Origin of the sequence: Leptolyngbya sp. AN02str (assembly GCF_050565595.1) — a bacterium.
Taxonomy (GTDB): domain Bacteria; phylum Cyanobacteriota; class Cyanobacteriia; order Elainellales; family Elainellaceae; genus Kaiparowitsia.
The window spans coordinates 57496-99486 of the sequence record NZ_JBNXVR010000023.1 but is presented as its reverse complement, the minus strand read 5'-3'; the positions used below and the strand labels follow the sequence as shown (position 1 = coordinate 99486).

Annotated in this window: 38 protein-coding genes; 19 read left to right on the top strand and 19 right to left on the bottom strand. The window is 51.9% G+C overall.

Annotated elements, in window-relative coordinates; translation table 11 throughout:
* Positions 1–203 precede the first annotated feature (203 nt).
* The 4 genes from ACQ4M4_RS17565 to ACQ4M4_RS17550 form a co-directional block, all read right to left on the bottom strand.
* Positions 204–716 (bottom strand): DM13 domain-containing protein, encoded by a 513-nt coding sequence (locus ACQ4M4_RS17565; RefSeq protein WP_430685746.1) that lies wholly within the window; start codon positions 714–716, stop codon positions 204–206.
* Between the two features lie 267 nt (positions 717–983).
* Positions 984–1736: a DUF4142 domain-containing protein gene (locus tag ACQ4M4_RS17560; protein ID WP_430685745.1), complete on the bottom strand. Its 753-nt coding sequence runs from the start codon at positions 1734–1736 to the stop codon at positions 984–986.
* A 279-nt stretch (positions 1737–2015) separates the two neighbouring features.
* Entirely contained in the window at positions 2016–2333 is a 318-nt protein-coding gene (locus tag ACQ4M4_RS17555) for a hypothetical protein (protein WP_430685744.1), read from the bottom strand.
* A 21-nt stretch (positions 2334–2354) separates the two neighbouring features.
* Positions 2355–2819 (bottom strand): N-acetyltransferase family protein, encoded by a 465-nt coding sequence (locus ACQ4M4_RS17550; protein WP_430685743.1) that lies wholly within the window; start codon positions 2817–2819, stop codon positions 2355–2357.
* Between the two features lie 294 nt (positions 2820–3113).
* On the opposite strand from ACQ4M4_RS17550, the gene ACQ4M4_RS17545 reads away from it, so the two are divergent.
* Positions 3114–3563, top strand: a complete 450-nt coding sequence (locus ACQ4M4_RS17545) for a DUF6978 family protein (RefSeq protein ID WP_430685742.1) — start codon at positions 3114–3116, stop codon at positions 3561–3563.
* Positions 3563–4342 carry a DUF1828 domain-containing protein gene (locus ACQ4M4_RS17540; protein ID WP_430685741.1) on the top strand — a complete coding sequence of 260 codons (780 nt, stop codon included), beginning with the start codon at positions 3563–3565 and terminating at the stop codon, positions 4340–4342. Before ACQ4M4_RS17545 ends, ACQ4M4_RS17540 begins: the two co-directional genes overlap by 1 nt.
* A gap of 158 nt (positions 4343–4500) precedes the next feature.
* Here the strand turns inward: ACQ4M4_RS17540 and ACQ4M4_RS17535 are convergent, their stop codons facing one another.
* From ACQ4M4_RS17535 to ACQ4M4_RS17525, 3 genes are all read right to left on the bottom strand, one after another.
* Positions 4501–4758, bottom strand: a complete 258-nt coding sequence (locus ACQ4M4_RS17535; RefSeq protein WP_430685740.1) for an aldehyde dehydrogenase family protein — start codon at positions 4756–4758, stop codon at positions 4501–4503.
* A 17-nt stretch (positions 4759–4775) separates the two neighbouring features.
* The gene (locus ACQ4M4_RS17530; protein ID WP_430685739.1) at positions 4776–5462 is read right to left on the bottom strand and encodes a hypothetical protein; all 687 of its coding nucleotides are present in this window, start codon (positions 5460–5462) and stop codon (positions 4776–4778) included.
* A gap of 133 nt (positions 5463–5595) precedes the next feature.
* Positions 5596–7068: a CoA-acylating methylmalonate-semialdehyde dehydrogenase gene (locus ACQ4M4_RS17525; RefSeq protein ID WP_430685738.1), complete on the bottom strand. Its 1473-nt coding sequence runs from the start codon at positions 7066–7068 to the stop codon at positions 5596–5598.
* Between the two features lie 499 nt (positions 7069–7567).
* Here ACQ4M4_RS17525 and argS point away from each other — a divergent pair, with 499 nt between their 5' ends.
* Entirely contained in the window at positions 7568–9322 is a 1755-nt protein-coding gene (argS, locus tag ACQ4M4_RS17520; RefSeq protein ID WP_430685737.1) for an arginine--tRNA ligase, read from the top strand.
* A 185-nt stretch (positions 9323–9507) separates the two neighbouring features.
* Positions 9508–10647 carry a hypothetical protein gene (locus ACQ4M4_RS17515; RefSeq protein ID WP_430685736.1) on the top strand — a complete coding sequence of 380 codons (1140 nt, stop codon included), beginning with the start codon at positions 9508–9510 and terminating at the stop codon, positions 10645–10647.
* 246 nt (positions 10648–10893) lie between these two features.
* Here the strand turns inward: ACQ4M4_RS17515 and folB are convergent, their stop codons facing one another.
* The 3 genes from folB to ACQ4M4_RS17500 form a co-directional block, all read right to left on the bottom strand.
* Entirely contained in the window at positions 10894–11259 is a 366-nt protein-coding gene (folB, locus tag ACQ4M4_RS17510; protein WP_430685735.1) for a dihydroneopterin aldolase, read from the bottom strand.
* The gene (locus ACQ4M4_RS17505; RefSeq protein WP_430685734.1) at positions 11256–11741 is read right to left on the bottom strand and encodes a hypothetical protein; all 486 of its coding nucleotides are present in this window, start codon (positions 11739–11741) and stop codon (positions 11256–11258) included. Before ACQ4M4_RS17505 ends, folB begins: the two co-directional genes overlap by 4 nt.
* Before the next feature lie 111 nt (positions 11742–11852).
* The gene (locus ACQ4M4_RS17500; RefSeq protein WP_430685733.1) at positions 11853–13169 is read right to left on the bottom strand and encodes a glutamate-5-semialdehyde dehydrogenase; all 1317 of its coding nucleotides are present in this window, start codon (positions 13167–13169) and stop codon (positions 11853–11855) included.
* 243 nt (positions 13170–13412) lie between these two features.
* Between ACQ4M4_RS17500 and ACQ4M4_RS17495 the strand changes: the two genes are divergently transcribed.
* Both ACQ4M4_RS17495 and ACQ4M4_RS17490 read left to right on the top strand, forming a co-directional pair.
* The gene (locus ACQ4M4_RS17495) at positions 13413–14075 is read left to right on the top strand and encodes a dienelactone hydrolase family protein (RefSeq protein WP_430685732.1); all 663 of its coding nucleotides are present in this window, start codon (positions 13413–13415) and stop codon (positions 14073–14075) included.
* A 391-nt stretch (positions 14076–14466) separates the two neighbouring features.
* A complete protein-coding gene (locus ACQ4M4_RS17490) occupies positions 14467–18465 on the top strand; it encodes a DUF4347 domain-containing protein (protein WP_430685731.1) in 3999 nt (1332 codons plus the stop codon).
* Positions 18466–18994: 529 nt separating this feature from the next.
* Here ACQ4M4_RS17490 and ACQ4M4_RS17485 read toward each other — a convergent pair.
* Together ACQ4M4_RS17485 and ACQ4M4_RS17480 are read right to left on the bottom strand one after the other, a co-directional pair.
* Positions 18995–19111: a photosystem II protein Y gene (locus ACQ4M4_RS17485; RefSeq protein WP_430685730.1), complete on the bottom strand. Its 117-nt coding sequence runs from the start codon at positions 19109–19111 to the stop codon at positions 18995–18997.
* A 168-nt stretch (positions 19112–19279) separates the two neighbouring features.
* Positions 19280–19813: a gamma carbonic anhydrase family protein gene (locus tag ACQ4M4_RS17480; protein ID WP_430685729.1), complete on the bottom strand. Its 534-nt coding sequence runs from the start codon at positions 19811–19813 to the stop codon at positions 19280–19282.
* A 313-nt stretch (positions 19814–20126) separates the two neighbouring features.
* Here ACQ4M4_RS17480 and ACQ4M4_RS17475 point away from each other — a divergent pair, with 313 nt between their 5' ends.
* The 3 genes from ACQ4M4_RS17475 (at position 20127) to ACQ4M4_RS17465 (ending at position 21770) form a co-directional block, all read left to right on the top strand.
* A complete protein-coding gene (locus ACQ4M4_RS17475; RefSeq protein WP_430685728.1) occupies positions 20127–20636 on the top strand; it encodes a TIGR02652 family protein in 510 nt (169 codons plus the stop codon).
* 88 nt (positions 20637–20724) lie between these two features.
* Entirely contained in the window at positions 20725–21159 is a 435-nt protein-coding gene (locus ACQ4M4_RS17470; RefSeq protein ID WP_430685727.1) for a VOC family protein, read from the top strand.
* A 65-nt stretch (positions 21160–21224) separates the two neighbouring features.
* The gene (locus ACQ4M4_RS17465) at positions 21225–21770 is read left to right on the top strand and encodes a hypothetical protein (RefSeq protein ID WP_430685726.1); all 546 of its coding nucleotides are present in this window, start codon (positions 21225–21227) and stop codon (positions 21768–21770) included.
* 99 nt (positions 21771–21869) lie between these two features.
* On the opposite strand, the gene ACQ4M4_RS17460 is transcribed toward ACQ4M4_RS17465, so the two are convergent.
* The 4 genes from ACQ4M4_RS17460 to ACQ4M4_RS17445 form a co-directional block, all read right to left on the bottom strand.
* Positions 21870–22445, bottom strand: a complete 576-nt coding sequence (locus ACQ4M4_RS17460; protein ID WP_430685725.1) for a GNAT family N-acetyltransferase — start codon at positions 22443–22445, stop codon at positions 21870–21872.
* A gap of 227 nt (positions 22446–22672) precedes the next feature.
* Positions 22673–24277, bottom strand: a complete 1605-nt coding sequence (locus tag ACQ4M4_RS17455) for a DUF3370 domain-containing protein (protein WP_430685724.1) — start codon at positions 24275–24277, stop codon at positions 22673–22675.
* Positions 24278–24733: 456 nt separating this feature from the next.
* Positions 24734–26962 (bottom strand): S8 family serine peptidase, encoded by a 2229-nt coding sequence (locus ACQ4M4_RS17450; protein WP_430685723.1) that lies wholly within the window; start codon positions 26960–26962, stop codon positions 24734–24736.
* 913 nt (positions 26963–27875) lie between these two features.
* Positions 27876–28517: a DUF1361 domain-containing protein gene (locus ACQ4M4_RS17445; RefSeq protein ID WP_430685722.1), complete on the bottom strand. Its 642-nt coding sequence runs from the start codon at positions 28515–28517 to the stop codon at positions 27876–27878.
* 229 nt (positions 28518–28746) lie between these two features.
* On the opposite strand from ACQ4M4_RS17445, the gene ACQ4M4_RS17440 reads away from it, so the two are divergent.
* Positions 28747–29031 carry a hypothetical protein gene (locus ACQ4M4_RS17440; protein WP_430685721.1) on the top strand — a complete coding sequence of 95 codons (285 nt, stop codon included), beginning with the start codon at positions 28747–28749 and terminating at the stop codon, positions 29029–29031.
* A gap of 314 nt (positions 29032–29345) precedes the next feature.
* The gene (locus ACQ4M4_RS17435) at positions 29346–29468 is read left to right on the top strand and encodes a hypothetical protein (RefSeq protein WP_430685720.1); all 123 of its coding nucleotides are present in this window, start codon (positions 29346–29348) and stop codon (positions 29466–29468) included.
* 186 nt (positions 29469–29654) lie between these two features.
* Here the strand turns inward: ACQ4M4_RS17435 and cobW are convergent, their stop codons facing one another.
* Positions 29655–30719 carry a cobalamin biosynthesis protein CobW gene (gene cobW / locus ACQ4M4_RS17430; RefSeq protein WP_430685719.1) on the bottom strand — a complete coding sequence of 355 codons (1065 nt, stop codon included), beginning with the start codon at positions 30717–30719 and terminating at the stop codon, positions 29655–29657.
* Positions 30720–30953: 234 nt separating this feature from the next.
* On the opposite strand from cobW, the gene ACQ4M4_RS17425 reads away from it, so the two are divergent.
* The 3 genes from ACQ4M4_RS17425 (at position 30954) to ACQ4M4_RS17415 (ending at position 33728) form a co-directional block, all read left to right on the top strand.
* On the top strand, positions 30954–31940 hold the full coding sequence (locus ACQ4M4_RS17425) for an o-succinylbenzoate synthase (RefSeq protein WP_430685718.1): 987 nt from the start codon (positions 30954–30956) through the stop codon (positions 31938–31940).
* On the top strand, positions 31907–33328 hold the full coding sequence (locus ACQ4M4_RS17420; RefSeq protein WP_430685717.1) for a 2-succinylbenzoate--CoA ligase: 1422 nt from the start codon (positions 31907–31909) through the stop codon (positions 33326–33328). Before ACQ4M4_RS17425 ends, ACQ4M4_RS17420 begins: the two co-directional genes overlap by 34 nt.
* 106 nt (positions 33329–33434) lie before the next feature.
* Positions 33435–33728, top strand: coding sequence for a YggT family protein (locus ACQ4M4_RS17415; protein WP_430685716.1), 294 nt, complete (start codon positions 33435–33437; stop codon positions 33726–33728).
* A 145-nt stretch (positions 33729–33873) separates the two neighbouring features.
* Here ACQ4M4_RS17415 and mrdA read toward each other — a convergent pair whose 3' ends face one another.
* Positions 33874–35679 carry a penicillin-binding protein 2 gene (gene mrdA, locus ACQ4M4_RS17410; RefSeq protein ID WP_430685715.1) on the bottom strand — a complete coding sequence of 602 codons (1806 nt, stop codon included), beginning with the start codon at positions 35677–35679 and terminating at the stop codon, positions 33874–33876.
* A gap of 584 nt (positions 35680–36263) precedes the next feature.
* On the opposite strand from mrdA, the gene ACQ4M4_RS17405 reads away from it, so the two are divergent.
* The 4 genes from ACQ4M4_RS17405 (at position 36264) to ACQ4M4_RS17390 (ending at position 40555) form a co-directional block, all read left to right on the top strand.
* The gene (locus ACQ4M4_RS17405; RefSeq protein ID WP_430685714.1) at positions 36264–37388 is read left to right on the top strand and encodes an ABC transporter ATP-binding protein; all 1125 of its coding nucleotides are present in this window, start codon (positions 36264–36266) and stop codon (positions 37386–37388) included.
* 204 nt (positions 37389–37592) lie between these two features.
* Positions 37593–38732: an ABC transporter substrate-binding protein gene (locus tag ACQ4M4_RS17400; protein ID WP_430685713.1), complete on the top strand. Its 1140-nt coding sequence runs from the start codon at positions 37593–37595 to the stop codon at positions 38730–38732.
* Positions 38733–38819: 87 nt separating this feature from the next.
* Positions 38820–39737 (top strand): ABC transporter permease, encoded by a 918-nt coding sequence (locus ACQ4M4_RS17395; protein WP_430685712.1) that lies wholly within the window; start codon positions 38820–38822, stop codon positions 39735–39737.
* 2 nt (positions 39738–39739) lie between these two features.
* Positions 39740–40555 (top strand): ABC transporter permease, encoded by an 816-nt coding sequence (locus tag ACQ4M4_RS17390; protein WP_430685711.1) that lies wholly within the window; start codon positions 39740–39742, stop codon positions 40553–40555.
* A gap of 157 nt (positions 40556–40712) precedes the next feature.
* Here ACQ4M4_RS17390 and ACQ4M4_RS17385 read toward each other — a convergent pair whose 3' ends face one another.
* On the bottom strand, positions 40713–41294 hold the full coding sequence (locus ACQ4M4_RS17385) for a thioredoxin family protein (RefSeq protein WP_430685710.1): 582 nt from the start codon (positions 41292–41294) through the stop codon (positions 40713–40715).
* Positions 41295–41772: 478 nt separating this feature from the next.
* Here ACQ4M4_RS17385 and ACQ4M4_RS17380 point away from each other — a divergent pair, with 478 nt between their 5' ends.
* Positions 41773–41919, top strand: coding sequence for a hypothetical protein (locus tag ACQ4M4_RS17380; protein ID WP_430685709.1), 147 nt, complete (start codon positions 41773–41775; stop codon positions 41917–41919).
* The last annotated feature ends 72 nt before the right edge of the window (positions 41920–41991 follow it).

The following is a 41991-nucleotide window of genomic DNA, read 5'->3' as shown; positions in this document are numbered from 1 at the left end:
TCAATAACACCCGCAATCAGTCCCAAGTGGTCCAAGTTCTCGATCTGCAAGGGGGCGATCCTAACTCGTCTCCCTCAGCTTATCCCCACTCCCTTTAATTCCCAGAGCAACCTGCGGAATGTCGGCTTAACCAAAACTGACGTTGAAAAAAAGCTGGCGATCGCCCAGGAACCGCCAGCACCACACTTGACCATACTTGACTGTTACTGCAAGCTTGCGGCCCCAAACGTTGCATTAAACTGACGGCACCAAATTGCCGCCGATTGGTAGTTATCCAAATTCACATCTGCTGGAATGGCGTAGCGCTGGGTGCCTGTGGTGCTTTGCAATGCGGCCAAGGTCACATAATCTCCCTCTTGAATGGCATGGGCAGGCGGTTGGGTTGTGCCAATAACATCGGCATTGCGGTGCAAAATTACAAATAAATCTGGCCCAGAATCGGTCCGAAAGTCGGAGCTAAACTCTAGGTAGCGATCGCCATTTTCGGTCACAATTTGTGCGGTGCCTTGGGTGGGGTGCTCGCCATCGGTAAACATGCCAGATTTGAGCACAGTTGGTGCCGCCGCAACGGTGCCAGAATTTTCGGCTCCAGAGCTTTCGATGGAGGGGCTTGCAGCCACAGAGCTGGAACTTTCAGGCACAGCGCTCGATGGTCCTTGGCCAGAACATGCCACCATCAATGCCGACAAAACTCCAAACAAGACATAACGCTTCATGGCTCATCCTTGTGAATACAGCGGACATGAAGTGTAGTGTGAATCGTTTTCCCAAATGGCACCTGAAAATTGCCTGAGAACTTGCTGAGGAGACAATTCAATCCTATCAATTTGGCACGATAAGGGGTGCGATTGATGAATAGAAATAAGCGAGCTTTTGTAAGATATGGCAATCTACAAAAGCTCGCTGTTATGAGCCTTGCAGAATGAATTTTGCTACAGTTCATTCTGCAAAACAATAGGGTGAAAGAGGTTGATTGTTTCTGTCTACTGAATGCGATCTGGGGTGCTCATTTCAGGACGAAAGTCTTCGGCTGTACGATTCGGAGATATTTCGTTGGCAATTTGATAGTGGTTTTCAATTCCTGGCAATAGACGGGCGGCGTAGGCTCGCAAACCTTCCTCTTGACCCTGATCTAACTGAGTGCGGTAAAGGGCAATGCTGCGCAGGTGGGCGTTTTCTTGTGCCCTCATGTATGCCTGATCAAACTGTGGGCCAGACAGCTGGCTTAATTGTTCGGCGATCGCTTGGTTTAATGAATCGATTGGCTCTGCGGGTAGGGCGATGTCTTGTTCTTCAAGATATTGAGTTAGTAGCTCGTTGGCTTGAGTATGTTGACGAATCATTTGCTCTGCGAACTGCTGAACTTCGTCATTTTCGGCGCGTTCTAGCGCAAGCTGTGAGAGCTGAATTTCGGCGTTATTTCCTTGATAAGCCAACGTAACAAATTCTTCATCCAGTGAGGTGAGGGCATCACGGTTGGCAGCGGTTGGGCTAACACGATCGGGATTGGTGCGATCGCTGTTGGGTACGTTATCCGCTTCGGGGCGAATCGTATCGGGGCGATCGTTATTGGGATTATCGACACTAGGCCCCAACATATCTGAGCGATCGCGATTGGGCAAAGTCTCCATTTCTGGAGTTTGGGCAAGGCTAGGAAGGGCGACGACTGAAGCGATCGCAGCCATGCCAACTCCGCTCACCATGCGTTGCAAAAACGTTTGATTAATCCGATTCATAACAAAAACCTCCAACTCTAAAGCATTTTTTGCTGTTTGTAATTTCAGCTCTTTCATCAGCTTAGGAGTTGTAGGTTGGGCAAGCCTCTGTCGCAAGATCAGTCGCTTCTATGTCAATAGAATTGCTTATTTCAGAGAGAAATCAAGCCATTCCAAAAAGGAATATTCATTCCATTTTTTCAACTACTTTCAAGCCTAATTTTTGCGCCTTTTTCTGTTGTTGAGTCTGCCTGAAAAAAGCGCGTTCAAACAATATAAGTTCCACACGCGATCGCTAGTTCAGGTCTCTTCCGTTAGCCGCGCTTTCAGCATCGGAATAGCGGTATCGCGCCAAAAGGGTGGAGAAATGCACCCACTGGACATGCCACCATGGGCAAACCGTTCGTCATAAAAAAGATCAGGTGTGGAGATAGGTTTGCCTGTCAGTTCTTCAAAGGCTTGCTCAATCAGTGTTTCGAGGTCGGATGCGATCGCTGGTATGGGAGTATTGGCAAAGCGATCGCGCATTGCCGACCACAAGTGCGGATCGCCTCGTAACCCCCACTGACGAGGCGTTTTCTCAAACAGATCACCCACGGTTTTGTATTTAGGCATCATTGCCAATTCCTTTGTACTGTTTCAAAGGATATATACAAAGCTGGCGGTGTCTTCACGTTCTGTCCAGCCTTGTGATTGGTAAAACTTGCGTTTGTAGGATTCGCGATCGCGCCCATTAATCAGCCTCAACCGAAAGCAGCCTCGCGCTTTTGCCTCAGCCTTTACCGCTTCCAATAGTTGGGTGCCAATGCCTTGCCCCCGTGCAACTTCCTTTACAAATAGCTCGGAAACGTAGCCTTCTGGCCCTGGCAGAAACAGATACGGCAACCAATGAACCGCGATATAGCCAACAACTGTTTCTTCTAGCTCAGCAACGTAAATCGAGTGGCTGTTATCGGCATTGCATAGTGCAAGATGCTGAGCAATTCGCGCCTGACTTACTTCATCTGACTCTGCATTCAAATGAGCAAACCAACCCAAATCTTTGAGCACGTTGGTTAAAGCTTCTGCATCGTGCGATCGCGCCTTGTGGATATGTAAGCTCATGCCTTGAAAGTTGAGACCTAATCATATAAATATCGGAGAGCTTGTTAGAAATGGGCCAGTGCAATACATGCACAATCATGACAATTGAGCTGAGCAGCTCAAGACCATTTCCCTAGGAATTTACCTTGGAAGATGTCCCTTAAAGATAAGAGACTTCATTAGCATACTGTAGAGTGCAACTCTACATATAGGGATGTGAGGCACTAGAGTGCACTAGATAAAGGAGTTTCCTATTCTAGAGTTACATGAGATGATTTGAAGATCGCCTGTACTATCAATATTGTATGGCTAGAGATGACTAAAGACGAGTTTGAAAGCTTACTTGAGGATACAAGTAAGCAGATCAATACGGATATTACATGGCTAGAAAATGCTGCACACTCTCCAACAGTTGAATTTCGAGTACAGGTAGACTCTACTGAGGGATACCCTTTGTTCATAAAGGGTTCCTACAATAAACTTATTGATTCTCTTACATATGTATTAATCCATCGTAGTTTTGGAAGGATTTATGGTCTTGATATTGGCAAAGAGCATCGTAACCCTAACGGAGAGCTAGTTGGCGAAAAGCATAAGCACCGATGGGATGAAGTCTTTCGTGACAAACAAGCCTATGTGCCAGACGACATTACTGAACCCTCTAGCAATCCTGTTGGAGTATGGCATCAGTTTTGCCAAGAAGCAAAAATTACTCATAACGGAAAGATGAATGAGCCACCACCTTTGCAATTGGAGATTCTTTAATGACTAATCTATCAATATGCGAGGAAATTGCAAGTACGGTTGGAGAGTTGTTTTCGTGTTCTAGTGTGGGGGAATACACAAGAATTAGAACTCCCTATGTATATCCTGACGGTGATGTTGTTGACCTATTTGCGAAGATAAACAACGAAACAATAATCCTTACTGATCTTGGGGAAACAATCCGTTGGCTCAATATGCAAACGTTTGCTAAGCAGAGATCTAAAAAACAAGATTTGTTAATTCAAGACATTTGTTTAACTCATAGAGTTGAGTTTTATCGCTCAATGCTGATTGCCCGAACGAAGGCGTCGGAATCACTAATTAGTGCTGTAACACGATTATCCCAAGCGGCGTTGCAAGTTGCAGATCTGTGGTTCACATTTAAGACTAGCGGCTTTACATCCATCAAGGAGGAGGTCGAAGATTTTTTAATGGAATTAAATATCTCCTATGAGCGGGATTACAAAGTTCCAGGGTCTTCAGGGCGATCTTGGAATATTGACTTTTATGCTAGACGACCTCAGAAAACTTTCCTTATCTATGTTCTGAGTACCGGTAGCCGCGCCAGTGCAAAAAATTTAACTGACAGAACTTTTACAGCCTGGTACGACTTAAGAAGTTTGAAGACGAGTCTCACTTCTGCAAGCTTTATCTCATTAATAGATGATTCAGTCGATATATGGTCTTCAGACAGTTTGAGCTTGTTAGAAGAGTTCTCTGATGTTATTTACTGGTCACAACCAGAATTACTTCGGGAGGAACTGGTTAGCCCTGTATGATATAGCCTTCGGTGCTAGATTATAGAGCTTGTCAATTGCATGAAAACTCATGATTTATTTGGCTATTTCCTAATTCCACTAAACGCATTAATAGCAAACAAAGTTTTTGGAAGTATCTTGCAGAGGTTCCTGAGGTTTTTTAGTAGTTCAAAAATTAACTAAAACTGGCGAGTCCAGTCTTGGAACCAGCGTTCGACGACGACCTTGGTTTGGGTGAAGAACTCGAAGGCGTGTTTGCCTTGGCCGTGGAGGTCGCCAAAGAAGCTTTCTTTCCAGCCGCTAAAGGTAAAGAACGCCATTGGGGCGGCTACCCCAATGTTGATGCCAATATTTCCAGCTTCGGCCTCGTAGCGAAACTTGCGGGCTGCTGCGCCGCCGCTGGTACAGACAGGCCATATTGCCCCACTGCCCCACATTCACCAGGGCGATCGCCTTAAGAGATCAATCGATCTTCTGGGTCTTCCAATTTTTTATTCTCCTCAATGGAATCTGGTGAAGGTAAAGTTGCAAGTAAACCATCAATTAAATTGGTTTCCATATCAGAAACTCTTGCAGTTAACTGATTGATTGCTTCTGCTAATGATGCAATTTTTTCATTTTGAGTCACATCTGGCTCTTCTTCGGTAAACAAACCAGGTGCGAACATTTTTGACGTTAATGAAGTAACTCGATGCTCCAACAACGTCAATTTATGATGCAGATGTTTAACGTCTGATGTTGTTTGATAGCTGGCAGATCCCTTCAGCATATAGGCCGTTCCAGCAGTAGCTGCTCCACCCAACAATACCGTGCCTGCAAGCGAATCGAGTTCCAAATCTCCATCGTCTACAACTTCTTCAAAAACAAAGGCAAGCCCTAAAATAGCTGTGGCTAAAATACCCAGTTTGAGAACAAAGCCTTGAATCTGCTTCCGGCTCGTTTGGCTCGGTTTTTGAGGCTGTTGGGTTGTCACTTCCTGAAGAGCTTGCTCAATAAACTCAGCCGGAATTTGAGCGGCTTCTCCAGCACTAATAAGCTCAGAAATAGAGACTTGTTTGTTGTACTGAGCATGAAGCTCAGCAGCCCGATCAAACACTTGTTTTGCTGTATCTTCAGAAACTCCGGATGTTGAGGACTCCATTTAGGCACCAAACCTTTTCAGAAGAACCGTTCGCTAATTGAGTGATTACACAATGATCTCAATCCATTTCAAAACATTGTAACAAGGGCAAAAACTCCTTTTGGGTCAAGGTACGAGGAGCTTTCATATATTGTTAAAACTGGCGAGTCCAATCTTGGAACCAGCGTTCGACGACGACTTTGGTTTGAGTGAAGAACTCGAAGGCGTGTTTGCCCTGGCCGTGGAGGTCGCCAAAGAAGCTTTCCTTCCAGCCGCTAAAGGGAAAGAACGCCATCGGGGCGGCTACCCCAATGTTGATGCCAATGTTGCCCGCTTCGGCCTCGTAGCGAAACTTTCGGGCTGCTGCGCCGCTGCTGGTAAACAGGCAGGCCATATTGCCCCACTGGCCCGCATTCACCAGGGCGATCGCCTCCTCAATCGTCTCCACATGCAGCATCCCCAACACCGGGCCGAAGATCTCCGTTTGGGCAATGCGGCTGTCGGGGCGCACATCTTGCAATAGCGTAGGTCGCACAAAGCTCCCGTTCTCGTAGCCCGAAATGTTGGGATTGCGCCCATCAATCAACGGTTTTGCGCCTTCCTCAATGCCTTGAGAAATGAGGTCGTGAATGCGATCGCGACTTTGGTGATTGATCACTGGCCCCATCTGCACACCCTGCTCCAGTCCAAAACCCACCACACGGGATTTTGCCGCTTCGGCGATCGCCTCGGTAAACGGCCCCCTGGCCTTGCCCACCGTCACCATCAGCGATGCCGCCAAACAGCGCTGTCCTGCACAGCCAAAAGCGCTATCCATCGTAATGCGGGTCGTCATTTCCACATCCGCATCCGGCAGCACAATGATGGGATTTTTGGCTCCACCCTGGCACTGCACCCGCTTGCCATTGGCTGCTGCCCGTCCGTACACATACCGCGCCACCGGACTAGAGCCCACAAAGCTAATCGCCCGAATTGCCGGATGATCCAAAATCGTATCCACCGCTTCCTTGGCCCCGTTCACCAAGTTCACCACGCCAGCGGGCAGACCTGTTTGCTCAATCAGCTCCATCACCTTATGTAACGTGAGCGGCACCTTTTCCGACGGTTTGATCACATAGGTATTGCCACAGGCGATCGCATAGGGCAAAAACCAGAAGGGAATCATGCCGGGAAAGTTGAACGGGGCAATCGCCGCACATACCCCCAGCGGTTGCCGAATCATCAGCTCGTCAATGCCCCGGGCAATATCTTCCGATACGTCGCCCTGCATCATGATGGGCGCACCGCAGGCCACTTCCACATTTTCAATGGCACGCTGCATTTCGGCCTTGGCCTCGGCAAAGGTTTTGCCACACTCCAGGGTAATGGTGCGGGCCAGCTCATCCAAATGCGCCTCCATCAACCCCTTCAGCTTGAACAGGTATTGAATGCGATCGCCCACAGGCACCCGCCGCCAGGAGGTGAACGCTGCCGCTGCCGCCTCGGTTGCTGCCACCACATCCGCTGCGGGTGACAGGGGCACCTGTGCTAGCACCTCATTCGTTGCGGGGTTCACCACATCCAAATAGTCCGACGTAGACGCCGCGCACCATGCACCGTTGATGTAATTCTGAAGCCGATCTGCCATATCAAAATTGATGGGGAGAGAGTAGTCGAGACGGTTTCTCCTCAGGATAGCAGCCCCATTCTATGCCTAGTCGAGGGTTGAGGTTGCGCGGTATCTTGTTAAAGGATTTCTTTATCCTTGACCCTGAAATCACCCTAGCTCACACCATTGCTTGCGGTCGTCCACAACCGCCCGCGAGTAAACGGCGGGCTATGATGGAAAGTCCACTAGAAGTGGACTAGTGCTCTGTCAACTTTTTTAAGTTTGTTTATTTTTGTGGGAATGTGCCGCGCATACTCTCACAAAAGCAAGCTTGACCAACCACTAGGGCAGATTTCTGCTGGAACGAAATCCATTTCAATGGATTTGCTTGGATAGCCCGCGATTTATCTGCGGGTGCATGAGCGGTACAGCAGAACTTCCATCGAACTCACCGTATTGAACTCACGGTGCTGAACTCATTATCAAATTGCTCCTTTGGCGCATTTCGCCAACGTTCCCGTTAACTGCCGCACCCATCATGAACTCTACGATCGCCCTGCTTCACGACCGCCTTTCTGCTGCACTGGTAGCCGCCTTTGGCGACGAGTTGGCGGGTACCGATCCGGTGTTGGTTCCGGCCAGCAATCCCAAATTTGGCGACTTTCAGGCCAATGTGGCCATGTCGCTGGCAAAACGGTTGGGGAAGGCTCCACGGGCGATCGCCGAAGAAATTTTGCAGCATCTCGACGTGGCCGACTTGTGCGATCCGCCAGAGGTGGCTGGCCCCGGATTCATTAACCTGCGGCTGAAAACCGAGTATCTGGAAGCTCAGCTCCAGACCATGAACCAGAGCGATCGCCTGGGTGTAGAACCCACCAAACATCCCAAACGGGCGATCGTGGACTTTTCCAGTCCCAACATCGCGAAGGAGATGCACGTGGGCCACCTGCGCTCCACCATCATTGGCGACTCCATTGCCCGCATTTTGGAATTTTTGGGGCACGATGTGCTGCGGCTCAACCATGTAGGCGACTGGGGCACCCAGTTCGGCATGTTGATTTTGCACCTGCGCGAAGCCTATCCCGACGCGCTCACCACCGCCAATGCGCTGGCATTGGGCGACCTCACCACCTTCTACAAACAAGCCAAGCAACGGTTCGATGAAGACGAGGCATTTCGAGAAAAATCGCGGTTAGAAGTGGTGGAGTTGCAGTCGGGCAATCCCGAAACCCTGTCTGCCTGGAACCTGCTGTGCGAACAGTCGCGCCTTGCCTTCCAGGAAATCTACGAGCTGCTGGATATCTGCATCACCGAGCGGGGCGAGTCCTTTTATAATCCGCTGCTGGCTGGCGTGGTAGAAGACTTAGAGAAGTTGGGCCTGCTGGTGGAAGACCAGGGCGCAAAGGTTGTCTTCCTAGAAGGTTTTACCAACAAAGAAGGCAATCCCCTACCGCTGATCATTCAAAAGACCGATGGGGGCTACAACTACGCCACCACTGACCTTGCCGCCATTCGCTACCGCACTCAGCAAGACCACGCCGATCGCATCATTTACGTCACCGATGCCGGACAGGCCAACCACTTTGCCCAGGTATTTCAGGTGGCAGGCCGCGCCGGGTGGATTCCCGAGGGTGTGGAGCTGGTGCATGTGCCCTTTGGCGTGGTGCAGGGCGAAGATGGCAAAAAGTTCAAAACCCGCTCCGGTGAAACCATTCGACTGCGGGACTTGCTGGATGAGGCGATCGCCCGCTCTCGTGCCGATATTGAAGCCCGCCTGACGGAAGAGGGCCGCACCGAGTCGGAAGAGTTCAAGGCGCACCTGGCCAAAACCGTTGGTATTGGTGCCGTTAAGTATGCCGACCTCAGCCAAAACCGCACCAGCAACTACATCTTTAGCTACGACAAAATGCTGGCGCTTCAGGGCAACACCGCGCCCTACATGCTCTATGCCTATGTGCGGGTGCAGGGCATAAGCCGCAAAGGTGACATTGATTTCTCAAATTTGGGCGATCGTACCATCAGCCTGCAAGACGAGATGGATCTCACTCTGGCCAAGGCGCTACTCCAGTTCGACACGGTGCTAACGGCAGTCGAGGCAGATCTGTACCCCAACCGCCTCTGCCAATACCTGTTCGAACTCAGCCAAACCTTCAACCAGTTCTACGATCGCTGCCCCGTCCTGCAAGCGGAAGAACCGCTGCGCACCTCGCGCCTTATCCTCTGCGACCTCACTGCCCGTACCCTCAAGCAAGGGCTGTCGCTGTTGGGCATTCCCGTGGTGGAGCGGATGTAATTTGGCAAAGCATGAGGGCGATCGCCCCAGAGCCTACCAAGCGATGAGCTGGGAAACCGTTGTCCACCATTGATGGTCGCGCTATCGATTGCGGGAATTGCCTTGTGCGATCGCCCCTGAACACTATCCCTTGTGGAATAATGGGTGATCTGTTTTCCTCACACTCTTCACAGCGGTTTTTTTGAATGGCTCACGCAGCACCCTATGCTCCCTTCACTGCTGATGTTCTCAACGGTGCATCCGAAGGCGAGCTGACTTTTCGCCTGCCCGACCCCGAGGATCAGGGCATTTCGGACTACGATTTTGCCCAAATGATTGAAGCGGCATGGCAGGTGTGCGATCGCTTCGATTTGCAAACGGATATTTGGCGGGGGCGCATTCTTAAGGTGGTGCGCGATCGCGAAAAAGTGGGCGGCGACCAGGGTGGACGTGGCTTCCTCAAATGGTTGCAAGAGCGCGAAATTAGCAAAAGCCAAGCCTACGCGCTGATGGAACTGGCTGATAGTGCCGACCTGTTGCTTGAAAGCGGCGTGCTCGAACCGGAGGATGTGAACCAGTTCAGCAAACGCGCCTTTATGGAAACGGCTCAATCGCCGCCCGAAGTGCAGCAAATGGTGGGGGATGCGGCTAAAAAGGGCGATCGCATCACCCGCCGCGAGGTGCGCCAACTCTCCGACGAGTGGACGGCCATCACCTCCGATTTATTACCCGAAGAAATTAAGGAAAAAGCGGCCAACAGCATCATTCCGCCACGCTATATTGCGCCCTTGGTCAAGGAAATGGAAAAGCTGCCCCCACCTCACCAAAAGCAGCTCCAGCAAGAAGTCACCCTCAATCCCGATGTAGACACTATCAAGCAGGCCACCTCCGAAGCTCGCTTTTTGGCCAAGTATTTGGATGCGGCGACTCAGGTGCAAGCCCTCAACCGTGAAGGCATGGATCTGGAACTGGCGCTCGAAGAGGCTCTGCGAATCGGTTGCCTCAATGCCACCGCCGACTTGGTGAATAGCGCCGCCCAGCTCGAACAAACGATCGCCAAACTCTATGGCACCTGGAAAAAACTCAACAGCCTGGCCGAACGCGTCTATCTCGATAGTGGCTCCAGTACGCCCCATCTGCGATCGCTCTTGGCCTTTCTCACACCCCTTTCTGGCGAAACGTTAGAAATCCAGATCGGGGAAGCGGATAGTCCCCTCTCCCGCACAATTCGCCTACGCATTCTGCCCGAAACCGAAGGCGAAAGCCTGCCCACTGGCGAAAGCCTGCCCAGCGATATGGAGGCGAGCAGCCCAGTCCCCAGCGAGGTTGACCAAGAGGAATGGTAAGTACCTCGACACCCACAAAAATCAGACTCTAAGATTCTGTATCGCCCGCATAGTGGACGATACAGAATCTTGAATCATGTTTGATATGTGAGCGATGGATAAGCCGAAGTGCCCATTTTTGCGTGCGCAACGCGCATGTAAAAATGGGCACTTCTGAGGTTTTGATGATGGCTGCTTGCTTAAATTCCTCGTGAGAAGGGCAAGCGATGGGCAATTGAATTGATGGTTTGACAGCGCAGACAGCCTTTAGGCTGCCGAGCGGGTAATTTCTACCGAAACCTTGCCGGAAAAATCGGGAATCGGTGGGCTAACTTTGGTGACTCGTACTTGCACCTGCTCAACCTGGGTGGATGATTGCAACAGGATATCTGCGACTGCCGCCGCCAGTTTTTCGATCAAATTAAACTGGGCCGTGCGCACTAGGTTGCGCGCCTGCTCCACCGCCTCTACATAGTTGTAGGTGTCGGTAATGTCATCGGTTTGGGCCGCTTTGGCGGTATCCGTCCAAATTTTGAGATCTAGCTCGTACCACTGGCCCAGGGCTTTTTCTTCGGGAAAGACGCCGGTATAGCCATACACCCGAAGATTTGAAATTGCAATGCAGTCACTCATGGCGATGAACCCTCTAGTACCGTCAGCACATCCTCAACCGAGCAGCCCAAAATTCGCGCCAAGGGCGTGAGCACTCGGCTGTCAATTTCGTGGCCTGCGTAAATGGCTTGGAGCGATCGCTTGGGGAGCCGATAGGATTCACAAAACCGCTCAAACTCGGCATCGCTCACGTCCAGCTCTTCCTGTCGATCTTTCAACCACACAGCGATCGCCTTTACCCCCGATCGCGGCTGTTCTGCATGGTTGAGATATCGCTCCATCAGCAAATCTGCGGTTCCGGCTGCGCCCCCCGTGCGCCGTGCCAAGTCTGCACAGGCCATTTGCAACGCCTTGGCATATCGTTGCTCATCGTTGAGCGTTTCGATAATGCGGGCTGCAAATGCAGGTTTACAGTAGCCAACCACCGAGCCGTCATAGGAAATTGGAAGATACACATCGGCCGCATTGACCCGCCAGAGGGGCTGCTCGTTGGGTAGAGGCATAGCACTCCTGATACAGTAGATGCCGGAAAAGATTAGGTGCCGAACAAGTATAGATGCCAGAAAACCAAATACCGAGAAAACGTCCAAAGGTCGGTGCAGGGCTCTCAAGCGCTACAAGGTCTTGTGGGTAAAGGGTTTGGCGTTGGCTCCCGTATAAGGAGCAACAACATGCCCCTGGCCGGTTACCCAATATTTATATGTCACAAGCCCCTCTAAACCAACGGGGCCACGGGGTGGCATCTTTTGGGTGCTAATGCCCACTTCGGCTCCAAAACCATAGCGGAATCCATCGGCAAATCGAGTGGAACAGTTGTGAAACACCCCCGCTGCATCGACCTGATGCCTAAACGTGCTGGCCGTTTGGTCATCCTGCGTCGCGATCGCCTCTGTATGGCGTGACCCGTAGGTGTTGATGTGGGCGATCGCCATTTCCAGTGAATCCACCACCCGAATCGCCAAAATCAGATCGCTGTATTCCGTTTCCCAGTCGGCTTCTGTTGCAGGGTGAATCGCAACTCCTACTGCAGTCAGAATGCCTTGAGTTTCAGTATCTCCTCGCAGCTCTACCGATTGCCCTTGCAACGCTGCGGCTACCTGGGGCAAAAACTCAGGCGCGATCGCCCGATGTACCAGCAGCGTCTCAATCGCGTTGCAGGCCGAAGGATATTGGGTTTTGGAATCTACGGCGATCGCGACAGCCTGGGCAACATCTGCCGCCGCATCCACATACAGGTGACAAATGCCATCCGCATGGCCCAGCACCGGAATGCGCGTATTCTCCTGCACAAACCGCACAAACGAGTTGGAACCCCGAGGAATAATTAAATCCACTAGGCCATCCAGCTTCAACAACGCTACGGTTTCCTCGCGGGTGGTCAGCAGCCGTACCACAGCCGGATCGATGCCCACTTGGGCCAAGCCTTGATGAATGGCTCGAGTCAGGGCTTCGCACGATCGCACCGCTTCTCGCCCACCTTTCAAAATCACGCCATTGCCAGATTTGATTGCCAACGTGGCAATTTGCACCAAGGCATCGGGCCGCGACTCGAAAATCACACCCAGCACCCCCAAAGGACAGGAGATCCGCTTGAGTACGAGCCCATCATCCAGCTCCCGATGAATTTGCACGAGGCCAATGGGGTCGTCCAACCGCTCCACATCGCGCACCCCTGCGATCGCCCCTTGTAGCTTGGCCTCATCCAGCTTGAGCCGACCGTACAGCGGTTTTGCCAACCCCTCTTCTAGCGCAATGCGGCAATCCTCGGCGTTGGCTGCCAAAATTTCGGGTGTGGCGGCTTCCAGCGCTTGGGCCATGGCGGCGATCGCCCGATTACGGGCCTCGGTGGGCAACACCGCTAGCTGCCGAGCAGCCTCACGGGTTTGCTGAGCAAGTGTGGCGAGATCGGTCGTAGCGTGAGTTGCGGTCATAGCCTTGGGTTGCAGCAATAATCTTGAGAGATTGTGAATAAAGTATTTTCATTCTATGCCTGCTGGGCTCAATCCTGCTGGACGCTTGCCATTTCTCCCACTGTGGCAATACCGATACAATCCAATAGGCAAATTGGCTCGTAAACCCTATAGGGCAAACCAGCTCTCAAGAACGTGAGTTCCAGCAGTCTGGAACCTCATTCTGATGATTGAACACCGACAAATTCGCATCGACAAAACACCATGGGAACCGACATTCTAAACATTGGATACTTGGCCACTCCAGCATCGGGCACAGGGCCAGGTGTGATTGTGTTGCAAGAGTGGTGGGGGCTCGTTCCTCACATCAAAGATGTGGCCGATCGCTTTGCCGAGGCAGGCTATGTGGCGATCGCCCCCGACCTGTTTCAGGGCACCACCACCACCTCGCCCGACGAAGCGGGCCGTTTGTTAATGACGCTCAATATTGAGCAAACCGCCAAATCTCTGCAAACCACCATCGATTTTTTGCTCAACCATGAGGCGGTAACTAGCTCCTCGATTGGGGTGGTTGGATTTTGCATGGGGGGCCAGCTTGCACTGCTCACCGCCACCTTGAGCGAGCAGGTGGGGGCCGTGGTCGATTTCTATGGTATTCATCCCAACGTCAAGCCCGACTTTTCTAAGCTAGTGGCACCGGTGCTGGGCATCTTTGGAGAGAAGGATAGCTTTGTACCCCCCGAGGCGGTGCAGCAGCTCAAAGCCGATATTCAAGCGGCAGGCGGCTCTATTGAGTCTCACACGTATGCCGATGCTGACCACGCTTTTTTTAACGATACTCGTCCCGAAGTTTACCAAGCAGCGGCAGCAGAGGATGCGTGGCAGCGAACTCTTCGCTTCCTTAGCCAGCAGCTTGTAACAAATTAACGAAGCTAGGGGTGGAAATTTAGGAGATTTCGACAAGTTTCCGCAAATCTTTGTCGCAGGTGTTCATCTTTTCACAAAAAAACAGTAAGTTTACTGGATTAGGTCGCAATAGTGCAGGCTTGAACGTTGGGTTTAAGTCGGTACGTATTTCGAAACAACTATCTATTTAGGAACGCTGCAATTTCTTCCTTGTTGAGACTACAGCCTGGGCGCGAAGTACAGGATTCACTGCTCTTAAGTTATTCGTCAGCGTTCCCATTTTTTTCCGCCACATGCATGGCTTGGGCCTATCTGAGGTGCCATTGCATGATGTTGCGGTCATTCATCGTCCCCCGGCTGACAGAGTGAGGCTCACTCGCGTCCATAATCTGCTGTTTAAGAGGCATTTACTGTGCATATTTCTTCCTTCCAACATCTTCTGCTGGTTGACCCATCCGTCAGCAATGCTCAACAGCTCATTGTCGCAGTTCGCGAGCATGTGACTGTCGTTGTTCTTGAACCCAACCAATGCGGGATTGGGCAAATTTCGTCTATTCTTGCGACCTATCGAGATCTTCACAGTGTTCATGTTTTGACCCATGGACAACCCGGTCGTTTACAGCTGGGTTCCACTGCCTTAACCCATACGAGCTTGGGTGAGCATGCAACGGCGATCGCCCAATGGTCTCATGCGCTGGCACCGCAAGCCGAAATTTTGCTCTATGGTTGCAATGTTGCGGCTACCGCCGAAGGGATTAATTTTATCCATCATTTGGCTGAACTCACTGGAGCGGCGATCGCAGCCTCCAGTACTCTTGTTGGTGCAGCCTCGCTCGGCGGTAATTGGGAGCTTGACTACAGCACCCGCCCCATCACCACAGCTCTTGCATTTCAGGAAGAGGCGATCGCCTCCTATGCTGGAGTGTTGGCAACCGCGTTCCCCAACCTGCTCTACGCCAACGTTGGCAATGTTCTCTACACTCTAGATACAGCCACTGGGCAAGCAACGCAGGTTGGCACACTCGTTGCTGGAAGTGCCGCGATCGCGCGTGAATCAGTTACAGGCCGTGTCTACTACATCACCAATGCATCTGGGGGTGGCAATCCGGCTGGCACAGTCGCCTATTGGGATCCCACTACCGAAACCAACACCGTTCTCTCACAGTCTGGGCAAACTAGCTTTGTCAAACTAGCGCAGGCGCCCAACGGCACGATTTATGCCGCCACCCTCGGTTCTGCCGAACTGTTTACCGTGAACGCCGATACTGGAGCCATTTCGACGGTGGGAACGATTACCGGAGGGACTCCTACGTTTCCCAATCCACCGGGTACAGGAGACATGGCGTTTGATCCAAACGATCCTAATAGCCTGATTATCTCAACTTACTTTGACAATCCCAACGTTGCTGGCACAACGATCACGCTGCAACTGTATCGTGTCAACCTCACCACGCTACAGGCGACCTACATTGGCGATACAGGCCTGGTTGGCAACGATGGGGCCGGTTCGCTGGCCTTTGGGTCTGATGGTCAGCTCTACGTCACCTCTCCAGATGGAGATGGCAACGTTGGTTCAGGAGAAAACAACCTGTACCGCATTAACCTCACCAACGGCCAACCGACCTTTATCGCTCAGACTCTGAATGCAAATGGTGGAGGTACGCTGCGGTTCAATGACTTTGGTTCTCTGCCAACTCCTACCCCGACGATTGATATCGAGGTCACATCCTCAGACAACACCACGACGGTGACCCCCGGCCAGCAAGTTACCTACACCATCACGATTACCAACAACAGCACCGAGTTGGATGTGATCAACATTCCGGTGAATGTGACCCTGCCACCCGGCATTATCAACATTACGTTGAATGGAAACCCGGCAACCAACAACATTACTACAGAGATTCCCGGCCCTCTCACCCCCGGTCAATCCACAACCATTACGGTCATTGGTACGGTCGATCCAACGATTAATCCCAATACAACACCGCCAACAACGTTGACGACCACGGTAACAGTGCCGCCCATCCCAGGAATCAATGAACCAAATTCAGGGGACAACACTGTTACTGATGTCAATACGCTTGTACCAGCTGGAACGAATCAGCCGCCCGTCACGAATAACACATCCGCAGAGGTGACACCCGGCGCCCCTGTCCAGATTCCGGGAATTTCTGCGTCTGACCCCAATAATGACACGATTACCAGCTTTACAATTGTGCAGCTTCCCCCGACTGCCCAAGGGCAACTCTTTATTGGTAATCCTAGCCAACCAGGGGCGATCGCCATTACCAACCCCAACACTGTCATTACGGCTGCGCAAGCAAACCAGCTCTTCTTCCAGCCGGCAAATGGCTTTACGGGTGCTACCTTCACCTACACCGCTACCGATAACCGTGGCGGAACGGATCTAACCCCAGCCACGGTAACCTTATCCCTATCCGATGGCCAGTGTCTTCCTGGAGAGGTCATTAACGGTACAGCCAACAACGACAGCTTGGTCGGAACGAACAATCGAGATACCATCTCCGGCTTTGCTGGAAATGACACTATTTTTGGTGGTGGCTGCCCTGACCTGATTAACGGTGGCGATGGCAACGATCTGCTCCGTGGCGATAGTGGCAGCGACACCATCTTGGGCGGTACCGGGAACGACATCATTTTTGCTGGCATTGGCAACGATGTCATTCTAGGTGAGGCTGGCAACGACCGCATTGGCGGTGGCGATGGCAATGACTCGATTCAGGGAGGCATTGGCCAAGATACGCTGTTTGGCTTCGGTGGCAACGATACGCTGTTTGGGGGAGCTGATAACGATATCCTGCGTGGAGGCGATGGAGCTGATATTTTGCAGGGCGACGCCGGGAATGACACGATTCTTGGTGAAGCAGGCAATGATGTCATCCGTGGTGAGGATGGGGATGACCTATTGCAGAGTGGTGCTGGGAATGACACCATCTTTGCTGGCCTTGGCAATGATGTAATCCTGGGTGAAGCTGGCAACGACTTTATCGGCGGTGGAGACGGAAACGACTTCATTCGGGGTGGCGATGGGCTAGATACGCTGTTTGGCCTCGGCGGCAACGATACGCTGTTTGGGGGAGCCGACAACGATATCCTGCGTGGAGGCGATGGAGCTGACTTTTTGCAGGGCGATGCCGGGAATGACACGATTCTTGGTGAAGTAGGCAATGATGTCATCCGTGGCGAGAACGGGGATGACCTATTGCAGGGTGGTGCTGGGAATGACACCATCTTTGCCGGCATTGGCAATGATGTGATCCTGGGTGACGCTGGGAACGATCGCATCGGCGGTGGCGATGGCAACGACTTTGTTCGGGGTGGCGATGGGCTAGATACGCTGTTTGGCTTCGGCGGCAACGATACGCTGTTTGGGGGAGATGACAACGATATCCTGCGTGGAGGCGATGGAACTGATATTTTGCAGGGTGATGCTGGGAATGACACGATTCTTGGTGAAGCAGGCAATGATGTCATCCGTGGTGGAGACGGGGCTGATCTATTACAGAGCGGTGTTGGGAATGACAACATCTTTGGTGGGATTGGCGACGATACTATCCTGGGTGAAGCGGGGAACGACCGCGTTGGCGGTGGAGACGGCAATGACTTTATCCGAGGTGGCGATGGTCTAGACACGCTGTTTGGCTTCGGCGGCAACGATACGCTTTCGGGAGAATCTGGCAACGATGATGTTCGAGGCGGAGATGGTGTCGACGTTATCTTTGGTGGTCAGGGCAATGACACGTTACTGGGAGAAAATGGAAACGATCGCATTCGAGGTGGCATCGATGCTGATGTGCTGCTAGGCGGCAGTGGAAATGACACGTTGTTTGGCGATGCTGGTAATGATGTGCTTTTGGCGGGGGCTGGTAACGATGTGCTGGTCGGTGGCGAAGGCAACGATACGTTGGTGTCGTCTGGTGGTGGCACAAATGTGTTGACTGGAGGCCCAGGTGCCGATCGATTCTCCTTTTTGGGAATTAATCAGGAAGATGCCCTGGCCCAATCTCGGGTGGGTGAACTGGATGAAATTACAGGAATTAACTTTGAGGGTGGCGATCGCATCTCCTTCAGCTTTACCAATAGCCTTGTTGCGACCAATAAGCCGACTGGCCTGTTTAACGCGGGTGTCGTCAACGGAGTGGACTTGACCCAAGCCGCGATCGCAGCCTTTGCTGACAAAAACCAGTTTGACGCCGGGGCACAAACCTTATCTGCAAATGAAGCTGTCTTCTTCAACTGGCAAGGCGTGACACACCTAGCCGTGAATAATGACAATGCAGCCTTTGACGCAGGAAGTGATTTTGTGGTCAAAATTTCGGCCATCAACTACTTCCGCTTGGCTGCAACGACCGCAGGCGTGCTGAACGCAAACAACTACTTTGTCTAAGCGCGATCTAATGGCGGCGTGCCTCTTGCAAAGCCAAAATCCATTTGTGGACTCTCCATTGTGAAAGCCTGAGCAAGACACTGGAGTGAACTGTGGGTTTAACTTTGGCGGGATTTATGCAGTTGAATGATGTTTGAGGCGCTTAGCGCCCCAAACATCATTCAAACCCCTGGTTTTTCGGATGAAGTGCATCAGTTCTATCTGAATCAACAAGATGAAAGGGAGTCACCGTTTGCGTGGGCTCCCTTTCATTCCTGTTAGGGCCGTTCTTTCAACGTGGGTTTTCCTAGCAGTTATGTAATTGCTGATACCGAGATTCTGAGACTGCAACAGGACTTACGCATGTGTGTTGTGGGTGGGGTGCTTCGCACCCCACCCACAACACACCAGATTTAGTGGACTTGCGTAAGTCCATTGCAACTTTAAAGCAATGGTCAATATGAGAAATGCATGAAAAATGCCGAGTGCTCATATGAGCGCTCGGCATTTACGGAAAATTGCGTCGGGTTGCTTGGGTTGGAAGCTCTAACTAGGAACGCTTCAGCAAGGTTTGAACTTGCTTGAGAGCAGCCTGCGCAATGTTGTAGCCAGCCCAACTTGCTGCCAGAATGACGGGCAATAACACAACAAGTACACGCCAGTCCATCTCAGATCCTCCCCTTAAGATTTATAAAAGGTTCTCATACTCTTACATTATTATTTGGAATGCCCATTTGGCGCAATTATCCGGCAAAAAATTGTGAATTCTTCTTCCTTCAGATAGGAGAAAAATGAGAAATCATGTTCTGTTTTGTGAGGAATTGGGGTGCTGGTGTTAGGTCGGTGAGCCTGTTGATGGGTAAAAGCCCAGGTCGGTACCGTTTCCGGCATGCACTTGGGCCAACGCTGCGTAGCGTTTTGCGTGGTCAATCAGGTCGGCGGCTTCTTCCTCTGAAAGTTGGCGCAGCACCTTGGCTGGAACGCCTACGACGAGCGATCGCTCAGGTACATCTTTCGTGACCACCGAGCCCGCCCCCACAATGCTGCCCGCCCCAACCCGAACTCCATTGAGCACAGTTGCGCCGATGCCAATCAGACTGCCTGCTTCCACATGGGCACTGTGAATGACTGCTCGGTGCCCAACGGTAACGTAAGCTTCTAGCACCGTAGGCAGCCCCGGATCGCCATGGAGCACTGCTCCATCTTGCACATTGGTATAAGGCCCAATCACAATTTGCTCTACATCGCCGCGAACAACAGCCCCATACCACACGCTTGAGCCTTCAGCAAGGGTAACTTGGCCCATTACCGTTGCATTTGGAGCAACAAAAGCTGCCTGAGACACATCAGGGGGTAACCAAAAAGACACGATCGCACACTCCAACCAACAAGGATAAATTTGTGAAATGGCAACCGTTTGAGATGGCAACCGTTGCCGAAACCATCAGAATACGACTGAACCTGAATATTTGGACAGAAGGTCGGGCATGATGATGGCGGTTGATGAACGTCGGCTGCAATATTGCAGATTCAGGAGGGTTTAACCCTTACTTGATGAGGCTGTGTGCCGGATTGTTCAAATCTCGATAAATTCAACCCTTGAGAGAAACGGGCTAACGAGCATAGGGAGTATAATGAAGCCACCGTGGATATGATGTGGAGATTACGCCGGTAGCGATCGCATGATGAATCTATCTCAACAGTATCCGATCTTTGGACCGGAGATTCAGTGCCCTCACTGCCGCCAAACCATCCCGGCGTTGACGTTGACCGATACTTATCTCTGTCCACGGCACGGCGCGTTTGAGGCAAACCCCGACACAGGTGAGCTTGTGCACCTACAGTCAGGCCGCCATTGGCGACGGTGGAACAATGAGTGGTATCGCCAGCATACCCATCCTGATGGCATTCGGTTCGAAATTCACGAAGCGCTGGATCGTCTATATACCCAGGGCTATCGAGCCACGCGGGTTATTATTGCCCGCCGCTATCAAGACTTAATCAGCACCTATTTGGAGCGCAGCACCCCTTGGCGCGGCCAAACTGACTCGTCTCGTCCGCGACTGTATGGCCTTCCTGTGGAATTTAGCCCTGATCCGAAAGATGAGCCCTGTTGGGATGTCATCAATTTTGACTTGGAAAAGGAGCCTGGGGCTCCAGTTCGCTATCCCTACTTCCGCCTTTTTGAATAAAGATGCGTGTTCGTTGTTGGATTAAGTGACCTGGCGATCGCCCCCTCGTTTAACCTGTGTTTCTTCCTTTTGCTCAACTCGCGCATTTATGCACCACGCTTCGATTCGCACTGCCGATATCTTTCGGGCGATCGCCTTTTACGAGCGTCTGGGCTTTACTGTGTGCGAACGATTTACCGCAGGCACTACGTTAGCTTGCTGGATGGAAGGTTTGGGTGGACGCATTGAACTAATTCAAATTCCCCAGCCACGCCCCGCTGCTGATGCCTTTGGGGACGAACACTACACGGGTTACTACCATCTCTCATTTGACCTGACGGCCCACACTAATGATCTGCCCCACTGGCTCGAACAACTGCGCGCCAGCTTCGAGGCCGCTAGTCAAGAGCCAACGTCTTCACTGAAGCCGCTCAAAGTCCTGCTGGAACCCACTCAACAAATCATTGGCGATCGCGTCTACGAAGTCACCTTCATTGCTGACAGCGACGGTCTCCCGCTAGAGTTTATCCGTGTCATGTCTTAATCTGCAGCCTAACTTCTAGTTAGGTAGCTAAATTCCTGGTTAGTAAGCTCTTTTTCTAGTCGATAATGGTTCAACCCTGCTTTGATCTTGAAGCACCAATTATTCCTGGAAGTTCTGCGGCAGGTTTTTCACTAGGAATGCGTTTGGAAGAAATGAGTCGTGTGATAGCGACAGCAATAATAGAAGAGATGCGCCCAGGATTCAATTCTGTTAAAGCCGTTGAAAACTGTAGAGATGTTTTGTACATCAAAAATAGGAACTGGTCTTCCTTACACTATGCCAATGATGCAGTTCGGTTAGACTTCAACAGCCATGGTGAACTGTGTAATATCTTCTTGTTTGCAGGCTATTTGGGCTGTCTGTTCAACTCAATTACGATTGGTAGCTCAATGCATGACGTGAAAGCAAGAATGCCAATTTTCTACGATGATTCAGACGAAATGTTCTATCCAGATTGGGAGGCTCAACCAGACTTACCGTATGGTATTGCTTTCATCGCCAGTGAAGATCCAGATGAGAAGAACCAGGAGTGGGATGTTTTAGGATTCAGTGTTCATGATTATCAACATCAACGCCATTCAATATTACTAAATGGTTTGTGGGCGCGATAAACCCCCCGTTGGAACAGCGGAGCAGAGATGATTAGCTGCGATGTGTAGTATTAGCCACTGCTTAACTAAACCGCTAGCCCGCCATAATTTTTGGGATCTCTACATCCGTCGGGGTCTGCGGGGTCGTACTCGCTCTGCCTTGTCACGTTCATAGGCAATGAGCCGACCGTAGAATTCGTGCTTGCTCAGGTTCATGGAGAGGTAGACGTGCTTGCGAGGATTGCTGAAGCCCTTGCGAGTAAAGAACTTGATGGCGGGCGTGTTGGCTGGGTCGGTATCCACCAGCATAATGCGCACCCCTTCCTCAATCATGCGCTCCACAATTTTATCGACGAGCTTATCGGCAACGCCGCGCCGCTGAAACTGGGGCGACACACCCAGCCAAATGATGTATCCATACACCCAGGTGGCTTTGTTAAAGACGGTTCCCAGCACAAAGCCAGCCACCTGATGATCAACCTCGGCTACCAGGCAATATTCTGGATCGGTGTTGTACTGGCCAATGACCTCCCACTCATCCCAAGTGCGATACAGATTGGGGTATAAATCGCTGGTGAAGAGAGCCTCGCCCAAGTGAAACACCGGGGCAATGTCGTCGATTCCCATTTCTCGAATGATGACGCCGCTGGTGTGGGCTTGACTGGAAGTAAGTTGGTTTGTTTGATCTGATTCCATAACAGCATTGGCAGGCAAAGCAACTTTACCTACAGATATCGCGATCGCCCGATGGATTTGGCTACAACTGTTTTGACAGTTGCTTTGACAGCTCCTGCAAAGCCAAGAACTCAGAAAATGCCGTCCATTCGTGCTTGATGCGCTGTAAACATGACAAGCGCATTGGCTTGGTAAAAGCAAGCGCTGCCATCTGCATCATATGCTAGCAATGCCCCTAATTGGCTTGCCTAGTCGTTGGGCACCAGAGTATCGATCGCTTCGGGAAGCGCAGGCTGAAGGCTGGTTGGTTGGCTGCTGAGCACAGGTGCACCGTCAGAATCGGGATTGGGAATGGTGTCACCATCCAACGTTTGCACTGTCAGCACTTGGGGTGGCGTGGCATCGGGCGGGTAGAAGAAATCAACCTCAACCTCGCGGCGATCGCCCTGGCGCAACTGTAGCGTGATCAACGGTTCGCCCTGTTGCCCCCGACGCTGCACCACGTGCACATAGCGGGTTTGCAAAACGCCCCAATCGTTGCGATAGCGCAAGCGAATAGTGCCCCGATAAAAGATTCGGTCTTGCGGCGGGTTCAGAAATCGCAACCCTTGGCCGCGCAACTGCTCGTCTTTAATCGGCGTTTGAAACAGAATGGCAACCTGTCGTGGGCGATCGCTGTCATTTCTGAGCGGCAGCCTCAGGTTGTAGTGCACCCCATAGTTGCCATGGGAGCGATACGCTGTATCCGAATAGCGCTGAAGCATCGGGGCACTTTGAATTTGCCCGGTTCCCAGCGTATTGTTATCAACCGTGCTAATCGCAAACGAAATAGCCTCACCCGGTTCTGGAATGGTGAGATGGCTATCGCGTTCCGAGTCTGTGAGGAGCGCTTCCCATCGCGACCCTTGAGATACCCCTGCAACGCGACCATAGAAGAATCTCCCCTGCCGACGCGCATTCGGCGGACTGGGGGCGATATCCCGTGGGCCTGCCAAGTTTCCTTGGTCGAGCAATTCCATCCACTCAGCCAAAGATGGTGCACGCTCCACCCCCGTGCTGGTGACCTTTGCGTGCATGCCTAAGCTGGCAATGTGGACAGGGCCATCGCTGGACAAATACATTTGTGCGGTGCGCCCGTTAATGGGCAGCTCTCGGCGAGGAGGCACCGCTGCCGCACCGGGCTGTGGTTCGCCAGGAAAAGGGTTCAATGCTTCGGCGGCATCAAGCCCAACATCTTGAGGAAGAGGCGCACCATTGCGAAATAGCTCTAGGCTGCGCAGCGGAATGGGCAAATTCGCCAGCAGTTGAGTTGAACCTGGAGCAAGCACAATGCGCTCGGGAATAATGCCCTGACGAACGCCCCGAAGCATATCGGTGGTGGTACGACTGCCCGGCCCAGCAAATACCGAGCCGTTGGAATTCAAAACGTAAGAGGGTAGGTTGTGAAAGGGGGCTTCTTGGCTGAGATAGGTCACCGCTTGCAGCACATCGACCGTGACGGGCCGATCGCTGGGGTTGTGCAGCAAGATGCCAATGAATAAGGTTCGCACATCGTTGGGGGTTAACCCTCGGGCAATGTGATGCGCAAAAATGTCAAACCGTCCTTCAAAGGTGTGCTCTAGATGGGCTGAGGGCGATCGCCGTCCATCTTTTGGAAAGGTTGAAAGCAAGATGCCTGCTTGCTGCACAACTTCGGGGCTGTTGCTATTAAAAACGGGAACTTCATCCAGTTCTCCGGGCAACGCCCGCACTTCTTGCGGTTGCAAAATCGGCTGAACAACCGGAGGTGGGAGGACAGGTGCAGGCTGGATAAGAACTTGGGCAAGCGGGATCAGCGGCAAAAGCTTCAGCATGAGCAATCAGCGAACCTGTGACGTGTGAGAACATGTGGGGGGCTAATGGCTGAATGAGCAGTGTCTAAGTAAGCCTGCTTAATGTTTGTTGTATTTTTATGCCGATTCCTAACATATCATTACAAGGTACTGTCGATGACTAACATCTGTGCGAAATGCTAGAACGCCATCGGCTAAGGTCAAACCCTGATTCGCAACACTGCTAAACCATGTGCAGTCCATTGCCCCGCTCTTGGAAGAGTGCACCCCACTTCTAGGCAGGCCCGCTTAGAGTACCCATCTCTTGCCCAATCTTCACAAACAGTCTCAGGTATCTAAAGTCTCTGTAGAAGTTTATACACTAGATTCCTGCATGAATCGTTGAACAATCATGCAGGAATCTAGGAGCTTTCAGCCCCTGGTAGCACTGCTCTGCCCCCAAAGCGCGATCGCCCAGTAGGCTACCTGTTTCTGCCGCTACGCCTGCAAAATAAAATCACCCGCCAGCGGCTTGATTCCCGTTGACAATACGGCAAATGCCGCACCGGAGCCGAGTCCGGCTTGTCCTCCATTGGCATTGTAAAAAATGCGGCCACTGGTTTGGCTATGCACAATCAACGCGGCACTGCCAGCTACCGCTCCATCGTTTGCCACACTGGCAAATTCGCTGCCAATGCTAAACCCATAGCCAACGATACTTTTGAGTGCGGCAAAGCTAGTTTTACTCAACACAATGCGATCGCTGCCACTCACAAAATCTGTCACGGTATCCAGGCCAAAACTCATTGGATTAAACGCCGCGACAGACTGAAATACAAAGCGATCGCCTCCTTTGTTCCCCGTTAGAGTGTCATTCCCCACGCCGCCCCATAGGGTGTCGTTACCATTCGCGCCCTGTAGTACATCATTTCCGGCATTACCTGCCAACCAGTCATTGTCTGCACCACCGTTCAGCGTATCGTTGCCGCCAAACCCGTTTATCATGTCACTTCCTCGACCACCACGGAGCCAATTGACCGCAGCATTTCCTCTCAGCACATCGTTCCCATCCCCTCCAACAGCATGTTCAATCACGGTAGTGGGGGTCATACTCAAGCTCTGCCCCGCAATTAGACTCGTGCTGCCAGGAGCCAGATCAACCACAGAGCCGTTCGTCACAGCTGCCGCATTCAGCGTATCTACCCCGCCTGTGTCACTCAGCGAACTGCGTCTTGGGTCATCTGCAAACGTGCCGAATTCATCGGTATAGACATAAGTTGTATTTGGCTGGACGGGACTGCCGTACAGGTTTAACGTCCAGTTTTTGAGCATACCTGTGTCGTTTTCCAGGTCATCGCGAACGGCCAAAGTCCATTGACCTGTGCTGCTCTCGCCCCAGTAATGGGTTGAGCTAAACGTATACTTCAACCCGCTGGTGTCCGAGGCTGGGGGTTTGGCCAGCAGGATGCTTTGTGTACCCTTGGGCGATGTCAAAGTAACCGTTAGGTCGCCAATGTACGTGTGATCTAGCTCCAGTGTTACCTCAACATGCTCCAGCAAGAATCCGTTTGCGATCGTGATGCTATCTGACACACTGCCCAAATCAGGAATGGCAAGATTGGGCGTGCGGCTAGCGCTCCGCTTTTGCTCGTTGGCCAGTGTGTGTTGTAAGGTCCAGGTTTCTGCCAACCGCACCGCCGCCAACGCATTCACCAAACCAAAGCCATAGTCATGGCTGACGTGCAGCCCTCCGCCGTTCCAGTTGGTGGCTCCATTAAGTGCCCATCCGGGACTGGTGGCATCGGTTTGGCGAGCCGTGTAGGCCAAAATAGTTTGCACATCGCGATACCCTAGCCTGGGATTGGCCTGTAGCATGAGCGCTACAACGCCTGAAACCATGGGTGCCGAGGCCGATGTTCCACCAAAGTTGGTTTCGTAGTTAGTGGTGGTGTAGCCACTGGAACCCACCCGATCGATGGTGAGGATGTTGTCAGTGGTTTGATCGCCTCCAAATGCTGATACCAAGAGATTGGCTCCGGGACTGCTGTAGGAGGCATAACTACCGACATGGTTGAGGGCGGCAACAGCGATCGTAAATCGAGAGTTTTCTAGATTGTGATAATTTGCACTATCTCCATCGCTTCGGTTGTTGCCGCCAGCAAATACAATCACGGTTCCCCGACCATTGCGCCCGGTTGCTACCGCCTTGACCAGTGCCGCTTGCAACGGTTGAAAGATGGGCTGCAAAAAGTTATCGCTAAATGATGCGATGTATCCCCAACTGTTATTCACGATGTCAAAGCTGGCCATTTGGTTCAGGGCATCGGCTGTGTCGCTCAGGGCTGTGGCACTGTCATAGTCCATGCGAATGCCTGCCAAAGTGGCCTCAGGGGCGACGCCAATGCCGCCTTCTCCGTTTCCTTTTTCGGCTCCAATGATGCCGGCCACAGAGGTTCCGTGGTTGTCGCTCACGTTGCTAGGCTCTGGGTCGCTATCTTTTTGGGTGGCGTCGTAATCGATCGCCATGTTGTAGTTATCGTTGATTTCGGAGTGGGTGTAGTCCACGCCATCATCCAAAATGGCGACGGTAATGTTTTGCCCGGTGTAGTCGTTCCAAACGGGAACAACATTCAGATCCATACCGGGTGTTCCGCCGGTTTGTCCGGTGTTGAGCAAGTACCACTGCTGGTTGAACAGCGGATCACTAGGAAATAAGTTGGTGCTCATAGGCTTGAACGGGGAGGGCAGCGTTGTTTGAACAGACGGGCGGATAGCATTTCCCTTGGGGAGGGGCATGCTTTAGCGATCGCATCGCCACATTGTTGGGCTTGGTTGAGACGGGGATGCAGCGCAGGATGGCTGCATGCGCTTGGACAACCTAACTGAGCGGTTGGTTCGTACCAACTGCTGACGGTTCATTTGGAGATTGTGTGGGCCTAGGCTGTGCTAGATCCAGGAAAAACGCACGTAATGTTTGTGCAGAGATGTCAACCCTAGAATCTATGACCGTTAGAACCGATGCATTTTGTGCAACGTTTTGAGGTTTGGGTGCGGTTTGCCGTTAGTGTTGTTTACGACAAATGAATGCACTGCATGAGTTTCTAACTGGCTTAAGCGCTGTTGTAATCGGGAACAACAAGATTGAATGAACCGAAATCAATTCCGGTTTATTTAACCTTCAACAACGCTATGTAGATGAGACTGTGAGTAAAAACGACACCGCTGATGCGCCATGACTATAGCAAGTTTCATTCAACTTGGGTACCGGGATAGAGGGTGGCGATCGCAACACCACAGTCATGACCAGTTAGACAGGTTGAAGATGCAACAGCATACAAAATTGCAAAACCGTTTGTTACTCAGAACTTTGTTTTAAGGGGGGTAATTTTTTATTAGTCAGAATATATGGAAGCGGTGTCTAAAAATTAAGAGTTGGGGTTGTATCATTTATAACAAAGCGAAGCTTTCGTTCAACAAAGCTTCGCTCTAAATGACATGGCTTAAATTTCTCTGGCGATATATTTAGTGATAGATGCGTCCGCGTGAAGCAGATGTTGAGACGAACTCAATTGCACGGTTGTTTGCATACACGATTACAAGGTATGCACTGCGGCTTCTACGTTGTTACGCGGCGTCCCATTTAGCCGAGTCCATCATCTCCCAAGCGAGTGAAGCGGTATCGAAGGTATAACCCTAGCGTAATTTGTTTCATGATCCAATAAAGTACCGTCAGGATCAGAAATGTAATGAGCATGACGACGATGGGCTGTTGTGAGGTGAGATCATCCAACGTGCGTGCAAAGATTGTGCCGGGTTCTGTGACTAAATCCCAACTGTTGTAACGGCGAAATCGCCCCAAGTAAATGCCGATCGCACAGAGGGCATGGGTAAGAAGTTCACACACGGAAATCCAGTGCTTTACCCCCTGCTGCTTGAGGTAATAGCTTTGGTTGATCAGGGCAATAACATAAGCTTCGAAGCCACTTAAAATTGCACTGACATGCAGTGGAATGACCAATAGTGCGATCGCCCATGCATCATATCCGCGCTGGGTGCCGCGAATGAGATGAATGATATCGGTGAGCATGTAGGGTGCATTTGGCAAAAAGGCAATGAACACAACAAAGAGGCTCCACCACACGAAATTGCGACGTGGCGGGGCATAGCGAAACAACCAAAAACTAAGGGCCAGAGGAATAAAAGCAAGGAATAAATTCCATAAGATCCAGCCGTTGTAAACGCTCAACAGTCCTTGCAGTGCACGCTCAATTCTCGCTTCCATGACTCTGTCTGTTAACCAACTGATAGACTGCGCTTAATCTAAAGTAGCCTCTACATTCAAGGAATGAATACATCAACCTGGATCATCGTCACAGCTTTAAAAACTGGGCTCAATCATTAAGCAAAGTTGGGTTGACGATTCCCTGTGTTGGAAATACATCTTGTGCACCGCCGATTCCATGCTGCTGCAAAATTAATATGCAAAATTCACAAAATAGCGGCGTTGACTCGTGGAATTTATCGCTGAATTGCTTCAGGTGGATGGCGCAATACCAGCTCAACAGAAACAGCGTTCAGAGCAACAGAAACAGCCCAATCTCCTAAGCCGATGGGCGAGAATTGGGCTGTTGAGCTTGATTAAAATTTACCTAAGAATTACCGATCTCTACAGCGTGCAAAAGCAGCACAACGCTACGAATACGGCGAAAAACTCACCAAAGTCATCAACAAAAAACAAGCATTTACTGCAGAATGTGCAAGAAAATGCAGTTTATAACGGGTTTCAGGTTGTATGATGACAATCAAAGGTTCACAAAGTCTTTTGCAAAAGAGTGCTGAGGATAGTCATTCGAGCCTGAAGAGTGGTTGAGGTGCTACGAGGACATGGCTTTTTCTAGCCACCTGCTTCTCCTCCTTGCAACTTTGTGATTAGTGGTTGTTACTCCTGTCTTTTCCCTGGCAATACCAGGGATTTTTTTTGTCTTTTCGCACATCTTGTTTGCAATGTGGGTGGTCGTTTTGACTGCTACTGAGGCTGGCCGACTTTGGATACAAAGACTGCAGCAATGATTCCGTAGCTTGCAAATAAAATAAGGGCGGCAATCATGGTATGAACTCCTTGAAGTTAGCCGGAAGTCGTGTGGCGGGTTCACGTCTGATCGTTGAAGAGGCGATCGCCCATGCCTCTACGGTATTACACAGTTTAGGGGTTGCCATCCCCCAAGTTGGGTGATCCATCCGGGGGATGCGGACTCTCTAGCGATAGAGTTCAGGTAATGAACCTGAGTTTTGGATAAGCTGAAGTGCCTATTTTTGCGTGCGCGTCGCGCACGCAAAAATAGGCTTTTCTGAGGGTTGCGCGTCGCGCAACCCTCAGAAAAGCTCTTAACCGAAACTGACATTCATGAGGTTTTGGCCACTAGCGAGCGCTGAGCTGAGTTTCAATATGATGCTGATCGATTCCACGGCCAATAAATACGAGGCGTGTTTCCTTGGCTTCTTCTGCACCCCACGGGCGATCGTAGTAGTGCTCTAGGCGATCGCCCACCCCTTGTACCACCAGCCTTAGCGCCTTATTGGGAACGGATACAAAGCCCTTGAGCCGATAAATTTCCTGCTGTTGGATCAGCATTTTGAGCTGTTGGAGCAACGATTCGGGTTCAAAGCTGCGATCGAGCTGAACGTGAACGGAGATAATGTCATCGTCGTGATCGTGCTCTTCTTCGTGATCGTGGTGGCTGGGGCGTTGCTCTAAATGATCTTCGACCGCAGCGTTGTAACCCAGCAAAATGTTGGGATCTACCTGGCCGCGATCGCTCTCGACGAGTTTGACCGCACGAGGCAACTCGGCCTGCACCTGAGCCTTGACCTGATTCAGCTCTGCCGCATCGACCAGATCGGTTTTGCTCAACATCACCAAGTCAGCACAGGCAAGCTGATCTTCAAACAATTCCTGAAGAGGCGTTTCGTGATCCATGTTGGGATCTTCTTGACGCTGGGCTTCTAGAGCGGCCAGGTCGGCGGCTAGAGTTCCACGGGCAACGGCTTCACAGTCCACCACGGTTACCACACCATCCACGGTGGCTGCATTGCGAATTTCGGGCCAGCGAAAGGCTTTGACCAGGGGTTTGGGTAGGGCTAGTCCCGATGTTTCAATGAGGATGCAATCCAGGCTGTCGCGCCGCTTGAGCAGCTCTAGCATGGTGGGCAAAAATTCTTCTTGTACGGTGCAGCATAGGCAGCCGTTTGTGAGTTCTACAATTTCGGGTTGGGTCGGTGTGACAACACGGCCCTCGGTTCCGGGGTCATCGTCACAAACCTGGCACGATCGCAGCAGCTCGCCATCAATTCCCAGTTCACCAAATTCGTTTACTAATACGGCAATGCGGCGTCCCTGATTGTTTTGTAAAACATGGCGAATGAGGGTTGTTTTGCCGCTGCCTAGAAAACCGGTAACGATGGTGACGGGAATTTTTGCTGCCATAGGTTTGAAGATGGGTCCAGGTCTGTAAAGGTTCGTGAGATTCGAGATATAGATGAGATTTGATGAGATTGAACGGTGGTGAGATGCTGGATGGAAAGATAGGCTTGGCGTTTGGCCTTATTCAGTCTACGGTGTCTTTGGTGATTCGCCTACCTGGTGATTTTCCTACCTGGGTGATTTGTGGAATGGGTGTTTTATTGTGCGGGAACTGGCAACGGTAAATTTGGCTTGACTGTGGCAGAGAGGATTGCATTCCAGTTTCGGGTTTATCAGCGGCCATTTCGCCAGTCGCTGCAAACTCAGTATGGAAGCTGGTCGGTGCGAGAGGGACTGTTGCTGCGACTGGAGATGGGCGATCGCATTGCATTTGGTGAAATTGCGCCGCTGCCTTGGTTTGGGAGCGAATCGTTGGATGAGGCGATCGCTTTTTGCACGAAGCTCGGTAGCACCATCACCCCAGCGGCGATCGCCCATATTCCTGACTCGTTGCCTGCTTGCCAGTTTGGCCTGGAAATGGCACTGGAGCAGCTACTACAGCCGAAAACGTGGTTAGTGCAACCAGAAGAACCGGCCTCGGCACGCTTGCTGCCCTACGGGGATGATGACATGCGTACCCGGTTTGACGGGGAACAAGGCTGCACCACCTGGAAGTGCAAAATTGGAGTTTTACCGCTCCAAGAAGAGCTGCTCAGGCTTCCCCATCTCATCTCGGTATTGCCAACAGCGGATTCAAAACTGCGGCTTGATGCGAATGCTAGCCTTAATTGGGAAACGGCCTGCGCTTGGCTAGAAGCTTGTGCTGCTTACCCTCAGATCGAGTTTTTAGAACAGCCGTTGCCGACCGATTGCCTGGATCAGATGCTGGCGTTGAGCGATCGCTTTCCCACCCCAATTGCGCTGGATGAATCGGTGGCGACTGTTGCTCAGCTGCAGCAGATCTGTGAGTGGGGTTGGCACGGTATTGTAGTGATCAAGCCAGCGATCGCCGGATCGCCTGCACAACTGCGGCAGGTTTGTCATGCCTACCAGCCAGATGTGGTGTGGTCATCGGTCTTTGAAACGGCGATCGCCCGTCGCTATTTGTTGCAATCTTGGATTCCCTCGGTGGCGGCTCCAACCCGCGCTTTGGGATTTGGTACGCAGCATTGGTTTGCCGATGAGTTTGGAATCGGGGTCGATGAATGGATATGGCAATCCCTCCCATCCCAATCGAGTGCGTGATTCAGCAGCGGCTGACAGAAGATTGGGTGATTGGCCTGGGAGATCATGATTTGTCGGCTCTGGTGCAGCAGCGGCTTGAGGCGATCGCTCCCTCCACTGCTCAAACCCTCGTTTTGCTGGCTGAACCCGATCCGCTGCAAACATTAGCCGCGATTTTGGCGGCAGGGATGGCGCAGTGTTCAATTGCGCTGGGCAATCCGTTGTGGACTGTTGATGAATGGCAACAGGCGATCGCGCTAGTGCAACCGTCGCATGTGTGGGCAGATGTTGATCTGCCGCTTCCAGCACTGTGGAATCGGGATGCCTTGAAACAGAACGATGGCGATCGCCCCTGGCCTGCTTCCCTCCAAAACGAACCGCTGATTTTGATTCCAACGGGGGGTTCCTCTGGCCGGGTGAAGTTTGCCATGCACACGTGGGATACGCTAGCAGCATCGGTTTGGGGCTTTCGGCAACACTTTGGGTGCGATCGGGTCCATGCGTGCTGCGTGCTGCCGCTTTACCACGTCAGTGGCTTCATGCAACTGTTGCGAAGCCTCCTCACGGGCGGATCGCTGGCGCTACATTCCGCTAAGGCCCTGACCGCTGGAGAATTACCTGCGATCGACCCAGCACATTATTTTCTATCCCTCGTGCCGACCCAGCTTCAGCGCCTATTGCAACAGCCAGCCCTAGTGGGTTGGCTACCGCAGGTGCGCACCATTTTGCTGGGAGGAGCGCCGCCTTGGCCTGCCTTGTTGGATGAGGCCCGCCAGCACCATCTCAACCTAGCGCTAACCTACGGGATGACTGAAACAGCCTCGCAAATTGTGACGCAACATCCCCACGAGTTTTTTGCGGGGCTGGCTAGCTGCGGCACCCCCCTGCCTCATGCCCGCCTCTCGATTCGCGATGCAGCCGGAAATCCTTTGCCGCAACATCGCGTAGGGACGGTTCATGTACAGGCGACGTCGCTGATGCTGGGCTATTTCCCGCAGCCGTTTGCCCATCCTTGGTTCGCCACGGATGATGTGGGCTATGTGGATCATGCTGGGCGGCTGCATGTGGTAGGACGCAGTAGCGACAAAATTATTACGGGTGGTGAGAATGTATTTGCGGGCGAGGTGGAGGCGGCAATTCGAGCGACACACTTGGTGCTAGATGTGGTGGTGCTGGGGATGCGCGATCGCCACTGGGGAGAAGTCGTGACTGCCTGCTACGTGCCAATGCACCCAACGGTGACGGTGCCTGAACTCGCCGAGGCAGTGGGCGATCGCCTCAGCCGCTACAAATGCCCAAAACACTGGATTCTGCTGGATGCCATTCCACGCAATGCTCAGGGCAAGGTCAATCGTGCTGTGCTACAGTCAATGGCTGCAACGGCTTACCAAAATCTTGAGAAAACGTGAAAGTCCGGTGGGATCGCATGGCTAACCCAACTGGACGATCTCAACATCTAGCAAACTGCTGTAATCTAAAACGTAAGTTTGAAACGACCCCTCGTTGACGCATCCTATGAATAGTCCTGTTGCTTTAGTTGCCCAGTCGCTGAGTATTTTCCTCAACATTTACTTCGTACTCATCATCGTACGGGTTCTGTTGAGCTGGTTTCCCAACATTGACTGGTATGCTCAGCCGTTTGCTACGGTCAGCCAGTTAACGGATCCTTATCTCAATCTCTTCCGCAGTTTCATTCCCCCGATTGGTGGGTTAGATATTTCTCCCATTCTGGCCATTTTTGTGTTGCAGTTTGCTACCCAAGCGTTGACTGCTGTTGCCGCTACGACTGCAACGACCATGCCCTTCTAGCCGCGATCGCATAGACAAAACGAGGGCTCCATAGAACCTGTACAACATCCTCAGTGGATGCAATCTAAAGTCTAGATTGCATTCACTGAGGCTTGTCATAGTGAGTTGATTATTCTAAGTTGGCCATCTTGAGATGGAGATGGGACTAATCCGACACAACAGATGCCGTTCCGGCGGCCTGGGTGGGTTGTTTGTTGTTGAAATGGGTTTCCATCACTTGACGGACGATTGGGCCAGCAACTTTGCCACCACCGCCCCCCGAGTTTTCAACAAATGCCACGACTACAATTTCTGGATTGTCTGCCGGGCCATAGGCCCCAAACCAAGCGTGAGTATCGCGCGGTGGATCTTCGGCAGTCCCGCTCTTGCCTGCTAGTGGCGGGATATTCCCGCCCCGTAGGGCTCCCCCGGTTCCGCTGGTCACTACTTGCCGCAGGCCGCGCTGCAGGCTTCTAATCGTCTCCGGTTTCAAGTTCAGCGAACGCCGCCAGGTTCGGGCTTCCTCCCGATCTTTGAGCAGGTGCGGGGTGACCAAATCTCCCCCATTGGCAGGCACGGCAAACATAACGGCTACCTGTAGCGGAGTTGCCTGTACGGCACCTTGGCCAATCGACATGTTAATGGTGTCGCCTGCATACCAACCTTCCTCAAAGACTTCGCGTTTCCAGGCTTCGTCAGGCACCAGACCGCTAGATTCTTCACGGGCCAGCTCAATGCCAGTCTTGCGGCCAAAGCCAAACCGCCTTGCCCATTCGATCAGCGTTTCTTCACCAATGCCCATCCCCACCTGACCAAAAAAGGTGTTGCTGCTCATGGCCATGGCGCGCTCAAAGCCAATCGAGCCAAAGCCTGCCCGGTTCCAATCCCAAAACTGAATGCCACCCACCAGTAGATAGGCCGATGAGCGTAGAACTGTTGAGGGCGAATATCGACCGGATTCAATTCCGGCTGCGGCAGTGACGACCTTGAACGTACTTGCCGGGGGAAAACTTTGTAGGGAACGGTTGAGAAATGGGTAGGAGCGACTTTGCAGTTGCGTCCACTGATCGTCGGTAATGCGGCTGGAAAAGATGTTGGGATCAAAAGCAGGACGGCTAGCCATCGCCAAAACAGCCCCGTTGCGGGGATCGAGGGCAACAACGGCACCTTTGCGATCGCCCAAGGCCGTTTCTGCGGCCCGCTGCAAATTCAAATCCAGCGTGAGCTGAACGGTGTTTCCGGCTTGGGCCGGTTTTTCGCCCAACACGCGCAGCACGCGGCCTGCTCCATCCACCTCCACCTGTTGACCACCCCATTCGCCCCGAAGCTGCGATTCAAATGCGGCCTCGACTCCCATTTGACCAATCAAATCACCCAGCCGATAGCCGTCCGCCTCGCGCTCGGCCAGCTCTTCGTCGGTCAGTTCGCCCGTATAGCCCAACACGTGGGCTCCCAAATCACCATTGGGATAGTAACGAACTGCTTCTCCTTCAACCTGTACGCCTTTGAGTTCCAGGTTGTACTCTGCCAGTTTTGTGATCTGCTCAGGGCTGATGCCGCGAGCAATGCGCAACAGCGAGGGAGAATTGTATCCAGCCTGCCGCAGTAAGCTGCGAATGTTTTGTGGTGGAATTTTGAGAATATTGGATAGGCGCTCAATGATGGGTTCCCACTCTTGCTCGCGGTTGGCAATGGGCCACAAAAAGACCGAGTAAGATAGGCGACTGCCCGCCAAGGTTTTACCGTTGCGATCGATGATGCGACCCCGCTCGGGTTGCTTGGGCATCAGCCGAATACGGTTGCTGTCGGCTAGTTGACGGTTGTATTGCCCTTGCACCAGTTGCAGATAAAACAGGCGGGCTCCCACGCCTCCTAGCAGCACCAAGGTGATAGCTAGCATGGAAATGAGGGCCTGATATTGCTTGCCAACGGTGCGATCGCTATTCTTTTGAGGGTATTGAGAAAGAGCCATACGCCGTGATATCTGAGCAAGATAATGAGTGGACGAATGTGGAGCAATATGCTCACAACCTCAATCAGTTTATCCTTAGTTTGTAAGGAAGTGGGGATTGAGGGAAAACGCGTGCAGGGCGATCGCTCTAGGATACTTCGCCAATCTACTATGCCAAATGTGTGAGACGCTTGAGCCTTATTGACCTGATGGTTCAGCCCGGTTTGGGGAACAAACGCTCCTGATCAGCAGCAGTTAATTAACTTTCTGTCTGCTTGCACCAAAATCCGTATCAACTGTAACGATAGGAATTTGGATTGTCACCAAACAATAGCAACAGGACAATAGCAACAGGATTAAAACAGCCCCAAGCGAGAAACTGAAGTGCAGAATTTGAAATTTCAAACCTCACTCAAACCTGTAAGGCTTCTCACGCTCATCATCAACTTGGCTTGAGATGCACAACATAGGGCAACAAACAACTCGGTTTCACCGACATTTTTGCTCAGCAGTCAAACAATCTTCGCTCTTATCTTCAATGTTCTGATACTATCCATCCCATAACCTGGGAACTCTAATAGCTGGAATTGCGGGGAAACTGCCACATGGCCCAAACGTTCACACAAAACCAAGCCATCGTTGAGGTCGATACCCAAAATGATGTGGAGCTGCGCAACGTCGTCAAAATCTATAACGGCGAAGCGGCAGTCCGGGGAATTGACCTGAATGTGCGCCAGGGCGAGTTTTTCAGCATTTTAGGTCCCTCGGGATGTGGTAAAACGACAACGCTTCGCCTGATCGCCGGATTTGAAGAGCCGACAACTGGTGAGGTGTTTATTCGCGGGAGAGATGTGTCGGGTGTGCCGCCCTATCGTCGCCCGGTCAATACGGTCTTTCAAAGCTATGCTCTGTTTGGCCACATGACGGTGTGGGACAATGTGGCGTTTGGTTTGCGGTTGAAAAAAACTAGTAAGGCCGAAATTCAGGCGCGGGTTTCTGAAGCGCTGCAGCTGGTGAAGATGGAGTCGTTTGCGCGGCGATCGCCCAGCCAGCTCTCGGGTGGTCAGCAGCAGCGGGTTGCCTTAGCACGAGCCTTGGTGAATCGGCCCACCGTTGTGTTGCTGGATGAACCCTTGGGGGCGCTAGACCTGAAACTGCGAAAAGAAATGCAGGTTGAGCTATCCAATCTGCACAAGGAGTTGGGCGTTACGTTTGTCATGGTGACCCACGACCAGGAAGAAGCGCTGAGCCTCTCCGACCGCATTGCTGTAATGAATGCTGGATTGGTTGAGCAAGTGGGTTCTCCCAGCGAAATTTATGAATATCCCAGGTCTCCATTTGTTGCCGACTTTATTGGCGATACCAACCTGTTTCATGGTTATGTGGAAGCGACAGACCCAAGCTTGATCAAGATGGTGACTGAAGAAGGCAGTTCGATTTTGGTGAAGCCAGGCGACGGCTGGCACGGCTCGGTGGGGAATGCAGTGGTGGTGAGCATTCGCCCTGAGAAAGTGCATGTGAGCCTGGAGTCCCCAAACGCTGACAACGTCTTTGAAGGTCGGCTGAAACACTCCATGTACTTGGGCACCCATGTTCACTACGTGGTGAAGCTCGTGTCTGGGGAAACGGTGACGGTGTCGCAACCCAACCGGCTTGGAACTGCGATCGCCACTGATGAACCCATCTTTGTGTCGTGGTCGTCGGCTGACTGTTTGGCCTTGATCAACTAGCTCGGTGACACTGATGCGGGTTTGTTGGGCATGGCGATTGGCCTAGCTCTCACTTCAATCTCCATCGAGTAGTTCACTATGCACGAAAACATTTTGCAACCAATGGTTAATTAATGTTGGTGCTATCTGCTGCGGGTTTTGCCTCATTAAGCTGAAGCTGCGGCCCGTTCAGTCTGTATTTAGGATGCAAGTAGGAGTGTTGTCATGCACCGCAGAGGTACTCGTTCATCTCGTTCACTTTGGCGATCGCCCCGCATGTCTGCCAGTCGGCGGCGGTTTTTACAGCTGTCAACGGCTGCCTTATCGGGAGCTGTACTCACAAATTGTGCGCGCAACTTGGCTGATGTGGGTTCCTCAGGTGGTGAAGCGGCGGCTAGTGCCGATACGCTGCATGTCTATTCCTGGTCAGCCTATATCGATGAAGACCTGCTGAAACAGTTTGAGCAGGAGACTGGAATTCGCGTGATTGCTGACATTTACGACTCTAACGAAACCATGCTGGCCCGAATGCAGGCTGGTGGGGGGCAACAGTACAGCGTCATCTATCCATCCGACTATATGGTGGAAACGATGAAGGAGCTTGATCTGCTGTTGCCCCTGGATGGCGATCGCCTGCCCAAAACCGCAGATCTGCTCGAACAATGGCAAGATCCTCCCTATGACCCCGGCAACGAAATGAGCTTTCCCTATGCGTGGGGAACTACCGGACTCATCTACAACGCTGCAGAGCTGGGCGAAATTGAAGATTGGGACTACTTGTGGGATAACCAGCGCCAGCTGTCGCGTCGCATGACCTTGCTAAACGACGTACGGGAAGTGATGGGCATGGCGCTTAAGAGCCTGGGCTATTCCAACAGCACACAAGACCCTGATGAAATCGAAGCAGCCTATGAACTGTTGGCCGAGCTAAAGCCCGACCTCAACTCGTTTACAACTGATGGTTGGCGTGATCAGATTATTGTGGGCGATTTGCTAGTGGCCCATGCCTACTCAGTGGATGGGATCGACGCCATGCAGGAGAATCCTGACTTGCAATATGTTGTGCCCGCCAGTGGCGCGACCGTGTGGACGGATGCTGTTGTCATTCCCAAATCGGCCCCCAATGTTGATGCCGCCTATGCCTGGCTCAACTATATCCTTGCGGCTGATACTTCCGCGCCAATTGTGTCGCGGCTGCGCTTGGCAACCCCCAACAAACAAGCATTTGAACTGATGCCCGATGAGCTGAAATCGGATGAAACGCTCTTTCCTCCAGATGAGGTGCTAGCCAAGTGTGAGGTGCTTGCAACGGTTGGCGATGCGGCCGAAATCTACGATCGCTATTGGACCCAGCTCAACAGCTGATGTGAGATGGCGCGATCGCTCGGGTAAATTGGTGTTGTGCGAGCTTGCCGCTAGGCTAATATTCAGGCTGTTCATTTTGCTGCTTTTATGGCCACTACCGCTCCTGTTCCATCTTCAGGTACCCCGCCAAAATCCTTGGGCGATCGCATCAAGCATGGTGCTGTCAAATTAATAGAACCCCTGGTACTGCTGGCTCCTCCCGGTGTATGGTTGCTGTTGCTGTTGGTTGTGCCCACCTTCATGATTTTGGAGCTGAGCTTTTTGCCAGGATTTCGTCCCGGAACGCTTCCGGCTGGCTACGGCTTGGGCAACTATCTCAATATTGGGCAGGCGCTTTATCTGCGGGTGATTTTTCGCTCTGTGTTTTTTGCGATCATTTGTACCCTCATGTGTTTGATGTTGGGCTTTCCCGTGGCGTACTGGATTGCGGTTTTGTCTCCTAAGCGTTGGCGGAACCTGTTACTGGTTGGCTTTGTCCTGCCGTTGTGGACTTCCTCGCTCCTGCGTTCCTATGCCTGGATTACCATTCTGCGACCATCAGGGGTGCTCAACAGTACATTGAGCCTGCTTGGTTTGCCGACTGTAGATATTTTGAACACCCAACTGGCTGTCATGATCGGGCTGACCTATAACTTTTTGCCCTACATGGTGCTGATTCTCTATGCATCGTTGGAAAAACTGGATAAGCGCTTGCTCGAAGCTGCTTCCGATTTGGGCGCAACCCCCCGCGAAGGGTTTATGAAAATTACGGTACCCCAGTCTTTGCCCGGTATCGCGGCGGGTTGCTTGCTGGTCTTCATCACCAGTTTGGGCGACTTTGTGGTTCCCGAGCTATTGGGTGGAGCCTCTAGCATGACCATGGCTCGCCTGATTTACAACCAATTTTTGGGTGCAACTCGTAATTGGGGCTTTGGCTCGGCGCTTAGTATGATTCTGATTTTGGCCGTGAGCATATCCATTGCCCTGCTGCTGAAGTATGGCGATCGCAATGCGGAGACCGTCTAGTGATGAATCCTTCCTCCAAGTCCGAACGCAAGTTTCGCATATCGTGGCAGTTTGGGTTCACACTGCTCATGTTTGCGTTTATGTACCTGCCAGTGCTGGTGCTGGCGTTCTTTAGCTTCAACGAGTCTCGTTTTAGCGCAGAGTGGACGGGATTTTCGCTGCGGTGGTATCAGCAAATGTTGGGGGACGGGCGCATCCTGTCGGCCTTGCAAGATAGCCTGTCGGTCGCCATGCTGGCGGTGCTCATTGCGGCCGTACTGGGCACGCTGATGGCGGTTGGGCTGTCGCGCTACGAGTTTCCTGGCAAGGGCCTGTATCAAGGGGTGGCTTACCTACCGCTGATTATTCCTGACATTGCGATCGCCGTGGCAACGCTGGTCTTTTTGGCCTCCATGGCCATTCCGCTCAGCTTGTGGACGGTGGTCTCGGCCCATGTGGTCTTTTGTATTGCCTATATCGCTGTGGTAGTCTCGACCCGGTTAGCAGGTCTCAATCCCTACCTGCAAGAAGCTGCGCTAGATTTGGGCGCAACTCCGTTCCAGGCATTCATCAAAGTGCTGCTACCCGAAATCATGCCCGCGATTATTTCGGGCTGTTTGCTGGCCTTTGTGCTGAGTATGGATGATTTGCTGATTTCGAGCTTTACCGCTGGCGGTGGCACCACCACGCTACCAATGGAAATTTTTAGCCGAGTTCGAACAGGTGTCCGACCAGACATCAACGCACTGAGCGTGGTGCTCATTTTAGGATCTGGGATTTTAGCCTTTGCTGCGGAATATATTCGCTATCGAGAAGACCAAAAGAAATTGCAAGACTAGGCCATCGTTCCCCATCTGGGCAATTGCCTTTCGCTCTTGCTGTGAACCTGCGTCGACGTCAGTTCTGGATAAGCGACAGCCCCCATGTTTGAGGCTTGTTCAATGCGATCCCTAGAAGAGTTCATCCCCGCAACTGATGTTTTGTTAGGTTCAGGCTCTAACCAAAATAGTCGGGCGCATTTCCGGGAATCCATTTGATGTTGCAGCCAATGCTAGGGATTTGCTCCTCTGCAACAGCTTTTCCTGCCAGAACTGCATCGATCACCCGACGCAAATCTTGTCCAGTGACAGGCTGTTGATTGCTGGGACGGCTGCTGTCGAGCTGTCCCCGATACACTAGTTGGCGATCGCCATCAAACACGAAGAAATCGGGGGTGCAGGCGGCAGTGTAGGCCTTAGCCGTATCCTGGCTAGCGTCGTAGCACAAGGGAAAATTGAACTCTAGCGATTGAGCCATTTCCTTGAGCGATTCTGGGGCATCGTCGGGATAGTTGGCCGCGTCGTTGGCGCTAATTGCCACAATGCCAACACTTTGATTGGCATAGTCTTTGCCCAACTTCGCCAATTCGGTCTGAATGTGCTTGACAAAGGGACAGTGGCGGCAAATAAACATCACCACCAGCACAGCTTTGTCTTGAAACGTATCGAGCGAAACCATGTCGCCCGTGACCACATTGGGCAGATGAAAAGCGGGTGCTGGAGTGCCCAGCGGCAGCATGGTAGAAGCGGTAAGAACCATAAAACGACCGTACCGTAAAGTAAGTGTGTAAAAGTAACTGTGTGAATACTTGCAATGCCAGCTTTTGAATCAACTGCCCAGAAGGGTGATAGGCCCAAAACCAGCATCGATCGCCAAGCCGAGATGTATAGACCATACTAGGTCGCTGGCAGACGATGTCAAGATTTGCAGACAGTTTCCCAGGTCTGTTAAAAGCGCGATCGCTTGCCCTATAAGGGATGGTCTTGCTTCCCTCGTGCATGGCTATGCAGTTTCTGCATAGCCATGATTCGTTGGTGGAATGCTGACTCGCCTCTGAGCTGGAAAATAGGCTACGAATAGTAATAGGAAGTTGTAATAGTGCGGATGAGATTCAGTAATTGATCTGGATTCGCTCTTGTTGTGTTGGAAAATCCCCCTGTTTTGGCTAAGGCTTTTTCAAACAAGCCATCACATTGGAGTCGGCAGCCAGTCGTTTTTAGTTGATGGAGATAGTGTCATGAATCGAAATAAGCGATCGCAAGTGTTAGAAGTGCCTCCCATTCCGGCAACCACTATTCAAAATAGTCAAGATTTTGACCAGTGGGCAATTGCAGTACGCCAGCAAATGATTGCGTCGCTCCGAAAGCGTGGTGTGCGCTTCTAGGTTGCTCTCGGTTTGATAGGCTTGGTGAAAGCCAATGGCGAGTGTTGGAACACGTTAAATTTGCCTACAGAG

Excerpts from the sequence above, each read along its gene's own strand:
- ACQ4M4_RS17530 (WP_430685739.1), bottom strand. The coding sequence starts at position 5,462 with ATGGAGTCCTCAACATCCGGAGTTTCTGAAGATACAGCAAAACAAGTG.
- ACQ4M4_RS17460 (WP_430685725.1), bottom strand. The coding sequence starts at position 22,445 with ATGGAATCAGATCAAACAAACCAACTTACTTCCAGTCAAGCCCACACC.
- ACQ4M4_RS17535 (WP_430685740.1), bottom strand. The coding sequence starts at position 4,758 with ATGTGGGGCAGTGGGGCAATATGGCCTGTCTGTACCAGCGGCGGCGCA.
- ACQ4M4_RS17455 (WP_430685724.1), bottom strand. The coding sequence starts at position 24,277 with ATGCTGAAGCTTTTGCCGCTGATCCCGCTTGCCCAAGTTCTTATCCAG.
- ACQ4M4_RS17420 (WP_430685717.1), top strand. The coding sequence starts at position 31,907 with ATGGCAATCCCTCCCATCCCAATCGAGTGCGTGATTCAGCAGCGGCTG.
- ACQ4M4_RS17555 (WP_430685744.1), bottom strand. The coding sequence starts at position 2,333 with ATGATGCCTAAATACAAAACCGTGGGTGATCTGTTTGAGAAAACGCCT.
- ACQ4M4_RS17390 (WP_430685711.1), top strand. The coding sequence starts at position 39,740 with ATGAATCCTTCCTCCAAGTCCGAACGCAAGTTTCGCATATCGTGGCAG.
- mrdA (WP_430685715.1), bottom strand. The coding sequence starts at position 35,679 with ATGGCTCTTTCTCAATACCCTCAAAAGAATAGCGATCGCACCGTTGGC.
- ACQ4M4_RS17565 (WP_430685746.1), bottom strand. The coding sequence starts at position 716 with ATGAAGCGTTATGTCTTGTTTGGAGTTTTGTCGGCATTGATGGTGGCA.
- ACQ4M4_RS17385 (WP_430685710.1), bottom strand. The coding sequence starts at position 41,294 with ATGGTTCTTACCGCTTCTACCATGCTGCCGCTGGGCACTCCAGCACCC.
- ACQ4M4_RS17445 (WP_430685722.1), bottom strand. The coding sequence starts at position 28,517 with ATGGAAGCGAGAATTGAGCGTGCACTGCAAGGACTGTTGAGCGTTTAC.
- ACQ4M4_RS17450 (WP_430685723.1), bottom strand. The coding sequence starts at position 26,962 with ATGAGCACCAACTTATTTCCTAGTGATCCGCTGTTCAACCAGCAGTGG.
- ACQ4M4_RS17475 (WP_430685728.1), top strand. The coding sequence starts at position 20,127 with ATGATGAATCTATCTCAACAGTATCCGATCTTTGGACCGGAGATTCAG.
- ACQ4M4_RS17545 (WP_430685742.1), top strand. The coding sequence starts at position 3,114 with ATGACTAAAGACGAGTTTGAAAGCTTACTTGAGGATACAAGTAAGCAG.
- ACQ4M4_RS17550 (WP_430685743.1), bottom strand. The coding sequence starts at position 2,819 with ATGAGCTTACATATCCACAAGGCGCGATCGCACGATGCAGAAGCTTTA.
- ACQ4M4_RS17380 (WP_430685709.1), top strand. The coding sequence starts at position 41,773 with ATGAATCGAAATAAGCGATCGCAAGTGTTAGAAGTGCCTCCCATTCCG.
- cobW (WP_430685719.1), bottom strand. The coding sequence starts at position 30,719 with ATGGCAGCAAAAATTCCCGTCACCATCGTTACCGGTTTTCTAGGCAGC.
- argS (WP_430685737.1), top strand. The coding sequence starts at position 7,568 with ATGAACTCTACGATCGCCCTGCTTCACGACCGCCTTTCTGCTGCACTG.
- ACQ4M4_RS17415 (WP_430685716.1), top strand. The coding sequence starts at position 33,435 with ATGAATAGTCCTGTTGCTTTAGTTGCCCAGTCGCTGAGTATTTTCCTC.
- ACQ4M4_RS17540 (WP_430685741.1), top strand. The coding sequence starts at position 3,563 with ATGACTAATCTATCAATATGCGAGGAAATTGCAAGTACGGTTGGAGAG.
- ACQ4M4_RS17470 (WP_430685727.1), top strand. The coding sequence starts at position 20,725 with ATGCACCACGCTTCGATTCGCACTGCCGATATCTTTCGGGCGATCGCC.
- ACQ4M4_RS17400 (WP_430685713.1), top strand. The coding sequence starts at position 37,593 with ATGCACCGCAGAGGTACTCGTTCATCTCGTTCACTTTGGCGATCGCCC.
- ACQ4M4_RS17495 (WP_430685732.1), top strand. The coding sequence starts at position 13,413 with ATGGGAACCGACATTCTAAACATTGGATACTTGGCCACTCCAGCATCG.
- ACQ4M4_RS17405 (WP_430685714.1), top strand. The coding sequence starts at position 36,264 with ATGGCCCAAACGTTCACACAAAACCAAGCCATCGTTGAGGTCGATACC.
- ACQ4M4_RS17435 (WP_430685720.1), top strand. The coding sequence starts at position 29,346 with ATGAACTCCTTGAAGTTAGCCGGAAGTCGTGTGGCGGGTTCACGTCTG.
- ACQ4M4_RS17515 (WP_430685736.1), top strand. The coding sequence starts at position 9,508 with ATGGCTCACGCAGCACCCTATGCTCCCTTCACTGCTGATGTTCTCAAC.
- ACQ4M4_RS17500 (WP_430685733.1), bottom strand. The coding sequence starts at position 13,169 with ATGACCGCAACTCACGCTACGACCGATCTCGCCACACTTGCTCAGCAA.
- ACQ4M4_RS17465 (WP_430685726.1), top strand. The coding sequence starts at position 21,225 with ATGGTTCAACCCTGCTTTGATCTTGAAGCACCAATTATTCCTGGAAGT.
- ACQ4M4_RS17525 (WP_430685738.1), bottom strand. The coding sequence starts at position 7,068 with ATGGCAGATCGGCTTCAGAATTACATCAACGGTGCATGGTGCGCGGCG.
- folB (WP_430685735.1), bottom strand. The coding sequence starts at position 11,259 with ATGAGTGACTGCATTGCAATTTCAAATCTTCGGGTGTATGGCTATACC.
- ACQ4M4_RS17485 (WP_430685730.1), bottom strand. The coding sequence starts at position 19,111 with ATGGACTGGCGTGTACTTGTTGTGTTATTGCCCGTCATTCTGGCAGCA.
- ACQ4M4_RS17395 (WP_430685712.1), top strand. The coding sequence starts at position 38,820 with ATGGCCACTACCGCTCCTGTTCCATCTTCAGGTACCCCGCCAAAATCC.
- ACQ4M4_RS17560 (WP_430685745.1), bottom strand. The coding sequence starts at position 1,736 with ATGAATCGGATTAATCAAACGTTTTTGCAACGCATGGTGAGCGGAGTT.
- ACQ4M4_RS17505 (WP_430685734.1), bottom strand. The coding sequence starts at position 11,741 with ATGCCTCTACCCAACGAGCAGCCCCTCTGGCGGGTCAATGCGGCCGAT.